Origin of the sequence: Amycolatopsis plumensis (assembly GCF_042652605.1) — a bacterium.
In the GTDB taxonomy this organism is placed as follows: domain Bacteria; phylum Actinomycetota; class Actinomycetes; order Mycobacteriales; family Pseudonocardiaceae; genus Amycolatopsis; species Amycolatopsis plumensis.
Window position 1 is genome coordinate 5,965,178 of record NZ_JBHSJY010000001.1, and the last position, 55,945, is coordinate 6,021,122.

58 protein-coding genes and 1 pseudogene (2 of these 59 cut by a window edge) are annotated in these 55,945 nt (G+C 71.8%); 47 read left to right on the top strand and 12 right to left on the bottom strand.

What is annotated here, in order from left to right:
* From ACFPLC_RS29140 to ACFPLC_RS29190, 11 genes and pseudogenes are all read left to right on the top strand, one after another.
* On the top strand, positions 1-72 hold the final stretch of the coding sequence (locus ACFPLC_RS29140) for a replication-associated recombination protein A (RefSeq protein ID WP_378208107.1). 1,305 nt of this gene lie to the left of the window's left edge; only the last 72 of its 1,377 coding nucleotides appear in the window; its start codon lies off the left edge, out of view; its stop codon occupies positions 70-72.
* Positions 73-205: 133 nt separating this feature from the next.
* Entirely contained in the window at positions 206-583 is a 378-nt protein-coding gene (locus tag ACFPLC_RS29145) for a VOC family protein (RefSeq protein ID WP_378208109.1), read from the top strand.
* 37 nt (positions 584-620) lie between these two features.
* Positions 621-1,466, top strand: a complete 846-nt coding sequence (locus ACFPLC_RS29150; protein WP_378208112.1) for an NAD(P)-dependent oxidoreductase — start codon at positions 621-623, stop codon at positions 1,464-1,466.
* Positions 1,467-1,701: 235 nt separating this feature from the next.
* Positions 1,702-2,088 carry a DUF948 domain-containing protein gene (locus tag ACFPLC_RS29155; protein ID WP_013224580.1) on the top strand — a complete coding sequence of 129 codons (387 nt, stop codon included), beginning with the start codon at positions 1,702-1,704 and terminating at the stop codon, positions 2,086-2,088.
* A complete protein-coding gene (locus ACFPLC_RS29160; RefSeq protein WP_378208115.1) occupies positions 2,085-2,387 on the top strand; it encodes a hypothetical protein in 303 nt (100 codons plus the stop codon). Before ACFPLC_RS29155 ends, ACFPLC_RS29160 begins: the two co-directional genes overlap by 4 nt.
* 72 nt (positions 2,388-2,459) lie before the next feature.
* Positions 2,460-5,120 (top strand): alanine--tRNA ligase, encoded by a 2,661-nt coding sequence (gene alaS / locus ACFPLC_RS29165; protein ID WP_378208118.1) that lies wholly within the window; start codon positions 2,460-2,462, stop codon positions 5,118-5,120.
* Positions 5,121-5,151: 31 nt separating this feature from the next.
* Entirely contained in the window at positions 5,152-5,613 is a 462-nt protein-coding gene (gene ruvX, locus ACFPLC_RS29170; RefSeq protein WP_191316309.1) for a Holliday junction resolvase RuvX, read from the top strand.
* Complete coding sequence (gene mltG, locus ACFPLC_RS29175; RefSeq protein ID WP_378235964.1) at positions 5,610-7,904, top strand: endolytic transglycosylase MltG; 2,295 nt, start codon at positions 5,610-5,612, stop codon at positions 7,902-7,904. The genes ruvX and mltG overlap by 4 nt, the downstream gene beginning before the upstream one ends.
* A gap of 16 nt (positions 7,905-7,920) precedes the next feature.
* Positions 7,921-8,748 (top strand): shikimate dehydrogenase, encoded by an 828-nt coding sequence (locus tag ACFPLC_RS29180; protein ID WP_378190928.1) that lies wholly within the window; start codon positions 7,921-7,923, stop codon positions 8,746-8,748.
* Positions 8,749-8,805: 57 nt separating this feature from the next.
* Positions 8,806-9,387: pseudogene (locus ACFPLC_RS29185) on the top strand (GrpB family protein); the annotation flags it as partial.
* A 73-nt stretch (positions 9,388-9,460) separates the two neighbouring features.
* Entirely contained in the window at positions 9,461-9,673 is a 213-nt protein-coding gene (locus ACFPLC_RS29190) for a hypothetical protein (RefSeq protein WP_378190899.1), read from the top strand.
* A 24-nt stretch (positions 9,674-9,697) separates the two neighbouring features.
* Here ACFPLC_RS29190 and ACFPLC_RS29195 read toward each other — a convergent pair whose 3' ends face one another.
* Genes ACFPLC_RS29195 through ACFPLC_RS29205 form a run of 3 tightly spaced genes read right to left on the bottom strand, consistent with a single transcriptional unit; the run spans position 9,698 to position 12,092 of the window.
* Entirely contained in the window at positions 9,698-10,357 is a 660-nt protein-coding gene (locus ACFPLC_RS29195) for a TetR family transcriptional regulator (RefSeq protein ID WP_378190897.1), read from the bottom strand.
* A 19-nt stretch (positions 10,358-10,376) separates the two neighbouring features.
* A complete protein-coding gene (locus tag ACFPLC_RS29200) occupies positions 10,377-10,790 on the bottom strand; it encodes a hypothetical protein (RefSeq protein ID WP_191316505.1) in 414 nt (137 codons plus the stop codon).
* Positions 10,791-10,847: 57 nt separating this feature from the next.
* Positions 10,848-12,092 (bottom strand): alpha/beta hydrolase family protein, encoded by a 1,245-nt coding sequence (locus tag ACFPLC_RS29205; RefSeq protein WP_378190895.1) that lies wholly within the window; start codon positions 12,090-12,092, stop codon positions 10,848-10,850.
* A gap of 60 nt (positions 12,093-12,152) precedes the next feature.
* Here ACFPLC_RS29205 and ACFPLC_RS29210 point away from each other — a divergent pair, with 60 nt between their 5' ends.
* A complete protein-coding gene (locus ACFPLC_RS29210) occupies positions 12,153-12,692 on the top strand; it encodes a helix-turn-helix domain-containing protein (protein WP_378190893.1) in 540 nt (179 codons plus the stop codon).
* A gap of 21 nt (positions 12,693-12,713) precedes the next feature.
* Positions 12,714-13,646 carry a D-2-hydroxyacid dehydrogenase family protein gene (locus ACFPLC_RS29215; RefSeq protein WP_378190891.1) on the top strand — a complete coding sequence of 311 codons (933 nt, stop codon included), beginning with the start codon at positions 12,714-12,716 and terminating at the stop codon, positions 13,644-13,646.
* A gap of 201 nt (positions 13,647-13,847) precedes the next feature.
* Here the strand turns inward: ACFPLC_RS29215 and ACFPLC_RS29220 are convergent, their stop codons facing one another.
* The 5 genes from ACFPLC_RS29220 to ACFPLC_RS29240 all read right to left on the bottom strand — a co-directional run bounded on the left by ACFPLC_RS29220 (position 13,848) and on the right by ACFPLC_RS29240 (position 18,538).
* Complete coding sequence (locus tag ACFPLC_RS29220; RefSeq protein WP_378190888.1) at positions 13,848-15,326, bottom strand: alpha/beta hydrolase; 1,479 nt, start codon at positions 15,324-15,326, stop codon at positions 13,848-13,850.
* Positions 15,323-16,138: a serine hydrolase domain-containing protein gene (locus tag ACFPLC_RS29225; protein ID WP_378190886.1), complete on the bottom strand. Its 816-nt coding sequence runs from the start codon at positions 16,136-16,138 to the stop codon at positions 15,323-15,325. Before ACFPLC_RS29225 ends, ACFPLC_RS29220 begins: the two co-directional genes overlap by 4 nt.
* Positions 16,139-16,211: 73 nt before the next feature.
* Positions 16,212-16,478, bottom strand: a complete 267-nt coding sequence (locus ACFPLC_RS29230; RefSeq protein ID WP_043789650.1) for an HPr family phosphocarrier protein — start codon at positions 16,476-16,478, stop codon at positions 16,212-16,214.
* 42 nt (positions 16,479-16,520) lie between these two features.
* Complete coding sequence (locus tag ACFPLC_RS29235) at positions 16,521-17,753, bottom strand: PTS transporter subunit EIIC (protein ID WP_191316499.1); 1,233 nt, start codon at positions 17,751-17,753, stop codon at positions 16,521-16,523.
* Entirely contained in the window at positions 17,750-18,538 is a 789-nt protein-coding gene (locus ACFPLC_RS29240) for a GntR family transcriptional regulator (protein WP_191316498.1), read from the bottom strand. The genes ACFPLC_RS29235 and ACFPLC_RS29240 overlap by 4 nt, the downstream gene beginning before the upstream one ends.
* A 164-nt stretch (positions 18,539-18,702) precedes the next feature.
* On the opposite strand from ACFPLC_RS29240, the gene ACFPLC_RS29245 reads away from it, so the two are divergent.
* Positions 18,703-19,020, top strand: a complete 318-nt coding sequence (locus ACFPLC_RS29245) for a PTS sugar transporter subunit IIB (protein WP_378236285.1) — start codon at positions 18,703-18,705, stop codon at positions 19,018-19,020.
* Positions 19,017-19,472 carry a PTS sugar transporter subunit IIA gene (locus ACFPLC_RS29250; RefSeq protein WP_378190880.1) on the top strand — a complete coding sequence of 152 codons (456 nt, stop codon included), beginning with the start codon at positions 19,017-19,019 and terminating at the stop codon, positions 19,470-19,472. Before ACFPLC_RS29245 ends, ACFPLC_RS29250 begins: the two co-directional genes overlap by 4 nt.
* Positions 19,473-19,607: 135 nt before the next feature.
* Here the strand turns inward: ACFPLC_RS29250 and ACFPLC_RS29255 are convergent, their stop codons facing one another.
* A complete protein-coding gene (locus tag ACFPLC_RS29255) occupies positions 19,608-20,045 on the bottom strand; it encodes a QcrA and Rieske domain-containing protein (RefSeq protein ID WP_191316496.1) in 438 nt (145 codons plus the stop codon).
* Between the two features lie 105 nt (positions 20,046-20,150).
* On the opposite strand from ACFPLC_RS29255, the gene ACFPLC_RS29260 reads away from it, so the two are divergent.
* The 9 genes from ACFPLC_RS29260 to ACFPLC_RS29300 all read left to right on the top strand — a co-directional run bounded on the left by ACFPLC_RS29260 (position 20,151) and on the right by ACFPLC_RS29300 (position 27,936).
* Positions 20,151-20,519: a hypothetical protein gene (locus tag ACFPLC_RS29260; RefSeq protein WP_191316495.1), complete on the top strand. Its 369-nt coding sequence runs from the start codon at positions 20,151-20,153 to the stop codon at positions 20,517-20,519.
* Positions 20,520-20,527: 8 nt separating this feature from the next.
* Positions 20,528-21,040, top strand: a complete 513-nt coding sequence (locus ACFPLC_RS29265; protein WP_191316494.1) for a sigma-70 family RNA polymerase sigma factor — start codon at positions 20,528-20,530, stop codon at positions 21,038-21,040.
* Positions 21,037-21,690 (top strand): anti-sigma factor family protein, encoded by a 654-nt coding sequence (locus tag ACFPLC_RS29270; protein ID WP_378190877.1) that lies wholly within the window; start codon positions 21,037-21,039, stop codon positions 21,688-21,690. Before ACFPLC_RS29265 ends, ACFPLC_RS29270 begins: the two co-directional genes overlap by 4 nt.
* A 334-nt stretch (positions 21,691-22,024) precedes the next feature.
* A complete protein-coding gene (gene aroC, locus ACFPLC_RS29275) occupies positions 22,025-23,212 on the top strand; it encodes a chorismate synthase (protein WP_378190875.1) in 1,188 nt (395 codons plus the stop codon).
* Positions 23,209-23,733, top strand: a complete 525-nt coding sequence (locus tag ACFPLC_RS29280; protein WP_378190873.1) for a shikimate kinase — start codon at positions 23,209-23,211, stop codon at positions 23,731-23,733. Before aroC ends, ACFPLC_RS29280 begins: the two co-directional genes overlap by 4 nt.
* 8 nt (positions 23,734-23,741) lie before the next feature.
* Entirely contained in the window at positions 23,742-24,851 is a 1,110-nt protein-coding gene (gene aroB / locus ACFPLC_RS29285; RefSeq protein WP_378190871.1) for a 3-dehydroquinate synthase, read from the top strand.
* Positions 24,848-25,279: a type II 3-dehydroquinate dehydratase gene (aroQ, locus tag ACFPLC_RS29290; RefSeq protein WP_191316489.1), complete on the top strand. Its 432-nt coding sequence runs from the start codon at positions 24,848-24,850 to the stop codon at positions 25,277-25,279. The genes aroB and aroQ overlap by 4 nt, the downstream gene beginning before the upstream one ends.
* The gene (locus tag ACFPLC_RS29295; protein ID WP_378190869.1) at positions 25,276-26,136 is read left to right on the top strand and encodes a GNAT family N-acetyltransferase; all 861 of its coding nucleotides are present in this window, start codon (positions 25,276-25,278) and stop codon (positions 26,134-26,136) included. Before aroQ ends, ACFPLC_RS29295 begins: the two co-directional genes overlap by 4 nt.
* Before the next feature lie 321 nt (positions 26,137-26,457).
* A complete protein-coding gene (locus ACFPLC_RS29300; RefSeq protein ID WP_378190865.1) occupies positions 26,458-27,936 on the top strand; it encodes a glycoside hydrolase family protein in 1,479 nt (492 codons plus the stop codon).
* 72 nt (positions 27,937-28,008) lie between these two features.
* On the opposite strand, the gene ACFPLC_RS29305 is transcribed toward ACFPLC_RS29300, so the two are convergent.
* Positions 28,009-28,386: a B-4DMT family transporter gene (locus ACFPLC_RS29305; RefSeq protein ID WP_229903160.1), complete on the bottom strand. Its 378-nt coding sequence runs from the start codon at positions 28,384-28,386 to the stop codon at positions 28,009-28,011.
* Between the two features lie 92 nt (positions 28,387-28,478).
* Here ACFPLC_RS29305 and ACFPLC_RS29310 point away from each other — a divergent pair, with 92 nt between their 5' ends.
* From ACFPLC_RS29310 to nusB, 3 genes are read left to right on the top strand one after another with little or no spacing between them, the layout of a single operon-like run.
* The gene (locus tag ACFPLC_RS29310; RefSeq protein WP_378190864.1) at positions 28,479-29,567 is read left to right on the top strand and encodes a M24 family metallopeptidase; all 1,089 of its coding nucleotides are present in this window, start codon (positions 28,479-28,481) and stop codon (positions 29,565-29,567) included.
* Between the two features lie 45 nt (positions 29,568-29,612).
* Positions 29,613-30,176: an elongation factor P gene (gene efp / locus ACFPLC_RS29315; protein WP_191316484.1), complete on the top strand. Its 564-nt coding sequence runs from the start codon at positions 29,613-29,615 to the stop codon at positions 30,174-30,176.
* The gene (gene nusB, locus ACFPLC_RS29320) at positions 30,176-30,631 is read left to right on the top strand and encodes a transcription antitermination factor NusB (protein WP_003096361.1); all 456 of its coding nucleotides are present in this window, start codon (positions 30,176-30,178) and stop codon (positions 30,629-30,631) included. The genes efp and nusB overlap by 1 nt, the downstream gene beginning before the upstream one ends.
* A gap of 103 nt (positions 30,632-30,734) precedes the next feature.
* Here nusB and bldD read toward each other — a convergent pair whose 3' ends face one another.
* Entirely contained in the window at positions 30,735-31,223 is a 489-nt protein-coding gene (gene bldD, locus ACFPLC_RS29325; RefSeq protein ID WP_003096372.1) for a transcriptional regulator BldD, read from the bottom strand.
* 248 nt (positions 31,224-31,471) lie between these two features.
* Between bldD and pyrR the strand changes: the two genes are divergently transcribed.
* The 16 genes from pyrR to ACFPLC_RS29405 all read left to right on the top strand — a co-directional run bounded on the left by pyrR (position 31,472) and on the right by ACFPLC_RS29405 (position 49,709).
* On the top strand, positions 31,472-32,074 hold the full coding sequence (gene pyrR / locus ACFPLC_RS29330; protein ID WP_378190861.1) for a bifunctional pyr operon transcriptional regulator/uracil phosphoribosyltransferase PyrR: 603 nt from the start codon (positions 31,472-31,474) through the stop codon (positions 32,072-32,074).
* On the top strand, positions 32,071-33,003 hold the full coding sequence (locus tag ACFPLC_RS29335) for an aspartate carbamoyltransferase catalytic subunit (protein ID WP_176176229.1): 933 nt from the start codon (positions 32,071-32,073) through the stop codon (positions 33,001-33,003). The genes pyrR and ACFPLC_RS29335 overlap by 4 nt, the downstream gene beginning before the upstream one ends.
* Entirely contained in the window at positions 33,000-34,295 is a 1,296-nt protein-coding gene (locus ACFPLC_RS29340; RefSeq protein WP_378190858.1) for a dihydroorotase, read from the top strand. The genes ACFPLC_RS29335 and ACFPLC_RS29340 overlap by 4 nt, the downstream gene beginning before the upstream one ends.
* Positions 34,295-34,789, top strand: coding sequence for a PH-like domain-containing protein (locus ACFPLC_RS29345; RefSeq protein WP_378190856.1), 495 nt, complete (start codon positions 34,295-34,297; stop codon positions 34,787-34,789). The genes ACFPLC_RS29340 and ACFPLC_RS29345 overlap by 1 nt, the downstream gene beginning before the upstream one ends.
* Entirely contained in the window at positions 34,786-35,907 is a 1,122-nt protein-coding gene (gene carA, locus ACFPLC_RS29350) for a glutamine-hydrolyzing carbamoyl-phosphate synthase small subunit (RefSeq protein WP_378190854.1), read from the top strand. The genes ACFPLC_RS29345 and carA overlap by 4 nt, the downstream gene beginning before the upstream one ends.
* Positions 35,904-37,061 carry an AAA family ATPase gene (locus tag ACFPLC_RS29355; protein ID WP_378190852.1) on the top strand — a complete coding sequence of 386 codons (1,158 nt, stop codon included), beginning with the start codon at positions 35,904-35,906 and terminating at the stop codon, positions 37,059-37,061. Before carA ends, ACFPLC_RS29355 begins: the two co-directional genes overlap by 4 nt.
* Entirely contained in the window at positions 37,058-37,669 is a 612-nt protein-coding gene (locus ACFPLC_RS29360; RefSeq protein WP_378190850.1) for a DUF4276 family protein, read from the top strand. The genes ACFPLC_RS29355 and ACFPLC_RS29360 overlap by 4 nt, the downstream gene beginning before the upstream one ends.
* On the top strand, positions 37,669-40,998 hold the full coding sequence (gene carB / locus ACFPLC_RS29365) for a carbamoyl-phosphate synthase large subunit (RefSeq protein WP_378190848.1): 3,330 nt from the start codon (positions 37,669-37,671) through the stop codon (positions 40,996-40,998). Before ACFPLC_RS29360 ends, carB begins: the two co-directional genes overlap by 1 nt.
* Entirely contained in the window at positions 40,995-41,843 is an 849-nt protein-coding gene (gene pyrF, locus ACFPLC_RS29370) for an orotidine-5'-phosphate decarboxylase (RefSeq protein ID WP_378190845.1), read from the top strand. Before carB ends, pyrF begins: the two co-directional genes overlap by 4 nt.
* A 107-nt stretch (positions 41,844-41,950) precedes the next feature.
* Positions 41,951-42,268 (top strand): integration host factor, actinobacterial type, encoded by a 318-nt coding sequence (mihF, locus tag ACFPLC_RS29375; protein WP_003096398.1) that lies wholly within the window; start codon positions 41,951-41,953, stop codon positions 42,266-42,268.
* A complete protein-coding gene (gene gmk / locus ACFPLC_RS29380; protein WP_378190842.1) occupies positions 42,265-42,918 on the top strand; it encodes a guanylate kinase in 654 nt (217 codons plus the stop codon). The genes mihF and gmk overlap by 4 nt, the downstream gene beginning before the upstream one ends.
* Complete coding sequence (gene rpoZ / locus ACFPLC_RS29385) at positions 42,915-43,184, top strand: DNA-directed RNA polymerase subunit omega (RefSeq protein ID WP_072480291.1); 270 nt, start codon at positions 42,915-42,917, stop codon at positions 43,182-43,184. Before gmk ends, rpoZ begins: the two co-directional genes overlap by 4 nt.
* Positions 43,177-44,397 carry a bifunctional phosphopantothenoylcysteine decarboxylase/phosphopantothenate--cysteine ligase CoaBC gene (gene coaBC / locus ACFPLC_RS29390; RefSeq protein ID WP_378190840.1) on the top strand — a complete coding sequence of 407 codons (1,221 nt, stop codon included), beginning with the start codon at positions 43,177-43,179 and terminating at the stop codon, positions 44,395-44,397. The genes rpoZ and coaBC overlap by 8 nt, the downstream gene beginning before the upstream one ends.
* A 93-nt stretch (positions 44,398-44,490) precedes the next feature.
* Positions 44,491-45,693 (top strand): methionine adenosyltransferase, encoded by a 1,203-nt coding sequence (gene metK, locus ACFPLC_RS29395; RefSeq protein WP_378190926.1) that lies wholly within the window; start codon positions 44,491-44,493, stop codon positions 45,691-45,693.
* 150 nt (positions 45,694-45,843) lie between these two features.
* Complete coding sequence (locus tag ACFPLC_RS29400) at positions 45,844-47,940, top strand: primosomal protein N' (protein WP_378190838.1); 2,097 nt, start codon at positions 45,844-45,846, stop codon at positions 47,938-47,940.
* Positions 47,941-48,029: 89 nt separating this feature from the next.
* On the top strand, positions 48,030-49,709 hold the full coding sequence (locus ACFPLC_RS29405) for a DUF262 domain-containing protein (protein ID WP_378190836.1): 1,680 nt from the start codon (positions 48,030-48,032) through the stop codon (positions 49,707-49,709).
* Between the two features lie 40 nt (positions 49,710-49,749).
* Here ACFPLC_RS29405 and ACFPLC_RS29410 read toward each other — a convergent pair whose 3' ends face one another.
* A complete protein-coding gene (locus ACFPLC_RS29410; RefSeq protein WP_378190833.1) occupies positions 49,750-51,111 on the bottom strand; it encodes a pyroglutamyl-peptidase I in 1,362 nt (453 codons plus the stop codon).
* Between the two features lie 126 nt (positions 51,112-51,237).
* Here ACFPLC_RS29410 and ggt point away from each other — a divergent pair, with 126 nt between their 5' ends.
* The 4 genes from ggt to ACFPLC_RS29430 all read left to right on the top strand — a co-directional run.
* Complete coding sequence (ggt, locus tag ACFPLC_RS29415; protein WP_378190831.1) at positions 51,238-53,034, top strand: gamma-glutamyltransferase; 1,797 nt, start codon at positions 51,238-51,240, stop codon at positions 53,032-53,034.
* 520 nt (positions 53,035-53,554) lie between these two features.
* Positions 53,555-54,481, top strand: coding sequence for a methionyl-tRNA formyltransferase (gene fmt / locus ACFPLC_RS29420; RefSeq protein ID WP_191316470.1), 927 nt, complete (start codon positions 53,555-53,557; stop codon positions 54,479-54,481).
* Positions 54,478-55,902, top strand: a complete 1,425-nt coding sequence (locus ACFPLC_RS29425) for an RsmB/NOP family class I SAM-dependent RNA methyltransferase (protein WP_378190829.1) — start codon at positions 54,478-54,480, stop codon at positions 55,900-55,902. Before fmt ends, ACFPLC_RS29425 begins: the two co-directional genes overlap by 4 nt.
* A protein-coding gene (locus ACFPLC_RS29430) for a flavoprotein (protein ID WP_378190827.1) crosses the window boundary here: on the top strand, positions 55,899-55,945 show its 5' end (the start). It continues 451 nt past the right edge of the window; the window shows 47 of its 498 coding nt (coding positions 1-47); the start codon lies at positions 55,899-55,901; its stop codon lies off the right edge, out of view. The genes ACFPLC_RS29425 and ACFPLC_RS29430 overlap by 4 nt, the downstream gene beginning before the upstream one ends.

Below are 55,945 nucleotides of genomic sequence, written 5' to 3' on the forward strand. Positions count from 1 at the left end.
ACGCAGCGCGGTGCCGAGCGCACGCTGGCCGAGCGCGTTCCCAAGCTGCGCCGGACGATCCGCGGGGAGTGAGGCGCCCGGGGGCCCTTTTGAACGCCGTTCACGCGGAACGCGGGCCGCGGCGGCCAAGATCATCGGAGTTCGTAAACTTCCCCCTTCAGGTGGCCCGAACACCGAAGGCCCCGCGACGGCAGGAGGCGTGCCCGTGCCCGCGACGCTGCAGTGCATCGTCCTGGACTGCCCGGAACCCCTGTACCTCGCCCGCTTCTACCAGGCCCTGCTCGGCGGCGAGGTGGACCGGCCCGACCCGCGGTGGCGCGTGGACGAAGACTGGTCGACCCTGCACGTCGACGGGATGGTCCTGGGGTTCCAGCGGGCCCCCGACCACCGGCCGCCGAGCTGGCCGGACCCCACCTTGCCGCAGCAGTTCCACCTCGACTTCGAGGTCGACGACTTCCGCGAGTCGCACCACGTCGTCCTGGCCAACGGCGGCCGACTGCTCGACCCCGACCTCGGCGGCCGGGGCTGGCGCGTCTACGCCGACCCGGCGGGCCACCCCTTCTGCCTGCTCGGCGACTACTGAGCGCGCGGCCGCGGCCCGGCTCCGCGACGATGGCGGCATGACTGTCGCGTTTCTCGGAACCGGGATCATGGGCGCCCCGATGGCGGCCAACATCGCCAAGGCGGGCCTCGACGTCCGCGTCTGGAACCGGACCCGGGCCAAAGCCGAACCCCTGTCCGACGTCGCCACGGTGGCCGGCTCGCCGTCCGCCGCGGCCGACGGCGCGGACATCCTCGTGACGATGCTCGCCGACGGTTCCGCCGTGGCCGAAGCGTTCGAAGCCGCTTCGCCTGCGTCGGGAACGTTGTGGCTGCAGATGAGCACGGTCGGCCTCGACTGGACCGACCGCCTCGCCGCGCTGGCGGAGCAGGCGGGGGTCGTGTTCGTCGACGCCCCGGTGCTCGGCACCCGCCAGCCCGCGGAACAGGCCCAGCTGCTGGTGCTGGGCTCGGGCCCGGAGGAGTCCCGGCCGGCGGCGACGCCGGTGTTCGACGCGGTCGGCATGCGCACGATCTGGCTCGGCCCGGCGGGCCGCGGCAGCCGCCTGAAGCTGGTGATGAACGCGTGGGTGCTCGCCCTGACCAACGCGACGGCGGAGAGCCTCGGCCTGGCCCGCGCGCTCGGCCTGGACCCGGCCCTGTTCCTCGAGACGATCAAGGGCGGCGGCCTCGACGTCGGCTACGCGCACGTGAAGGGCGGCGCGATGCTGGCGGGCGAGTACCCGGCGTCGTTCCCGGCCGGGCTGGCGGCGAAGGACGCCCGCCTGGTGGTGGAGGCCGCGGGCGAGGAGGTCGACGTGGCGGGGGCGAAGGCGGTGCTGGCCCACCTGGAGGCGGCGGTCGAGGCCGGGCACGGAGACGAGGACATGGCCGCGCTGTACCGCGCGGTGCTGAAAGAGCGGTAGGAGCGCCGAAGAAGAGCCCGGGCCGCCGGGGCGCCCCCCGTTTTCGACTCTACCGGTCGGCACCGACAGTTTCGGCAGGTGACCACCGCCGGCCGGAGAACCACCGGCCGGGGAACCGCCGAGCCGGACCGGCTCCGGGCGAGGACGTTTTCCGGCCCGGCGGGGTGACACGGTCGGGGACCGGCCCAGGCGGTAACCTCAACCGGCATCCCGACCCCTGAACCGAGGAGGGCCCGTGTCGGCAGGGCAGATCGCCGCGTTGATCGCCGCAGGAGCATTCGTGGTGCTGGTCGTCCTGCTGGCGATCCCGCTGATCAAGCTCGGCAAGACGCTGGACGCGGCCACCGAGGCGATCGAGCGCACCAACAGCAACACCGATCCGCTGCTGATCGGCGCGAACGAGACGATCACGCACGTCAACACCCAGCTCGAGCGGGTGGACGGGATCACCGCGAACGCGCAGGCGGTCACCGGCAACGTCTCCGCGCTGGCGTCGGTGTTCACCGCGACCCTGGGCGGCCCGCTGGTCAAGACCGCGGCGCTGTCCTACGGCCTGTCCAAGGCGATCAAGGCGCGCAAGAAGAAGAGCGCCTTGAAGGCCGCGCGGAAGGCCGGCAAATGAAGCGGCTGTTCTGGCTCGGCGTCGGCGTCGTCACCGGGGTCGTGCTCTCCCGCAAGGCCGCCGAAACCGCTCGTCAGGCCACTCCGGCCGGGTTAGCATCGAACCTGGGGGACGCCGTGCGCGAGCTGGCCGGCGCCGTGGGTTCGTTCGGCGCCGAGGTGCGCGCGGGCATGAACGAGCGGGAACAGGAGCTGCACGACATGGTCGAGGAGCGGGCGGGCGTGAGTGCGCCCCGCGCCGAGGGACGGCACGCGGCCGCCCGGCGCCCGGTCCGGCGAGCTCGCCGGGCGGAGGGCTGATCCGGGCCTGCCCGGAACCCTTCCGCCGTCGCCGCCACTCCGCTGCCGAACCACAGCCACAAGGACTGACCCGTGGACACTCACGAAATCACCGACCGTTTCCTGCGCCATTTCGAAGGCCGCGGCCACACGCGCGTGCCCAGCGCGCCGCTGATCCTCGACGACCCGAACCTGCTGTTCGTCAACGCCGGCATGGTGCAGTTCAAGCCGTACTTCCTCGGTGAGGCACCGCCGCCGTACCCGCGCGCGACCTCCGTGCAGAAGTGCGTGCGCACGCCGGACATCGACGAGGTCGGCAAGACCACCCGGCACAACACGTTCTTCCAGATGGCCGGCAACTTCTCCTTCGGCGACTACTTCAAGGAAGGCGCCATCGAGGCGGCCTGGGAGCTGATCACCAAGCCCCAGAGCGAAGGCGGCTTCGGCCTCGACCCGGACCGCATCTGGGCGACCGTCTACAACGACGACTCCGAAGCGGCCGGCCTGTGGCGCAAGCTCACCGGGCTGCCCGGCGAGCGCATCCAGGCCCGCGACGGCAAGGACAACTACTGGGACATGGGCGTGCCCGGTCCCGGCGGCCCCTGCTCGGAGATCTACTACGACCGCGGCCCGGCGTACGGCCGCGAGGGCGGCCCGGTCGCCGACGAGGACCGCTACATCGAGATCTGGAACCTCGTCTTCATGCAGGACGTCCGCGGCGACCTGAGCCCCAAGCTCGGCCACCCGCCGATCGGCGAGCTGCCGAAGAAGAACATCGACACCGGCATGGGCGTCGAGCGCGTCGCGACCATCCTGCAGGGCGTCGAGAACGTCTACGAGACCGACCTCGTGCGCCCGGTGATCGGCCGCGCGGAGGAGTTCTCGGGCCGCCGCTACGGCAGCAACCACGCCGACGACGTCCGCTTCCGCGTCATCGCCGACCACGCCCGCACCGGCGTCATGCTCATCGGCGACGGCGTCACCCCGGGCAACGACGGCCGCGGCTACGTGCTGCGCCGCCTGCTGCGCCGCATCATCCGCTCCTCGCGCCTGCTGGGCGTGCACGAGCCGGTGCTGCAGGAGTTCGCGAAGGTCGTGCGCGACACCATGGGCCCGACCTACCCCGAGCTGGTCTCCGGCTTCGACCGCATCAACGAGGTCGTCCGGATCGAGGAGGAGGCCTTCCTCTCGACTCTCACGAGCGGTTCGCGCATCTTCGACCTGGCGGCCGAGGAGACCAAGCGCGGCGGCGGCGACGTGCTGGCCGGCGACAAGGCGTTCCAGCTGCACGACACCTACGGCTTCCCGATCGACCTCACCCTCGAGATGGCGGCCGAGCAGGGCCTGACCGTCGACGAAGAGGGCTTCCGCACGCTCATGAACGAGCAGCGGACCCGCGCGAAGGCCGACGCGGCGGCCCGCAAGACCGGCCACGGCGACCTGTCCGAATACCGCAAGGTCCTGGAGCAGCACGGCGAGACCGAGTTCCTCGGCTACACCGACCTGCAGGCCGAGGCGAAGGTCGTCGCGCTGCTCGAAGACGGGCAGCCGGTCCGCAGCGTCTCCGCGGGCAAGAAGGCGGAGCTGGTCCTCGACCGGACGCCGTTCTACGCCGAAAGCGGCGGCCAGGTCGCCGACACCGGCGTCCTGCTCGGCGACGGCGTCGAGCTGAAGGTCCTGGACGTCCAGAAGATCGTGCCCGGCCTGTACGTGCACCGCGTCGAGGTCGTCGACGGCGAGGTCGGCCTGGACTCCAAGGTCACCGGCTCGGTCGACGCGCACCGCCGCCTGTCCATCGAGCGTTCGCACTCCGCGACGCACCTGGTGCACGCGGCCGTCCGCGGCGCGTACGGCAAGCGCGCGGCGCAGGCGGGTTCGCTGAACTCGCCGGGCCGCATGCGGTTCGACTTCACCACGCCCGGCTCGGTCTCGTCCGACGTGCTGACCGAGGTCGAGGAGGAGGTCAACGACTACCTCCAGACCAACGTCGAGGTGCAGAGCTACACCACGACCAAGGACAAGGCCCTCGAGCTCGGCGCGGTCGCGCTGTTCGGCGAGAAGTACGGCAACGACGTCCGCGTGGTCGACATGGGCGACTACTCCCGCGAGCTCTGCGGTGGCACGCACGTCGACCGGATCGGTCAGCTCGGCCTGGTCAAGCTCGTCTCCGACGCCTCCATCGGCTCGGGCGTGCACCGCGTCGAGGCGCTGGTCGGCACGGACGCGCTGAAGTACGTCCGCAAGGAGCAGCTGCTGGTGTCGCAGCTGGCGAACACCTTCAAGGTGCCCTCGGACCACCTGCCGGGCCGCATCGACGACGTCCTGACCCGGCTGAAGAACGCCGAGAAGGAGATCGCCCAGCTCAAGACCCAGCAGGTGCTGGGCTCGGCGGGCGCGCTGGCGGGCAAGGCCGAGGAGATCGGCGGCTTCTCCGTCGTGGCCGAGGTCGTGCCCGACGTCGACGGCAACGGCCTGCGCGCGCTGGCTTCGGACATCCGCGGCCGCCTCGGCACCCGGCCGGGTGTCGTGGCGCTGTTCTCGCCGTCCGGCGACAAGCTGAGCTTCGTCGTCGCGACGACCGAAGCGGCCCGCGACAAGGGTGTGGCCGCGGGCAAGCTGGTCCCGTCGTTCGCCGAGAAGATCGGCGGCCGGGGCGGCGGCAAGCCCGACATGGCCCAGGGCGGTGGCACGAACCCGGCCGGCGCGGCCGAGGCGGCCACGGCCTTGCGCGCGGCGATTGCCGGCATTGGTTAACCGCGGAAACCGCGGTCCGGACCGCCCCGGCGTGGGCGATCCGGGCCGCGGCCGTCGGCTCGGAGTGGATGTCGGATCCGTCCGGGTCGGAGTGGCGCTGAGCGATCCGGCCCCCCTGCTCGCCTCGCCATTGGTTACCCTCTCCCGCGATGCGACCGACGACACTGACCTGGACCAGCTGGCCGCCCTCGTCACTGAGCACGAGGTGGTCGAAGTGATCGTGGGCCTGCCGAGAACCCTCGCCAACCGGCAGGGTCCGGCGGCCGAGCTGGCGATCGCGTATTCTGAACGCCTGGCCGGGCGGATAGCGCCCGTGCCGGTCCGGCTGGGCGACGAGCGGCTGACCACGGTCACCGCATCCCGCATCCTCTCCCAGCGCGGGGTCAAAGGCCGCAAGCAGCGTGCGGTGGTCGACCAGGCCGCCGCCGTCGAGATCCTGCAGGCCTGGATCGACGCCGCCGCTGCGCACCGCGCCCGGGAGGGAGACCGATGAACGAGCAGCCACCCGAGCCCGCACGCGGGCGCCGGCGACTGCGCGAGCCGGAAGCGGCCACCCCGCCGCCGTCCCGGCCCGCACCGCGCCGCGCCGACCCGCGGACCGCGGACGCGCGCCGCAGCCCGAGCGGGCAGCACGAGCTCCCGCCCCGCCGCGGGCAGGCCCCCAGCGGTGAGTACGACCTGCCCCAGCCCTCCCGCCGGGCCCGGCCCGCGGACCAGGCCTACGACCCGCGTCGCGACGCACCGCAGCCCGGCCGTCGCCGCCTCGAACCTCCGGCCACCCTGCCCTCGGCCGACGCCGACCTCGACCCGCAGGAGCGGCGGGCCGCTCCGGCCCGCGCCGCCCGCGCCCGCCACGGGCTCGACGAGGGCTCCGAGATCGAGCCGCCGTCCGGCCGCCGTCGCCGGCCGGCACCGGGCCCTGACGAGGCCGAGGACCGGCCACCCCAGCGGCGCGCCGCGCCCGAGCGCATTGAGCCGGCGCCCGCACGGCGGCGCCGCACCGATCGGGAGGCCGCCGAGCCGGTCGAGCCGCCGCCGTCGAGACGGCGGCGCGCCGATGCGGACGCGGCCGAGCCGGTCGAGCCTCCCCCTTCGAGACGGCGGCGTGCCGATGTGGACGCGGTGGAGCCGGTCGAACCACCGCCTTCGAGACGGCGCCGCGCCGATCCGGATGCGGCCGAGCCGCCTTCACGACGGCGTCGCGCCGATGCGGAGCCGGTCGAGCCGGGCCGTCGTGGCCCCGCTCCCGAGCCGGGGGAGGCCGCCGGGGCACCCGGCCGCCGCCGCGTCGCTCCCGAGGCGGCCGAAGCCGCCGATCCGCGACGGCGCCGCGCGGCGCCGTCCCCCGACGCCGAACCGCCCGCCCGGCGGCCCGGCCAGCCGGGTGACCGCTCCGCGGGCGTGCCCGAACCCGGCGCCGAGCCGCGCCGCCGCCCGCCGGCCCCGCCCGTGCGCGACGAGCCGGTGACCGACGTCCTGCCCGCGCTGGCCCCGCCGCCCCCGGCCGAACCGCCGCGCGCGCCGCAGGAGGAGCCCGAGCTCTTCGCCGAAGACGACGAGTACGCGGACTACGACGAGTACGGCGACTACGAGGACTACGACGAGTCGGAGTACGACGAGTCGGGATACGACGACTACGACGAAGAGCCCGGACGGCCGCGGAAGAAGAAGGGCAAGCGCGCGCTCGGCTGGATCGCCGCGATCGCGGTGATCGCCCTGCTCGCGGGCGGTGCCTGGTACGGCTTCAACAAGTTCTTCGGCTACGAGGACTTCGACGGGGCCGGCACCGACGACGTGGTGTTCCAGGTCGACGACGGCGACACGACGTCGGCGATCGGCGCGAAGCTCACCACCGCGGGCGTGGTCGCCAGCACCAAGGCGTTCGTCAAGGCCGGCGAGGGCAACCCCAAGCTCGCCCGGGTCCAGCACGGCTTTTACGTCATGAAGTCGCACATGTCCGGGGCCAGCGCGGTCGACCGGATCACCGACGCGGCCGCCCGCGTCGGCCAGCTGGAGATCCGGCCGTACACGCAGTTCGACGACATCACCCAGCCCGACGGCAAGGTCACGCCCGGCGTGTACAGCCTGATGGCGAAGGCGTCCTGCGCGCAGCTCAACGGCAAGAGCACCTGCGTCTCGGCGGACGACCTGCGCAAGGCCGTCGACGCGGCGGACCTCAAGCAGCTCGGCGTGCCGGACTGGGCGATCGAGCCCGCGAACAAGGCCGACCGCAAGGATCGCAGGCTGGAGGGCCTGATCGCGCCCGGCGTCTACGACGTCAAGCCCGGGTCCACCGCGCAGGAGATCCTCACGCAGCTGGTGCGCAGCTCGGCCGAGGCGATCCAGAACGCCGGGCTGACCCCGCAGTCGGCCGGTCCCGGGATGACGCCGTACCAGACGCTGATCATCGCCTCGATCATCGAACGCGAGGCGGTGAAGGCCGACTTCGGCAAGCTCTCGCGGGTCATCTACAACCGGCTGAAGATCAATATGCGGCTGCAGATGGACTCGACCGTCAACTACGTGCTCGACCGGCCGACGCTGCTCACCGACGAAGGCGAGCGGGCGAAGTCCGGTGCCTACAACACCTACAAGAACACCGGGCTGCCGCCGACGCCCATCGCGGTGGCGAGCGTGGACGCGATCAAGGCCGCGGTGAAGCCGCCGGACGGCGACTGGGTGTACTTCGTCAAGTGCGAGAAGAACGGCTTGTCCTGCTTCGCGGTCACCAACGACGAGCACAACCGCAACCGCGATCTGGCCAGGGCACGCGGTGTCATCTGAGCCGCGCAAGGCCGCCGTGCTCGGGAAGCCGGTGGCGCACTCGCTGTCGCCGGTGCTGCACGGCGCCGCGTTCGCCGCGCTCGGCCTGACCGGCTGGACCTACGAGCGGATCGAGACGAGCGCCGAGGAGCTGCCGGCCCTGGTCGGCGGCCTCGGCCCGGAGTGGGCCGGGCTATCGGTCACCATGCCGGGCAAGCGCGCGGCACTGGACCACGCGGACGAGGTGACGCCGCGCGCGGCCGCCGTCGGCGCGGCCAACACGCTGGTCCGCACCGCGCGGGGCTGGCTCGCGGACTGCACCGACGTCGAGGGTGTCACCGGCGCGCTGCGCGCCGCGGGCGGCTACGAGCCGTCCCCGGCGGACACCGCGGTGGTGCTCGGCGCGGGCGGCACCGCGGCGGCGGCGGTCGTCGGCCTCGCCGCGCTCGGTGTCCGGCAGGTGCGGCTGGTCGTGCGCGAACCCGCCCGGGCCGGCGAAACCCTCGACGCGGCGAAGCGGGCGGCGCTCGACGTCGACGTCCTGCGCTGGGCCGACACGGACTTCGCGGCCCTGGGGTCCGCGGCGGTGCTGGTGAACACCGTCCCGCCGGACGCGGTCGCGGCGCACGCGGCCGAGCTGGCGGAGGTCGAGCACGTCCTCGACGTCATCTACCACCCGTGGCCGACACCGCTGGCCGAAGCGGTCGCGGCGCGCGGCGGCCGGCTGGCGACCGGGCTGGACATGCTGCTGCACCAGGCGTTCGGCCAGGCCGAGCACTTCACCGGCCGCCCGGCCCCGCGGGCGGCGATGCGCGACGCGCTGCGCGAAGCGACCGGGAACCTGCTGCCGCTGCCGATCGAATAAACCGGTTGCGCGCGTTGATAATCTGGTCGACTGCCTTGCTGAAGGGGGTCTACCGGAATGACCAGTCAAGACGCGTTGAGCGACGAAGAGGTCCAGAGTGCGTGGGTCGGCGAAGCACCGAAGCTGAACTCGACCGTCACGCTCGCGGACTACGACCCGGAGTGGCCGCGGCTCTTCGAGCGTGAAGCCGAGCGGATCCGGGGGGTGCTGGGGGAGCGGGTGCTCGTGCTGGAGCACGTCGGCTCGACGTCGGTACCCGGCCTGTGCGCCAAGCCGATCGTCGACATCCTGCTGGAGGTCCCCGATTCCGGCGACGAGGACGCCTACGTCCCGGACCTGGAGGCGGCGGGCTACCGGCTCGTCATCCGCGAGCCGGACTGGGAGAAGCACCGCTGCTTCAAGGGCCCGGACACGAACATCAACCTGCACGTCTACTCGCCGGGCAACGGCCAGACCCCGCGCTACCGCCTCTTCCGCGACCGCCTGCGCTCGCACCCGAAGGAGCGGGAACTGTACGCGGCGAAGAAGCGAGAGCTGGCCGCGAAGACGTGGAAGTACATCCAGCACTACGCCGACGCCAAGACGGAGGTGGTCGAGGAAATCCTCGAACGCGCCCGCGCGGCGCAGCGGGACGGGTTTGAAACCGGGTGATACCGGGCACTCATCCCGCGGTTCTCACTTTCGCGGAACTTTACTGAACTGGGGTGGGTGAATGTCGTCTTTCCGAGTGAAGCCGTCCAAACCCGTGGCCGTCTTCGGTGCCGTTTTCGGTGTGGCAATCCTGGTGTTCGGGTTCGTCAACGCGAACAAGTCCGGGGGTTTCATCTGGTTGTGGCTGATTGCCGGAGTGGCGATCATCGGGTTCAACCTGTGGGCCGCGTTCAGCAAGAACGGGGCCACCGAGGTGATTTCCCGCCGGGAATGACGGGCAGGCGTGCGAGAGTGGGTTTCATTCTCGCTTCGCCAGTTCCCGGATCAGGTCGACGATCTCCCGGCTGACGGGCCGGAACACCCGCAGCCGGGAGAGCGCGGCCAGCCGGGCCAGCAGCGGAACGCTGCGCTCCACCAGCAACCGGCTGCGTTTCGTGCCGGCCGAGCGGTCGTGGACCCAGAACAGCACCACGCCCATCTGGAACAGCCAGAGCAATTCCGGGAGCTGTTCCCGCAGCTCCGGATCGAGCTTGACGTCGGAGCCCTCGACGACCTCGCGCATGAGGCCGATCGAGGCCTCGCGGGCGGCCGCGGAGTCGGCGCTGAACGGGCTCAGCGGCGACTCCGGGTCGGCCGCGTTGACGAAGAACTGCGTGCCGAAGCGGTGGTAGGGCTCGGCGACGTCGAGCCAGCACAGCAGCACGGCCTTCAGCCGGGCCGCGAAGCCGGTTTCGCCGTCCAGCAGCCGCCGGGCCGTCGCCAGGTGCTGCCCGGCCATCTCGTCGTAGAAGCCCTGGATCAGCTGTTCCTTGGACGAGAAGTAGTAGTAGGCGTTCCCGACGGAGACGCCCGCCTCGGCGGCGATCGCGCGCATCGTCGTGCGGTCGTAGCCGTTCTCGGTGAACAGCCGCATCGCGGTCGTGACGATCAGGGACCGCGTTTCCTCGCTCTTGGCCACGCGCTGCACGTTAGCGCCGTCAGGGAGCCGGGAAGGGCGGAGCCTGCGGCACGCCCGGGTGGGCGAGCGGCACCGGGGCCGGCTTCGGAGCCAGGTGGCGGCGCCGGATGCCGTTGAAAACCAGCACGTTGAACAGGTGCATGACGCCGAGCACCAGCGCGACCGTGCCGATCTTGACCGACAGCATTTCGAAGACGTCGCGGGCGCTGACCACGAAGCTGCTGCTGGTCAGGAAGAGCGTCACGAAGCCGAGGCTGACCAGGTAGAAGCCGACGACCAGCAGCTGGTTGACGGCGTTGGCCAGGCCGGGGCTGTCGGCGAAGACCTCGGTGAGGAAGGTGCGGCCGTGCTTGCTCAGCGTCCGGGCCACGAGGACGGTCAGCGGAATGCTGATCAGCAGGTAGAGCGCGTACGCGAGGACTATCGGGTCCATGGTTCCTCCAGTTTTGAACGTGTTCAAGGCTGACGGTAGCGCAGTTTTTGAACGCGTTCAAGAAATCCAGTCCGCGATGTCGGCCACCACGGCCGGATCGACGTGCTGCGGTGCCTCGTAGGCGGCCGGGGTGGACGGCCCTTCGCCGCGGAAAAACAGGTGGTCGTCGGCCTCGTGGACGCGGATGGTGACGTCGGACCGCCGGGCCAGGCCCGCCCGCCAGTGCGCGAGGTCGCCGGCCACCGTCACCTGGTAGTCCCGGCCGCCCTGCAGGATGAGCATCGGCTTGTCCAGTGCGGCGGCGGTGACGACCGGGTCGTAGTCGCGCAGGTCCAGCCAGTACGAGGCCGGCCAGCCGAACAGCAGGTCCGCGGCCGGGGTCGCCGGTGACAGGCCGGGGCTTTCGACCAGCGCCGCCTGCCGCGCGACCGACTCGGCCACCGCCGTCGTCGCCGGACCAGGATCCAGTTCGGCCAGGTAGCGGGCGACCCGGACGGCCGCCTGCGGCAGCGGCAGGGTGTCACCGGCCAGGCTGATCACCCCGGCGATCGACGGCTCGGCGGCCGCGACCCGCGGTGCCGCCTTGCCGCCACCGCTGAGCCCCGAGACGAACACCCGCGCCGGGTCCACGTCCGGCTGCTCCTGCAGCAGGCGGACGGCGGCGGTCGCGTGCGGCACGTACTCGTCGGCCATCGTGAAGCCGGGTGCGGAGCCGGTTTCCGGGTGGACGTGGGTCACCTTGTCGAACCGGGCGACCGCGACGCCCCGGGAGGCCAGCCCCCACGCCAGGTCCTTGAACGGCTTGTTGGACCCGGTCGTCAGGTCGCGGTCGGCGGGCCCCGACGCCAGCAGCACCAGCCCCGGCCACGGGCCCCGCCCCCGGGGCACGGTGAGCGTGCCGGGCACCGAGAGCGGGCCGGCGCCGACGGTGACCTCGTGCTCGGCGAACCGGTCCGGCTCGGCGTAGGGCGGTGGCTCCCAAGCCGTGCCGGACGGCGGCGCGAGCCGCAGGCCGTGCAGCAGGCCGGCGTCGTCCACCGACATGATCACCGTGAGGCCCCCGCGCTCGCAGGTCACCGGCACGCTCACCCGGACCAGTCCCGCCGCGGGCGGCTCGCTCACCGGAGTACCGACCGCGCGGACCGGCCCGGTCTTCGCGATCTCCGTCTCCCAGCCGACCCGGAGCGTCCCGGCCGACGCCGCCGCCCGCAGCCGCGGCGCGAACCGCTCCTCGACTTCCGTGAAGCGCCCCGTCGCCGTCAGGGCGACGACCGCCCGGGCGACCACCGCTGCATCCGTCATGTCCGACCCCCACCGTTCTCGTGTTTTGCGAACGTTGTCACGACATGAGAACATTGGGGGGTGGACACCTTGGAACTCCTGGGCCACCCGGTGCGGCTGCGGATCGTGCACGCCCTGCGCGGCGAACGGACCCTCACCACCGCCCAGCTCGGCGGGCTCCTGCCGGACGTCTCGAAAGCCATGCTCTACCGGCACGTCGACCTGCTCGCCGCCGCTGAGGTCTTGGAGGTGGCCGAGGAACGCCGGGTCCGCGGCGCGGTCGAGCGCCACTACCGGTTGCGCCGGGACCGGGCGTCGGTCGACCCCGGCACGGTCGCGGCGATGTCGGCCGAGGACCACCGGCGCGGGTTCGCCGTGGCGGTCGCCACCCTGGTCGCCGAGTTCAACGCCTACCTCGACCGCGACGACGCCGACCCCTCGGCCGACCCGGTCGGCTACCAGCAGCACGCGGTCTGGCTGACCCGGGACGAGCTGCTCGCCCTGGTCGGCGAACTGCGGGCCGCGATCCTCCCGCGGCTGGCCAACCCGGCCACCCCCGACCGCACGCGGTACCTGCTCAGCCCCATCCTCTTCCCCGGGGAGCCGCCCGCCGCCGGGTGAGGCAGCCACTACGGTGAGGCCATGCGGATCGCGATTCTCGACGACTACCAGAACGTCGCCCTCACCTTCGGGGACTGGGACTCGCTGAAGGCCGACATCACGGTCTTCACCGAACCCCTCACCGACGTCGTCAAGCAGCTGCAGGGCTTCGAATGCGTCGTCGCGATGCGCGAGCGCACCCGGTTCCCGGCCGAGGTGCTCGGCGCTCTTCCCGACCTGAAGCTGCTGGTCAGCACGGGCAAGCGGAACGCGGCCATCGACGTGGCCGCCGCGCGGCGGGCCGGCATCGTCGTGTCCGCCACCGGCTACATCGGGGAGCCGACCGCCGAGCACACCTGGGCGCTGATCCTGGCCGCGTCGCGGAACCTGCCGCAGGAGTTCCGCTCCATGCGCGAGGGCGGCTGGCAGACCGGCGTCGGCACCATGCTGCACGGCAAGACGCTCGGCCTGCTCGGCCTCGGCAGGCTCGGCGCCGGCGCGGCGAAGATCGGCCAGGTCTTCGGGATGGAGACCATCGCCTGGAGCCAGAACCTGACGCAGGAGAAGGCGGACCCGCACGGCGTCACCGCGGTGACCAAGGACGAGCTCTTCGCGCGCTCGGACGTGCTGTCCGTCCACCTGGTCCTCAGTGAGCGCACCCGCGGCCTGGTCGGCGCGGCCGAGCTCGCCGCGATGAAGCCGACGGCGTTGCTGGTGAACACCTCGCGCGGTCCGATCGTCGACGAAGCCGCGTTGGTGGACGCGTTGCGGCGCAAGGAGATCCGCGCCGCCGCGCTGGACGTCTACGACACCGAGCCGTTCCCCGCCGACCATCCACTGAGGACACTCGACAACGCGGTCCTGACGCCGCACATCGGCTTCGTCACCCGGGAGGTCTACGAGATCTTCTACGGCGACGCGGTCGAGGACATCGCCGCCTACCAGGCGGGATCGCCGATCCGCGTGATGGAGTGAAGAAGGCGTGCGGCCCGCCGGGGCCCGAGGTCCCCGCACCGGCCCTGCGGCGGGCCTGCACCCTTAGATGACACCACCCGCGCCCGGCCGTGGGCAGGGTCTTTGGACCCTGCCGGTGGGGTCCGTTCGGCTGAACCCCCTGCCACCGCGGGTCGTGAGTGAGAAACAGTGTTCTAACCCGGTTTCCCACTCACGAGCGGGTCAGGGGAACGGCTGGGTGTCCGGTGGGCAGGTGGTCCCGGGCGCCGGGGCGGCCAGGTCCGTCAGGTACCGCACCACGGCCGCCGAAGCGCACGCGCTCGGGGCGTCGAGCGAGGTGTGGCCGTAGCCGTCGACGACGAGCACCCGGCCGTCGCCCAGTTCCGCCGCCGTCGCCTCGGCGTTGTGCAGGGGTGTCGCCGGGTCGAACCGGTTGTTCAGCACCAGGACCGGGTTCTTCCGCGGCCGGTTCCACGGCCCGGTGTACCGGTCTTCGTCGCGCGCCGGCCAGCCGACGCACTGCGCCATCGAATAGACCGCGCTCAACCCGAAATACGGCTGGCGCGCGCTCTCCCGGGCGGCGAGGGCGGCGTAGTCCCCAGGGGACTGCGGGTTGTCGCTGTCGACGCACTGGACGGCCAGGAACCCGGGGGAGTGCGCCGGCACGGCCGGGTCGAGCACCGGCACCGCGGGCCCGGGATCCGCCGGCATCGCGGCCAGTGTCTGCGCGAGCCGCTTCCACCGGCCGGACTGGTACAGCGCGCTGCCGACCGTCTTCATCAGGGAAGCCACCTCCGGCCCCCGGGACGCGCGGGCGAAGATCCCGGCGAACCTCTGCTTCGGGTCACCCGCGGAGAAGGCGCACTTCGGCCCGGCCGCGGCGCACACCGCGAAGAACTGGTCCAGCTCCTGCTGTTGGGCCCCGGCGACGTCGGCCCGCACGTCCACGGGCTGCTGCTCCTGGCCCGGCTTCCCGGTGGCGTTCGCGACCAGATCCAGCGTGCCGTCGAGAGTCATCGCGCGGACCCGGTCCGGGAACAGGTTCGCGTACGTGCCGCCCAGGTACGTGCCGTAGGAGTAGCCGTAGAAGTTCAGCGAGACGTCCCCGACGGCCTGGCGCAGCAGCTCCAGATCGCGGGCCACGTTCGCCGTCGAGAGGTGGCTCAACAGGGCACCCGAGGCCGCGCAGGCACGGCCCGTCGCGGCGCTCGCGGCGAAGAACGCGTCCGGGTCCCGCAGCGGCGACCCGGCCGGCGGCAGGTGGTCCGCGCCCGGGCACCTGATCGGCGAAGACCCGCCGATCCCGCGCGGGTCGAAGCTCACCAGGTCGAACCGGGCCCGCAGCTCCGGCGGGTACCGGGCGGCGAACCGGGTCAGCTCGCCGACGCCGTCGGTGCCCGGGCCGCCGAAGTTGAAGAACAGCGAGCCGAGCCGCCGTCCCGGGTCGGTCGACGGCAGCCGGATCACCGACAGCGTGATCGTGGCGCCCTTCGGGTCGCGGTAACTCAGCGGCACCGCCGCGCCCGCGCACTGGAACGACCCGTGGCAGGGCGCCCAGTGCAGCACCGGGACCGCGGCGCCGTTCGTGCCGAGCGCCCGGGGAGCCGCGGGTGCCGGCGGGGACGACGTCGGTGCGGGCGCCGCCTGGGGTGCGCTGCAGGCGGTGAGCAGCAGGAGAGCGGCGAGGAAGGCCCGCTTCACGCGCCGAGGTCCGCCAGGACGGCGTCGGTGTAGCGCGGCCAGACCTCGGCGGCCCACGGGCCGAACGCCCGGTCGGTCAGCGCGACGCAGGCCGCGCCCGCGTCCGGGTCGACCCAGAGGAACGTGCCCGACTGGCCGAAGTGGCCGAACGTCCGCGGCGAGCTCTGCGCACCGGTCCAGTGCGGGCTCTTGTGGTCGCGGATTTCGAAGCCGAGACCCCAGTCGTTGGGCTTCTGGTGCCCGAACCCGGGGAGCACGCCGGACAGGCCGGGGAACACGACGTCCGTCGCCGCGGCGACGGTGGCCGGGTCCAGCAGCTTCGGGGCCTGCAGTTCGGCGGCGAAGGCGCCCAGGTCGTCCACAGTGGACACGGCGCCGGACGCGGGCGAGCCGTCGAGGGCCGTCGAAGTCATGCCGAGCGGGGCGAACAGCGCTTCGGCCTGGTATTGCGCGAAGGGGATGCCGGAGTGCTCGGCCAGCGCGTCGGCCAGCTGCTCGAACCCGGCGTTGGAGTAGAGCCGCCGCGTGCCCGGCGCGGCCATCGCCTTGTGCGCGTCGAAGGCGAGCCCGGAGGTGTGGGCCAGCAGGTGCCGCACGGTCGAGCCCTCGGGGCCGGCCGGGGTGTCGAGCTCGACCACGCCTTCCTCGACCGCGATGAGCGCGGCGTAGGCGGTCAGCGGCTTGGAGACCGAGGCGAGCCGGAACTTCCGCGCGGTGTCGCCGTGGCGGCCCAGGACGCTCCCGTCCGCCGCCACCACGGCCGTCGCGGCGTTGTCCACCGGCCACTCGTCGATCAGGCGCACGCTCTCCATGCGCCCACCCTACGAAACGAAGGCCCCCGCACCGGTGTCGGGGACCGGTGCGGAGGCCTTCGCGGGGGGTTCGTCAGGCGTCGAGGTCGGTGGCGACGAGCTGGGCGACCGCTTCCACGGCCTCCTCGGCGCCCTCGCCCTCGGCGCTGATGATGACCTCGTCGCCGTAGCCGGCGGCCAGCGTCATCAGGTTGAGCACGCTGCCGGCGGCCACCGGGTCCCCGCCGGCCTTGGCGATCTGCACCGCGACGGGCTGCGCCGCGGCCGCCTTCGCCACCAGCGCGGCCGGCCGGGCGTGCAGCCCCACCTTGCTGGCCACGGCGACGCGTTTCTCCGGCATGTTCGTCCTCTCGCTCAAACAGGTACTACGTCGGTGGAGATGTTACTTCGCGGAAGTCCGCTCGAGGTCCGCCTCGATCGAGTCGTCCTCACGACCCGGCGTGCGCAGGTTCCACTTGGTGATGACGATCCGGAACACGAAGTAGTAGATCACCGCCAGGACCAGGCCGATCGGGATGAGCAGCCACGCCTTGTGCGCGGTGTCCAGGCTCGAGTTGAGCGCGAAGTCGATCGCGCCGCCGGAGAAGGAGAAGCCGAGCTTGATGCCCAGTGCGTTCACCACGGCGAGGGTGAGGCCGGTCATGATCGCGTGGAAGATGTACAGCGGCCACGCCACGAACATGAACGAGAACTCGATCGGCTCGGTGACACCGGTGATGAACGAGGTCAGCGCGGCCGCGATCATCACACCGCCGACGACCTTCTTCTGCGCCGGGCGGGCGGTCTGCCAGATCGCCAGCGCGGCGGCGGGCAGGGCGAACATGAACACCGGGAAGAAGCCGGTCATGAACGTGCCCGAGCCCTGCACGTGGTTGAAGAAGTTGGTCAGGTCGCCGCCGCCGAAGATGAACCACACCGGGACGTTGAGCAGCTGGTGCAGACCGACCGGGATGAGCAGGCGGTTCAGGAAACCGTAGATCCCGCCACCGACCACCGGGGAGCCGACGACGACCTCGCCGATGTTGTGGATGCCCGCGTCGACCCACTTGAAGACGATGCCGAAGACGACGCCGAGGATGATCATCGCGAACGCGGTGACGATCGGCACGAACCGGCGGCCGCCGAAGAAGGCCAGCCAGGCGGGCAGCTTGATCCGGTAAAAGCGCTGCCACAGCAGCGCCGCGACGATGCCGGAGACGATGCCGGTCAGGACGCTGTAGGGCCAGTGGATCGGGGCCAGGTCCCAGCCGGGCTTGTAGCCTTCCTGGCTCTTGATCGGCGCGATGGCCTGGATGACCTTGTTGAACACGACCCAGCCGACGGCCGCGGCGACCGCCGTGGAGCCGTCACCCTTGCGGGCGAAGCCGACCGCGATACCGATCGCGAACAGCAGCGGGAGCCAGTCGAAGAGGCCACTGCCCGCCGCACCGATGACATCGGCGACCTTGTCCCAGCCCAGGCCGTCCGCCCCGAGGACGTCCGGCTGGCCCAGCCGGCTGAGCAAGCCGGCCGCCGGGAGGGTGGCGATGGGAAGCATGAGGCTGCGGCCGAAGCGCTGAAGACCGGCGAGGCCTCCGCCGCTCTTCTTCGCCCCCTCCGCGGTGGTGGTGCTCATCTGGTTCCTCCATAGTGGGGTGGTTGACCGGGCTCCGGGGTGTTCCGGTCCAACTGCATGGTCACCTGGTAGTGGTCTCCCCGGTACCAGGACGTGATGTCTTCGATGGGGTCGCCGTTCGCGCTGGAGACCCGCCGGAACACGAGCAGCGGGCTGCCGGCACGCATGCCGAGCAGCCGGGCCGTCTCGCGGTCCGCGCCTTCGGCCCAGACCGTCTGCCACGCCCGGTCGGGACGCACACCGTACGTCTCGGCCAGTTGCGCGTAGATGGACTGGGTCAGGTCGAGCCCGAGCAGGCCGGGGGCCCGGCCCGCGTGGTACCAGCCGCGCTCGACGGCCAGTGGCACGCCGTCGGCGTGGCGCAGGCGCACCAGGTGGTGCGCGGACGCGCCCTCGGCCAGGCCGAGGGCGTGCGCCGAGGCGGTGGGCGGCACCTCGGTGGCCGCGGAGACCACCTCGGTCGTCGGGGTCAGCCCCCGCCTCCGCATGTCGTCGGTGAACGACATCAGGTAGAGCTGCAGCTCCATCCGCCGGGCCGCGGTGAAGGTACCCTTGCCGCGGACCCGGGCGAGCAGGCCTTCCTCGACCAGCTTGCCGATCGCCGACCGGACCGTGAGCCGCGACACGCCGTAGCGCTGGGCGAGCTCGCGTTCCGACGGGATCGGCGCACCCGGCGGGAGCTCGCGCTCCACCGTGCGGCGGAGGATTTCCCGCAGCTGGGCGTGCTTGGGCGTGGGCCCGTTGACAACCTTGTCGGGCGGCGGGACGTGCGCGGCCGCGCTCATCGGCGTCACCCTCCTCGTTCTCACGTCACCGGGGACCGGTGCTCGCGTCCGGCCCGGAACATTGGTACGTTCCGGTCTAGACCAATGATCTGATGGGGCAGGATGCTCCGCCGCGCGGACGGGTGTCAACCACCGTTATCCGTTCGTGGCCCGCGGCGGCGTGCATGCCGACGATCGGCGTAGTACAGGTGGACACGCGGTTCGCGTCAGGTTGGGAACAAACAGCGATCAAGGAGACCGCGATGGCGGATGACAGGCCCGAAAAGATCCTGGCGGCACTCGGTGGCGCGGGCAATCTCACCGAGGTCGAGGGCTGCATCACGCGGCTGCGCTGCGAGGTCGAGGACATGAGCCTCGTCGACGAGGGTGCGCTCAAGAAGGCCGGCGCGATGGGCGTGGTCAAGATGGGGTCGACGGCCCTGCAGGTGATCGTCGGGCCGGAGGCGGACACGATCGCCAGCGACATCGAGGACCTGCTGTGAGCTTCGACATCCTCAGCCCGGTCGCCGGGCGCGTGGTGCCGATCACCGAGGTCCCCGACCCGGTGTTCGCGCAGGCCATGGTGGGTCCGGGCATCGCGGTGCAGCCCGCGGGCGCCCGGTCGGACGCGGTCGCGCCGGTCGACGGCACGGTGGCGACGCTGCACCCGCACGCCTACGTCATCGCGACCGAGGACGGCAAGGCCGTGCTGGTCCACCTGGGCATCGACACGGTCAAGGAAAAGGGCGAGGGCTTCACGCTGCACGTCGTCAAGGGCGAGCAGGTGCGGGCCGGCCAGCCGGTCGTCAGCTGGGACCCGGAGGCGGTGACCGCGGCGGGCTACTCGGCGATCGTCCCGGTCGTCGCGCTGGACGCCTCGGCGGAGGTTTTGTCCGGTTTGGACACCGAGCGCGAGGTCGCCGCCGGCGACCGGCTGTTCTCCTGGGACGCCTGAGTTTCAGCCGTCACACTGTGACAACCGGGGCTTCGCCCCGGGCCGGGGGCTTCGCCACCCGGACCCCCGAAAAGCGCGCGAACGGGCCCTTGTGGATCATCGTCCACAAGGGCCCGTTCGCGTGCGCCCGGCTCGTCAGCCGGTCACGACCTTCCCGTTCTCGACCTTGACCGGCACGCTCGGCAGCGGCTTGTTCGCCGGGCCCTGCTTCACCTCGCCGGTGAGCGCGTTGAACACCGAACCGTGGCACGGGCAGACCAGGTCGGCGCCCTTCGGCGTGACGGTGCAGCCCTGGTGCGTGCACACGGCGCTGAACGCGGCGCAGGCCGATTCGGACGTCCGGGCCACGATCACGTCGGAACCGTCCGGGGCCTTCGCGGCCTTCGCCTGCCCGACCGGGACCTCGGCCAGCGCGACCAGCGGCGTCCCGGCGGCGATCGGGGCCTGCGCGGTGCCGGACTTGCCGTTCGAATCCGACGAGCAGGCGGTGAGGGCGACGGCGCCGACGGCGGCACCGGCGACGGCGGCACCGGTGGTCAGGACGGTGCGGCGGGAGTGCAGTTCGGCTGTCATGACCTAAAGAACGAGAGCGCCACCCGTTCGGTTCAATTTCCGGTGAACCGGATCGCCCCCTGTTCCGTGTATCTACCGGAGTGGGTGTGGAGTGGAGGAACGATCATGGTGAGTTGGGTTCTACGCATCGTCGTGGCGGCCGCGCTGCTCGGCTCGGCGGGCGTGCACTACTTCCTGTGGACGCAGGGGTACTCGGGCATCACCGGCACGCTGTTCCTGCTCGACGCGATCGCCGGGCTGGTGCTCGCGATCGCCGTCCTGGCCTGGCGGCACTGGCTCCCGGCGCTGGGCGCGGTCGGGTTCGGGGCGCTGACGCTCGGCGCGTACGTGCTGGCCGCGACCGTCGGGTTCATGGGCAACCACGACCAGTTCAACAGCCAGCCGGAGTACTGGGGCGTCATCACGGAGGCGGTCTGCATCGTGGGCGGCCTGGCGCTGATGTTCGTGAAGGACCGGCGCCGCGCGACGGTCTGAGGCCGCCGGTGAAGGACGTCGCCGAAGAGGCGCTCATGCGTGCGCTGCACGAGGAACACGCGGCCGCGCTGTGGTCATACGCCCTGCACCTGACCGCCGGCGACCGGATCCGCGCCGAGGACGTCGTCCAGGAGACGCTGCTGCGGGCCTGGCGGTCGCCGTCGGTGCTGGACCAGTCGCAGGGCTCGGCGCGGGGGTGGCTGTTCACGGTCGCCCGGCGGATCGCCATCGACGGCTGGCGGTCGGCGTCCGCCCGGTCGGAGGTGCCGACCGACCGGCCGCCGGACCGCGTGGTCGCCGACGGCACCGACCGCGCGGTGCAGGGCTGGCTGGTCGCCGAGGCGCTGGCCGAGCTGTCGGAACGGCACCGCGAGGTGCTGCTGCTGTGCTACTTCCAGGGCTATTCGGTCGCCGACGCGGCGCTGAAGCTGGGGGTGGCCGAAGGGACGGTCAAGTCGCGCACGCACTACGCGCTGCGCGCACTCCGCCTGGTGCTCGAGGAGAGGGGAGTGACCCAGTGAGCGAAGACCCCTTCGCGACGTTCGACGCCGCATACGTGCTCGGGGCGCTCGCCCCCGAAGACCGGCAGCGCTTCGAGGAGCACCTGCGCACGTGCGACCGGTGCGCGGCCTCGGTGCGCGAGCTGGCGGGGCTGCCCGGGCTACTGGCCAGGGTGGACACGCCGGTTTCGCTGCCGGACGGCGGTCCGCCCCCGCCGGACCTGCTGCCGTCGGTCCTCCGCCGCGTCCGGCGCGGCCGCCGGATCCGGGTCGCGGTGACGTCCGCGTCGGCCGCGCTGGCGGTGTCGGCCTGCGTGGCGCTGGCGGTGGTGGCCTCGTCCCGGCCGCCCGCGCCGTTGCCGGTGCCGCCGCCCGCGGTGGCGATGACGGCGCTGGGCCAGTTCCCGGTCCGCGCGGACGCCCGCCTGGCGGCGTTCGACTGGGGCACCCAGGTCGACATGTCGTGCAGCTACACCGGCGGCCGCAGCGGTGGGGAGTACCTCCTGGTGGCAATCTCGCGCTCAGGAACGGAGACCCAGCTGGCGACCTGGAAGGCGATCCCGGAAAACACGGCCCGCCTTTCGATCGGCACGGCGTTGCGCCAGTCGGACCTGGCGGCCCTGGAAGTCCGCCTGGCGAACGGCCTGCCCCTGCTCCGGCTGAACCTCTGAGCCGGTGGCTCATCCGGGCCGCAGGGGACCCCGGATGAGCCACCACCCACGTGACCGAACAGCCAACACACGTGATCAGGCAGTCGACATACGTGATTGGAGAGTCGACACGGGCGCGCCCGCCGTGTCGACCCCCTGATCACGCGTGTCGACCTCCCCATCACGCGAGTCGACCCTTCGATCACGCAGGCCGACCGTTTGGGTACGCAGGCCGACCCTCTGGGGACGTCGGCCGACCGTCTGGGGACGTGAAGGGGGCGGGTGGGTCTTCCGCGGTGCGGGATGAGCGGAGGCATGTCCCGGCCCCGACCGCGCCCGTGACAGGATTGAGCCCATGTTGCGCTGGATCACCGCAGGTGAATCGCACGGACCCGCGCTGGCCGCCGTGCTCGAAGGGATGCCCGCGGGCGTTGCCGTCACCACCGCCGACGTCACCGAGCAGCTGGCCCGGCGCCGCCTCGGGTTCGGCCGGAGCCCGCGGATGGGCTTCGAGACCGACCACATCGAGTTCCTCGGCGGCGTCCGCCACGGCCTGACCCAGGGCGGCCCGGTCGCGGTCCACATCGAGAACGCCGAGTGGCCCAAGTGGGAGCAGGTCATGGCGGCCGACCCGGTCGACCCGCAGGTCCTCGAAGGTCTCGCGCGCAACGAACCGCTCACCCGGCCCCGCCCCGGCCATGCGGACCTGCCCGGCATGCAGAAGTACGGCTTCGACGAGGCCCGGCCCGTCCTGGAGCGGGCGAGTGCCCGCGAAACCGCGTCACGGACGGCGCTCGGCACGGTGGCCCGCAACTTCCTCCAGCAGCTGCTCGGCGTGGAGATCCTCAGCCACGTCGTCTCGATCGGCGGCGCGGACGCGCCCGAGGGCCCGCTCCCGCAGCCGGGGGACCTGGCCGCCATCGACGAGAGCCCGGTGCGCTCCTTCAGCCAGGAAGGCACCGACGCGATGGTCGCCGAGGTCGACGCCGTGCGCAAAGCCGGCGACACCGTCGGCGGCGTGATCGAGGTCCTCGCCTACGGCCTCCCGCCGGGCCTCGGCTCGCACGTCCACTGGGACCGCCGGCTCGACGCCCGGCTCGCCGGCGCGCTGATGGGCGTCCAGGCGATGAAGGGCGTCGAGGTCGGTGACGGCTTCACGACCGCACGCCGCTGGGGCAGCCAGGCCCACGACGAGATCGACCGCGGCACCGGCCCCGTCGGCGTCACGCGCCGGTCCAACCGCGCGGGCGGCCTCGAAGGCGGCATCACCAACGGCGAACCGCTGCGCGTGCGCGTGGCCATGAAGCCGATCTCGACCGTCCCCAAAGCACTGTCCACAGTGGACGTCAAGACCGGCGAGCCCGCGGTTGCGATCCACCAGCGCTCCGACGTCTGCGCGGTGCCCCGCGCGGGGGTCGTGCTCGAGTCCGTCGTCGCGCTCGTCCTCGCCGACGCCGCGCTCGAGAAGTTCGGCGGCGACTCGCTCGCCGAGAGCAAGCGCAACGCCGAGGCGTACCTCAAGGCCCTCGAGGAGCGGTGGTGAGTCCTCGCGCGGTGATCGTCGGGCCGCCCGGCTCGGGCAAGAGCACCGTCGGCCCGCTGCTCGCCGAGGCGCTCGGCGTCGCGTTCCGGGACAGTGACGACGACATCGTCGCCCGCGCCGGCCGCAGCATCTCCGACATCTTCGCGGAAGACGGCGAACCCGCTTTCCGCGCCCTGGAAGAAGAAGCGGTCGCCACCGCGCTGGCGGAGCACGAGGGCGTGCTCTCCCTCGGCGGCGGTGCGCCGCTCACCCCGGGCACCCGCGCCCGGCTGGCCGAGCACACCGTCGTGTTCCTCAACGTCGGCCTCGCGGCGGGGGTGCAGCGCACCGGCCTGTCGAGTGCGCGGCCGCTGCTGGCCGGGGTGAACCCCCGCGCCACCTTCAAGAAACTGCTCGACGAGCGGGTGCCCGTCTACCGCGAGGTCGCCACCGTCGAGATCGTCACCGACGACCGGACGCCCTCCGAGATCGTCGCGGACCTCGTGGCGGAGCTCCCCGCTCCCGCCGAAGCCAAGGAGTGAGTTTCCCCGTGTCAGACCCGGTGCGGATCACCGTCGCCACCGCCCAGCCCTACGACGTCGTGATCGGCCGCGGCCTGCTCGGCGACCTCACCGAGCACCTGGCCGACGCCTCGAAGATCGCGCTGATCCACCCGCCGACGCTGACCGCCACGGCCGAGGCCATCCGCGACGAGCTCAACGCCGCGGGCCTCGACGCCCACCGCGTCGAGATCCCGGACGCCGAGGACGGCAAGGCGCTGACCGTCGCGGGCTTCTGCTGGGAGGTGCTCGGCCGGATCGGGCTGGACCGCCGCGGCGCCGTGGTCGGCCTCGGCGGCGGCGCCGTCACCGACCTCGCCGGGTTCGTCGCCGGCACCTGGATGCGCGGGGTCCGGCTGGTCAACGTGCCGACGACGCTGCTGGGCATGGTCGACGCCGCGGTCGGCGGCAAGACCGGCATCAACACCGAGGCCGGCAAGAACCTCGTCGGGGTGTTCCACGAGCCGAGCGCGGTCTTCGTCGACCTCGCGACGCTGGAGACGCTGCCGCCGAACGAGCTCGTCGCCGGGATGGCCGAGGTCGTCAAGGCCGGGTTCATCGCCGACCCGCGGATCCTCGAACTGATCGAGGCCGACCCGGCCGCGGCCCTCGACCCGGCCGGCGAGGTCCTCGCCGAGCTGGTGCGCCGGTCCATCCAGGTCAAGGCCGACGTCGTCGCCGCCGACCTGCGCGAGTCCGACCTGCGGGAGATCCTCAACTACGGCCACACCCTCGGCCACGCCATCGAGCGCCGCGAGCGCTACCGGTGGCGGCACGGCGCCGCGGTCAGCGTCGGGCTGGTGTTCGCGGCCGAGCTGGCACGGCTGGCCGGGCGCCTCGACGACGCCACGGCCGAGCGCCACGCGGCCGTGCTGAAGCTGCTCGGCCTGCCGACGTCGTACGACGCCGACGCGCTGCCGCAGCTGCTGGAATCCATGAAGGGCGACAAGAAGACCCGCTCCGGGGCGCTGCGGTTCGTCGTCCTCGACGCCCTCGGCAAGCCCGGCCGGCTGGAGGGCCCGGACCCGGCGCTGCTCGCGGCCGCCTACTCGGCGATCGCGGCGGAGCCGACCCCGAGCGGCGGGAGCGTGCTGCTGTGAAGGCGTTCGTGTTCAACGGCCCCAACCTCGGCCGGCTCGGCAAGCGCGAGCCGTCGGTCTACGGCTCGACCACCCACGACGACCTCGTGGCGCTGTGCGTGAAGACCGGCGCCGAGCTGGGGATCGAGGTGGAGGTCCGGCAGACCGACCACGAGGGCGAAATGGTCGGCTGGCTGCACGAAGCCGCCGACGGCGGGCACCCGGTGGTGCTCAACGCCGGCGCGTGGACGCACTACTCGATCGCGGTGCGCGACGCCGCGGCGCAGCTGACCGCGCCGCTGATCGAGCTGCACATTTCCAACGTGCACAAGCGGGAGGAGTTCCGGCACCACAGCGTGCTGTCGGACATCGCGACGGCGGTGATCGCGGGCCTCGGCGTGGACGGCTACCCGCTCGCGCTGCGCTGGCTCGCCACCCACGCGGGATGACCCTGCTCGCGACGGCCCGGCTGACGCTGCGGCCGCCGACCGAGGCCGATCGCGAAGCCGTGGTGAAGGTCTTCGCCGATTCGGAGATGAGCCGGTACTTCGCGGCGGATTTCTCCGACCCGGCCGTGGCGAGCCACTGGGTGATCGAGCGCGACGGCGAGGTGGTCGGCGTCGCGTACCTGCGTCCGTCGTGGGAGCTACCGGGCGAGGTACCTGAGCTGGGTTTCTACGTCGCGAGCGCGCACGCGGGACAGGACCTGGCCACCGAGGCGGCCCGCGCGCTGCTGGACCACGGGCTCGGCACGCTCGGGCTCCCGGCGGTGTGGGCGCTGGTCCCCGAGCGGAACGCGGCGAGCCGGAAGGTCGCGGAACGCCTGGGTTTCCTCGACGTCGGCAGCGGCGTGCACTACGGCGACCCGCACCGCGTGCTGGTGGCGCTGCCGCCGGTCCACGGGCGGCCGCACCACATCGAGCTGTGGGTGCCGGACCTCGCCGAGGCTTCGCGAAGCTGGGGTTGGCTCCTCGGCGAGCTGGGGTGGCGCGAGTTCCAGCGCTGGCCGGCGGGCGTCAGCTGGCGGCTGGGCGGGACGTATCTGGTGGTCGAGGAGTCCCCGGCGCTGAGCGCGGCGGGACACGAGCGCACGCGGCCGGGGTTGAACCACTTGGCACTGCACGTGGGGACGCGGGCGGACGTGGACGACCTCGTGGCCCGGGCGGGGGACCACGGCTGGCGGCCGCTGTTCGCGGAGAAGTACCCGCACGCGGGCGGCCCCGCCCACTACGCGGCGTACCTGGAGAACGAGGCCGGGTTCGAGATCGAGCTGGTCGCGGCGGAGGGTCCCGCGGCAGGGGAGTGACCCGGCCGGGTGAAGCGCCCCAAGGCGGCCTTGGTTGCGTCAGACGCACCCAAGGCGGCCTTCGGTGCGTCTGACGCACCGAAGGCCACATTGGGGCGCTTGAGCCGGGGCGGGTGCACGGGATGCAGTGAATGACTCATTCCTGGCGTCGGACGCCAGGAATGAGTCATTCACTGCGTTCGGAGACGCGGGCTGACTGCGGGGTGCCACGAGTGGGGGACCGCCGCGCCGGACCGCGGTCGCTCGGACGGGTGAAGTCGCTCGCTACACTCCGGTGCCGTGCACCCGTTTCGTCGTGGGGGTCGGCGACCCGCTCGTGCCTTGGTCGCCAGTGTGCTGGCGGGACTGCTGCTCGCCGGGTGCACCGAGGGTTACGCCCAGCCGCAGGCGGCCGGCGAACACCCGGCCATCGCGGGCGGGAAGACCGTGGTCCCGCGGCGGCCCGCCGACGTCGACCTCCCTTCGGGTGGCCCTCGGCAGAGTGACGGTGTCGTCGCCGCCGGTGGGGCCGATTCCGTCTACAACTACGGGCCGTCCGTCATGCTCGACCGGGGGCAGACCCGGATGTGGTGGTGCAGCCAGTACGGCGGTGCCGGGCCGCCCGGGGACGACGTCCTCTACGCGCAGGCGCCGTCGTCCGACGGGCCGTTCACCGGTCCGGACGGCGGGATCCCGGCCGCCGTGTTCTCCGGGGCGCCCGGGCAGTTCGACGGCATGCACACGTGCGATCCGTCCGTGCTGCGCGTCGGCTCGACGTACTACCTGTACTACACCGGCGCCGCCGGGGACCACGCGCTCGGCAACTCGATCGGGCTCGCGACCAGCCCCGACGGGATCCACTGGACCCGCGCGGCCGGCGGACGGCCGATCCTCGGGCCGTCGCACGACGTGCACCGCGAGAACGTCTACGGCGCGGGCCAGCCGTCGGTGGTCTACCTCGACGGCTGGTTCTACCTGATGTTCACCGACACGACCGGCCGCGCCGCGGGTGCCAACGGCGCGGGGCAGTTCCTGCTCCGCTCGCGCGACCCCGCGTTCGGGGCCGGCGTGCAGGCCCTCGACGTCGGCGGGTTCGTGCCGGTGGCCTCGACCGCGGCGCCGCGGGCCCGGTCGATCGTCGACGGGTTCAGCGCGGACCTGATGTGGGTGGGCGCGCTCGCCGCGTTCGTCGTCGCGCACGAGACCGACGGCGGGACGACGCTGACGTTCTGGACCGCGGACTTCACCGAGCACCCGTACCGGCCCGTGCTCGTCCCCGGGCCGTGGCGGGAGGGCCCGGGCCTGGTGCGCCGTCCGGACGGCCACGCGCCGCTGTCGCCGGCCGACCCGTGCGACCGGGTGCCCTTCGACCTCGTGCGCGCGACGACGAACGGCGGCGCGAACGCCCCGACCGACCTGCGGCACTTCGGGCTGGACCTGCTGGGCAGCCAGGCCTGCGCGAACCCGGACCGGACGGCGGCGACGTTCGACGGCGTGACGGCACCCTCCCCGGAACGCACGATGGACCTGGTCCGCGCCGGTGGCCGCGTCCGCGTGGACCGCCGCGCGGTGGCGGTGGCGCTGGCGGGCGAAGTCCTCGACAAGGCGCCGCCCGCACTGGCGACCCTGCCCTTGACGACGCGGCTGCGCTCGGGCGCGGAAGCGGTCCAGGCACCGGACCGCGGCTTCGCCTTCGTGCTGGACGGCCGCCGCTGGCCGGTCCCCGGCCCGGCCGCCGTGGGCGACAACGGCTCGACGGCCCACCCGGTGCCCCCAACCCAATGGGACGGCTACCCACCCGGCCCGTCCCTGGTGGGCTGACACCCGGCCCTCGTGAGTGAGAAACAGTGTTCTAACCCTGTTTCTCACTCACGACCAGATGCGGGAGGGCGGTCAGGCGTCGGTGTCCGGGGACTTTCCGATCCGGCCGCCCACGAACAACCCCAGGCCCGCCGGGATCAGGACCAGCAGGGCCGAGAACGCCGCCCCGCCGGTGAGTGCCCCGCCCAGCTCGGCCACCCCCGTCTGGTCCACGAACACCGCGCGGCCGATCACGTACAGGATTCCGGACACCACGCCCGCGACCAGCGCGGCGATGAACCACGCCCGGCCGCGGTCGGGCAGGCCGCGCCACGCGTCCAGCGCGGCCCACAGCGCCGCCGCGCCGACCAGGACCGCCAGGGCCAGCGAAGTCATCAGCGTCTGGTCCGTCGGGTGGTAGACGGCGTACTTGGCCAGCAGCGTCAGCGCCACGCCGTGCAGCAGCGCCATGCCGAGGCCACGGATCACCCAAGCGCTCATCCTGCGGAGTGTAGGCCAGGTTACCGACGAGTTGCCCCGGTGGCGCGCACTAGGGTGGACGGGTGCCTGAAACCCATGGACGACGTCGCGGCGCGCTGCGCGAGCTCCTGACCGGGGCCGGTGTCGACGCGCTGCTGATCACCGATCTGCTGAACATCCGCTACCTGACCGGGTTCACCGGCTCCAACGCCGCCGTCCTCCTGCACGCCGGCGGCGACGACAAGACGCTCTTCTGCACCGACGGCCGCTACACGACCCAGTCGGCCGCCGAGGTGCCCGACCTCGAGACCGTCGTCGACCGGGCCAGCGCCGCCGCGCTCGTCGCGAAAGCCGCGAAGGACACCAAGACCTACGGGCGGCTCGGGTTCGAGAGCCAGCACGTCAGCGTCGAGACCTACGAAGCCCTCAAGCAGCAGGTGCCCCTGAAGCGGACCCCCGGTCTGGTCGAGCGGCTGCGCGAGGTCAAGGACGAAGCCGAGATCGAGGCGCTGCGCCAGGCGTGCGCCGCCGCCGACCGGGCGCTGGACGACCTGGTCGCCGCCGGCGGGCTGCGGCCCGGGCGGACCGAGCTGGACGTTGCCCGTGACCTGGAGAACCGCATGCTGGAGCACGGCTCGTCCGCGCCCAGCTTCGCCTCCATCGTCGCCGCCGGCGCGCACTCGGCCATCCCGCACCACCAGCCGACGCACGCCGAGCTCAAGCGCGGCGACTTCGTCAAGCTGGACTTCGGCGCGACCGTCGACGGCTACCACTCCGACATGACCCGCACCTTCGTCCTCGGCGAGCCCGCGGACTGGCAGCGGGAGGTCTACGAGCTCGTGCACGCCGCCCAGGCGGCCGGGGTCGCCGCCGTCGTGCCGGGCGCCGAGGTGTCCGATGTGGACGCCGCCGCGCGGACGGTGATCGCGGACGCGGGCCACGGCGAGCACTTCGCGCACGGCCTCGGGCACGGCGTCGGCCTCCAGATCCACGAGGCGCCCAGCTTCGCCGCGACGGGCGTCGGTACACTGGCCGCCGGTATGGCGGTCACCGTCGAGCCCGGCGTGTACCTCGCGGGGCGCGGTGGCGTGCGCATCGAGGACACGCTCGTCGTGCGGGCTGGGGAGCCCGAACTCCTCACCCTGAGCACCAAGAACCTCGTGGTCGTCTGACAGCGGCCCCGAACCCGAAGATTCGACACAGGAGACTGCAAGCTCGTGGCCACGACCAACGACCTGAAGAACGGGCTCGTCCTCAACCTGGACGGCCAGCTCTGGACCGTCACCGCGTTCCAGCACGTCAAGCCGGGCAAGGGTGGCGCCTTCGTGCGCACCACGCTCAAGCACGTGCTCACCGGCAAGGTGGTCGACAAGACGTTCAACGCGGGCACGAAGGTCGAGACGGCCACGGTGGACCGCCGGAACATGACCTACCTCTACAAGGAGGGTCAGGACTTCGTGTTCATGGACGGTGACACCTACGACCAGATCACCGTCCCGGCCGAGGTCGTCGGCGACAACGCCAACTACATGCTCGAGAACACCGAGGTCCAGGTCGCGGTGCACGAGAACGAGCCGCTGTACGTCGAGCTGCCGACGTCGGTCGAGCTGGTCGTCCAGCACACCGACCCGGGCCTGCAGGGCGACCGCTCCACCGGTGGCACCAAGCCGGCCACGCTGGAGACCGGCGCGGAGATCCAGGTCCCGCTGTTCCTGTCGACCGGCGAGAAGATCAAGGTCGACACCCGCGACGGCCGTTACCTGGGCCGCGTCTCCAGCTGATGCCGACGTCGAAACCCCACCCGAACCGCGGCGGCGCGATCAGCCGCCGTCAGGCACGCCGCCGCGCGGTGGAGATGCTGTACGAGGCCGCGCAGCGCGACACCGACGCGGTGACGCTGCTGGCCGACCGGGTCGGCGCGACGGACGTCGACCCGATCGCGGACTACACGATCAGCCTGGTCGAGGGCGTGACCGGCCGGAAGGCCCGGATCGACGAGCTGCTGGCCGAGCACGCGCAGGGCTGGACCCTGGAGCGGATGCCGAAGGTCGACCTCGCGGTGCTGCGGGTCGGGGTCTACGAGCTGCTCTGGGCCGAGGACGTGCCGGACCCGGTCGCGATCGACGAGGCCGTCGGCCTGGCGAAGGAACTGTCCACGGACGACTCGCCGCGGTTCGTCAACGGCGTCCTGGGCCGGATCGGCACGATCGCCGACCGCCTGCGCGCGGTGCTCTGAACGAAGATCCACCCGGGTGCTGCGAGGCCCCCCGACGAGTCAGTGAGCGTCTCCGGTGCCCCACCGGGGAACGCTCACCTCGTCGGTGCAGCACATCGGGGGATCAGTCCTCCTTGGAAGGACGCGCCTCCGGCGGCAGGACGCCCCAGTCGATGAGCTGCTCGGTCAGCTCGCCCGGGGTCATGTCGTAGATGATGGCCAGGGACCGCAGGTCCTCGGTGCGGATCGAGAGCACCTTGCCGTTGTAGTCGCCGCGCTGGCTCTGGATCGTCGCCGCGTAGCGGGCGAGCGGGCCCACCTTCTCGGCCGGCAGCTGCTGCAGGCGCTCCAGGTTGATCACGATCTTGGTGGCGGGCTCGGCGCCGGAGGGGACCCGGCCCTCGGGCAGCAGCTCGACCACCGGCACACCGTAGAAGTCGGCCAGCTCGGCCAGCTTCTGCACGGTGACGGCGCGGTCGCCACGCTCGTACGAGCCGACGACGACGGCCTTCCAGCGCCCACCGGACTTCTGCTCGACCCCGTGCAGGGACAGGCCCTGCTGCTGGCGGATCCCGCGGAGCTTGGCCCCGAGCGCCTTGGCGTAATCGCCCATCTGGTCGTTCTCCGTTCTTCACCCCCTCCCGGTCGGGGTGACCGGGCCGGGGGACTCGCTGAGTCGAATACTCAGAGTAATGGTTACGCATTGTTGTCACCAGGTCAAGCGCGAGCTTGTCGCGAATCACCTCACACCACCCGGAAGACTGAGCAAAGTCCCTGCTACTGTCGGTGGGAAAGCCCCGACCAGCAGGGGAACAGACGTCCTTTAAGGACCCGTCCGGTGAGGCGGGGAAGGAGTCCGGTTTGTCGTCACGCCCGCGTGACGCGGCTGGTTCGGCCGGGGAGCGCGAGCTCCTGACGGCCGGCGATGTCGCGCGCACGATCGCCCGAATGGCCCATCAGGTCATCGAAAAGACCGCGAACGGTGCGGAGAGCACTACCCCGCCCGTGTTGCTCGGGATTCCCAGCCGCGGCACCCCCCTGGCCGTCCGCCTGGCCGACAAGATCGGCGAGTTCTCCGGCGTCCGCCCGCCCACCGGCGCCCTCGACGTCACCCTGTACCGGGACGACCTCCGCCGCCGCCCGCCGCGCGCGCTCGAGCAGACGCAGCTGCCCGCCGACGGCATCGACGACCGCGTCGTGATCCTCGTCGACGACGTGCTCTTCTCCGGCCGGACCATCCGGGCCGCGCTCGATGCCCTGCGTGATCACGGCCGTCCCCGCGCGGTGCAGCTGGCCGTCCTGGTCGACCGCGGTCACCGCGAGCTGCCGATCCGCGCCGACTACGTGGGCAAGAACGTGCCGACCGCCCGCACCGAGGGTGTGTCCGTCCTGCTGGCCGAGATCGACGGCCGCGACGCGGTCCTGCTGCGCTCGTCGGACACTGCCGCTGGAGAGGACTCGTGAAGCACCTGCTCGCCACCGACGGCCTGGACCCGGCGCTGGCCACGGCCGTGCTCGACACCGCCGACGAGCTGAAGCACACGCTGCTCGGCCGGGAGGTCAAGAAGCTGCCGACGCTGCGCGGCCGCACGGTGATCACCCTGTTCTACGAGAACTCGACCCGCACCCGGGTGTCGTTCGAGATCGCCGGGAAGTGGATGAGCGCCGACGTGATCAACGTCTCCGCCTCCAGCTCCTCGGTGAACAAGGGGGAGTCGCTGCGGGACACCGCGCTGACGCTGGCCGCCGCGGGCGCCGACTGCGTGATCGTCCGGCACCCCGCCAGCGGCGCCGCCCAGCGCCTGGCCGGCTGGCTGGCCGAGCCGGGCACCTCGGTCGTCAACGCCGGCGACGGCACCCACGAGCACCCGACGCAGGCGCTGCTCGACGCGGCCACCTTGCGGGAGCGGCTGGGGTCCCTGAAGGACCGTCGCATCGCGATCGTCGGGGACGTCCTGCACAGCCGGGTCGCCCGCTCGAACATCCACCTGCTCTCGGCCCTGGGCGCCGAAGTAGTGCTCGTCGCACCGCCGACGTTGCTGCCTTACGGCGTCGAAAGCCTTCCGGTGACCGTTTCGCACGATCTCGACGCCGAGCTGCCCGCGGTCGACGCGGTGATGATGCTGCGCGTCCAGGCCGAGCGCATGCACGGAGGTTTCTTCCCGAGCGCACGGGAGTACTCCATCGCGTACGGCCTCTCGGAACGGCGGCAGAAGCTGCTGCCGGACCACGCGGTCGTGCTGCACCCCGGCCCGATGCTGCGCGGGATGGAGATCGCTTCGGCGGTCGCCGACTCCCCGGCGTCGGCCATCACCGAACAGGTCCGCAACGGCGTCCACGTGCGCATGGCGGTCCTCTACCACCTGCTGGCCAGTGAAGGAGCCGCCGCGTGAGCACCGTGATCCTGGGCGCCCGGCCCTACGGCGAGGGTGACCCGGTCGACGTTCTCATCGAGGACGGCGTGATCACCGCGATCGGCGCCGTCGACGTCCCCGTAGACACTGATGCCGCGGAAGTCATCGAGGCGAACGGCCAGGTGCTGCTGCCGGGCTTCGTCGACCTGCACACCCACCTGCGCGAACCCGGCCGCGAAGACACCGAGACCATCGACACCGGCTCGGCCGCGGCGGCGCTCGGCGGCTACACCGCGGTGTTCGCCATGGCCAACACCGACCCGGTCGCCGACAACGCCGTGATCGTCGACCACGTCTGGCGGCGCGGGCAGGAGGTCGGCCTGGTCGACGTCCACCCGGTCGGCGCGGTCACCGTCGGGCTCAAGGGCGAGAAGCTCGCCGAGCTGGGCACGATGGCGAACTCGCAGGCGCGGGTGAAGGTGTTCTCCGACGACGGACTCTGCGTCGCCGACCCGCTGCTCATGCGCCGCGCGCTGGAGTACTCGACCGCGCTCGACGTCGTCATCGCGCAGCACGCGGAGGAGCCGCGGCTGACCGTCGGCGCGCAGGCCCACGAGGGCGAGCGCGCGGCCCGGCTCGGCTACACCGGCTGGCCGGCCGCCGCCGAAGAGTCCATCGTGGCCCGCGACTGCCTGCTCGCCCTGCACGCGAACGCCCGGCTGCACGTGTGCCACGTCTCGACGTCGGGCACGGCGGACGTGCTGCGCTGGGCGAAGGACCGCGGCACGAAGGTGTCGGCCGAGGTCACCCCGCACCACCTGCTGCTCACCGACGAGCGCCTGGCCACCTACGACCCGGTGAACAAGGTGAACCCGCCGCTGCGCACCGAGTCCGACGCGGAAAAGCTGCGGGCCGCGCTGGCCGAAGGCGTGATCGACTGCGTCGCCACCGACCACGCGCCGCACGCGGTGCAGGACAAGGACACCGAGTGGACCGCGGCCCGGCCGGGCATGCTCGGCCTGCAGACGGCCCTGTCGATCGTGACCGAGACGATGGTCCGCACCGGCCTGCTCGACTGGCGCGGCGTCGCCCGCGTCATGAGCGAGCGGCCCGCCGAAATCGGCAACCTCGCCGACCAGGGCCGTCCGATCGCGGTCGGCGAGCCGGCGAACCTGGCCCTGGTCGACCCGGACGCCGAGTGGACGGTCCGGGGCGCCGAGCTGGCCAGCATCGCGGCCAACACCCCGTACGAGGGAATGCGGTTGCCCGGCGTGGTGACCGCGACGCTGCTGCGCGGGCGGACCACCGCGCGGGACGGGAAGATCTGCTGATGGAGCGCTTCTGGCTCGTGCTGGCGATCGTCGCCTTCTTCCTGCTCTGCCTCTGGGGCATGTACGTGGGCTGGCGGCGCAAGGCGCGCTCGCAGAGCGTGCAGGTGCCGCCGTTCCCCGAAATCCCCGCGGACCGGGGTGCCGTGCTGCTGGAGTCCACCGGCGTCTACCTCGCCACGACGTTCGCGGGGGAGTGGCAGAACCGGGTCGTCACCCGCGGCGCGGGGCTGCGGACTTCGGCTTCCTGGCGGCTGCACGACGGCGGTGTCGCCGTCGAACGCGGGGGAGCGCCCGACTTCTGGATCCCGCGGGACGCCGTCACCGGTGTCCGGCGCGACACGAAGATCGCCGGGAAGGTGATGGGCACGGACGCCCTGCTGGTCGTCACGTGGCGGCTCGGCGACGCCGAGCTCGACACCGGCTTCCGCGGCGACGACCTCGACGACTATCCACAGTGGATCGAACAGCTCAAGATCAAGGGAGGTGCCCAGTGAACGCGCGCGCGCAGGCCGCACTGGTACTCGAAGACGGCCGGGTGTTCCGCGGCGCTGCCTACGGCGCGCAGGGGCGAACCCTCGGCGAGGCGGTGTTCTGCACCGGCATGACCGGGTACCAGGAGACGCTGACCGACCCGTCCTACCACGGCCAGATCGTGGTGCAGACGGCGCCGCAGATCGGCAACACCGGCTGGAACGACGAGGACGACGAGTCCTCGAAGATCTGGGTCAACGGCTACGTGGTGCGCGACCCCGCGCGCACGCCGTCCAACTGGCGCTCGAAGCGCTCGCTCGACGACGAGCTGGTGCGCCAGGGGATCGTCGGCATCGCCGAGGTCGACACGCGGTCACTGACTCGCCACCTGCGCGAGGTCGGCGCGATGCGCGCCGGGGTCTTCTCCGGCGACGCGCTCGGCACGGTCGACGACATGGTCGCTTCGGTGCTGGCCAGCCCGAAGATGGAGGGCGCGGACCTGGCCGGCCAGGTCACCACGCCGAAGCCGTACGTGGTCTCGCCTTCCGGGGACGTCCGCTTCCGGGTGGCCGCGCTGGACCTGGGCATCAAGTCCAACACCCCGCGCCAGATGATCAAGCGCGGCATCGAGGTGCACGTGCTGCCCTCGACGTCGACGCTGGACGAGCTCCTGGCGGTCGAGCCGGACGGCGTGTTCCTGTCGAACGGCCCGGGCGACCCGGCCACGACGACGCACGCGACCGAGCTGACCAAGCAGGTCCTCGGCCGCGAGATCCCGCTGTTCGGCATCTGCTTCGGCAACCAGGTCCTCGGCCGCGCGCTCGGCTTGGGCACGTACAAGATGCGCTACGGCCACCGCGGCATCAACATCCCGGTGATCGACGTGGCCACCAAGTCGGTGGCGATCACGGCCCAGAACCACGGCTTCGCCCTCGAAGGCGAGCCGGGGCAGCGCTTCGAGTCCCCCTTCGGGGCCGCGCAGATCAGCCACTACTGCCCCAACGACGACACGGTCGAGGGCGTCCGGGCGCTGGACGTCCCGGCGTTCTCGGTCCAGTACCACCCCGAAGCCGCGGCCGGCCCCCACGACGCGGCGCCCCTGTTCGACGCATTCGTTTCGCTCATGGAGAAGCGGTCGTGACCCTCACGACCGGCATCGAGCGGCTCCGGATCCGGAACTTCCGGGTGCTCCGGGACGTCGAGCTGGACGGCCTGACGCCGGTGACGGCGTTGCTGGGGCCGAACGGGAGCGGGAAGTCCACGGTGTTCGACGCCCTGGACTTCCTCTCCGAGTCGTTCCGGGTCGGGCTGCGCGCGGCGTGGGACCGGCGCGGTGGTGCTGCCGACATCGTCACGCACGGCGAGACTGGTCCGGTCGAGATCGAACTGGTCTGCCGCATCGAGGGCGCGGTGGGCGAATACCGGCTCGTCATCGAGCACGACGATGACGAGCCGGTGGTGGCCGAAGAGGACCTGACTTGGCAACCCGACGGTTCCGAGGCTCCCTCCGGCGCGCTGCGCCTCCAGCGAGCCAAAGGCAAAGTCGCCCGTTCTGGTGGGTGGGAGAACTTCGAGCTGTCCAGCCCTGACGGTCTCGGAGTGAGTGTGATGAGCCAGCTGGTCTCCAACCCCGGAATCAGCGAGTTCAACCGGTTCATCACCGAAATCCGCCTTTCGGACCTGAACCTTGACGCAATGCGCAAAGGTGCGAAGGGCGACAAGGCGACTCGGCTCGAGCCGGATGGCCGGAACGTAGGAGCCGTTGTCCGGCGTATCCGTGACGAGCTCCCGCGAGAATGGGAAGACATCCGCGCTTCGCTGCGGAAATACGTCCCGGGTCTTGATGACATCGAGCCCCTGCAGCAGGGCAACGGCGCCTGGATCGTCCGCCTGCGCGAGCAGGGCAAGGAGGAGCTCATCGCCCCGGAAAACATCTCCGATGGAACGCTGCTGCTGCTCGGTTATCTGGTCGCGTTGCGCACGGATACCTCGGTCCTGCTTCTTGAGGAGCCGGAGAACCAGGTCCACCCGCGGCTCCACTACTCGCTCGCCGAAGACGCTCGCGGCGCGCAGGCAGACCAGGTCATCATCGCGACCCATGCGCCTCGCTTCGTCGACGCGTTGCGGCCGGATGAGGTCTGGACGTTCGCCCGCGGGAACGACGGCTACGCCGAGACCAAACGTGCTTCCGCCGAAGCACCGGTCGTCCGCATGGTCGAGTCCGGCGGGGCGCTCGGTGATCTGTGGACCGAGGGATACTTCCGGTTCGGTGACCCGCTCGAGGAGCGCCCGTGACCGTGCTCGCTCCCTGCCGCCTCGAAGTGCTCGTCGAGGAGCCGTCCGCGGAAGAAGCCTTGAAAGCTCTTCTCCCGAAGATCGTCCCCGGCGTCGACTTCCGGATCGTCCCCTTCAACGGCAAGACCGATTTGCTGCGCAAGCTCCCCGTCCGGCTCCGTGACTACACCTACTACTGGGCCGAAACGGGCTTGCGCATCGTCGTGCTGCTCGACCGGGACAACGACGACTGCGCCGAGCTCAAGAGCCGCCTCGTCGAGATCGCTCGAGAAGCCGGACTGCCTGGCGAGGCGACGCTGTTTCGCATCGTGATCGAGGAGCTCGAAGCATGGTTCCTCGGGGACATCCCGGCGTTGAACGCGGCTTACCCCAGGCTGCCGCTCAGCTTGGACAGCCAAACCAAGTTCCGCGACCCGGAGAAAGTCCCCGGCGGCGCATGGGAGGGCTTGGAGCACGCGCTGCAGAAGCACGGCTACCACAAGAAGGGCCTCCAGAAGGTCCGGGCGGCGCGTGAGATCGCGCCCCACATGGACCTCGAGAACAACCGATCCAAAAGCTTTCAGGTCTTCCGCGACGGTCTGCGGCGCCTGGTGAAAGAAGGAAACTGATGCCGAAGAGGACGGACATCCAGCACGTGCTGGTGATCGGCTCCGGGCCGATCGTGATCGGGCAGGCCGCGGAGTTCGACTACTCCGGCACCCAGGCCTGCCGGGTGCTGCGCAGCGAAGGCCTGCGCGTCTCCCTGGTGAACTCGAACCCGGCCACCATCATGACCGACCCCGAGTTCGCCGACGCCACCTACATCGAGCCGGTCACGCCGGACTTCGTCGAGAAGGTCATCGCCAGTGAAAGTGAACGCGGGCGGCCCGTCGATGCTCTTCTTGCCACCCTCGGCGGGCAGACCGCGCTCAACTGCGCCGTCGCGCTGCACGAACGCGGCGTGCTCGACAAGTACGGCGTCGAGCTGATCGGCGCCGACATCGACGCCATCCAGCGGGGTGAGGACCGGCAGAAGTTCAAGGACATCGTGCGCACGGTCGGCGCCGACGTCCCGCGCTCCCGCGTCTGCCACGACATGGACGAGGTCCGCGACACCGTCAAGGAACTCGGCCTCCCGGTCGTCATCCGGCCGTCCTTCACCATGGGCGGGCTCGGCTCCGGCATGGCGCACACGCCCGAGGACCTCGAGCGGCTCGCCTCCACCGGCCTCGCCGAATCTCCGGTCACCGAGGTGCTCATCGAGGAGAGCGTGCTCGGCTGGAAGGAGTACGAGCTCGAGCTGATGCGCGACAAGCACGACAACGTCGTGGTCGTCTGCTCGATCGAGAACATCGACGCGATGGGCGTGCACACCGGCGACTCGGTCACCGTCGCGCCCACCATGACCCTCACCGACCGCGAGTACCAGGTGATGCGGGACGTCGGCATCGCCGTGCTGCGCGAGGTCGGCGTCGACACCGGTGGCTGCAACATCCAGTTCGCGATCAACCCGCGCGACGGGCGGATGGTCGTCATCGAGATGAACCCGCGCGTGTCCCGCTCCAGCGCCCTGGCGTCGAAGGCCACCGGCTTCCCGATCGCCAAGATCGCCGCCAAGCTCGCCATCGGCTACACCCTGGACGAGATCCGCAACGACATCACCGGCGAGACCCCGGCCGCGTTCGAGCCCACTTTGGACTACGTCGTCGTCAAGATGCCGCGGTTCGCCTTCGAAAAGTTCCCGGGCGCGGACCCCACGCTGACCACGACGATGAAGAGCGTCGGCGAGGCGATGTCGTTCGGCCGCAGCTTCCCCGAGGCGCTCGGCAAGGTGATGCGGTCGATCGAGACCAAGGCGACCGGCTTCTGGACGCTGCCCGACCCCGACGGCGTCACGCTGGAGTCCACTTTGGACTCGCTGCGCACGCCGAAGGAAGGCCGGCTGTACGAAGTGGAGCGTGCGCTGCGGCTCGGCGCCACCGTCGAGCAGGTGCACGAAGCCAGCGGCATCGACCCGTGGTTCATCGACCAGATCGCCCTCATCGGCGAGGTCGGCGCCGAGGTCCGGGACGCGCCGGTGCTGGACGGGGACCTCCTGCGCCGCGCCAAGCGCACCGGCCTGTCGGACCGCCAGATCGCCGCCCTGCGGCCGGAACTGGCCGGCGAGGACGGCGTCCGCGCGCTGCGCCACCGCCTCGGCGTGCGGCCGGTGTTCAAGACCGTCGACACCTGCGCGGCCGAGTTCGCGGCCAAGACCCCGTACCACTACTCGGCTTACGAGTCCGATCCCGACGCGCAGTCCGAAGTGGTCGTCCAGAGCGACAAGCCGAAGGTGCTCATCCTCGGCAGCGGCCCGAACCGGATCGGGCAGGGCATCGAGTTCGACTACTCCTGCGTGCACGCGGCGATCGCGTTGCGGGAGGCCGGGTTCGAGGCCGTCATGGTCAACTGCAACCCGGAAACCGTCTCCACCGACTACGACACTTCCGACCGGCTGTACTTCGAGCCGCTGTCCTTCGAGGACGTCCTCGAGGTCGTGCACGCCGAGCAGGCGTCCGGCACGGTCGCCGGCGTGATCGTCCAGCTGGGCGGCCAGACCCCGCTGGGCCTGGCGAAGCGGCTCGCCGACGCCGGGGTGCCGGTGGTCGGCACGCCGCCGGAGGCCATCCACCTGGCCGAGGACCGCGGCGCGTTCGGTGAAGTGCTCACCGACGCCGGCCTGCCCGCCCCGCGCTACGGCACGGCGACGTCGTTCGACGGCGCCAAGCGGATCGCCGACGAGATCGGGTACCCGGTGCTCGTCCGGCCGTCCTACGTGCTCGGCGGCCGCGGCATGGAGATCGTCTACGACGAGGAGACCCTGGCCGGCTACATCAGCCGCGCCACCGAGATCACCCCCGAGCACCCGGTGCTCGTCGACCGGTTCCTCGACGACGCCATCGAAATCGACGTCGACGCGCTGTTCGACGGCGAGGAGCTCTACCTCGGCGGCGTCATGGAGCACATCGAGGAAGCCGGCATCCACTCCGGCGACTCCTCGTGCGCGCTGCCGCCGATCACGCTCGGCCACACCGACCTGCAGGCCGTCCGGCGCTCCACCGAGGCGATCGCCCGCGGTGTCGGCGTGCGCGGGCTGCTGAACGTCCAGTACGCGCTCAAGGACGACGTCCTGTACGTCCTGGAGGCCAACCCGCGCGCGTCGCGGACGGTGCCGTTCGTGTCCAAGGCGACGGCGGTGCCGCTGGCCAAGGCCGCCGCCCTGATCATGACCGGCTCGACGATCAAGGACCTGCGCGGGAGCGGCGTGCTGCCGGCCGAGGGCGACGGCGGCCGGATGCCGGCCGACTCGCCGGTCGCGGTCAAGGAAGCCGTGCTGCCCTTCCACCGCTTCCGCACCCCGGAAGGCCACGGCGTCGACTCGCTGCTGGGCCCGGAGATGAAGTCCACCGGCGAGGTGATGGGCGTCGACGTCTCCTTCGGCAAGGCCTTCGCGAAGTCCCAAAGCGGCGCGTACGGCTCGCTGCCGACGTCCGGGCGCGTGTTCGTCTCGGTCGCCAACCGCGACAAGCGCTCGCTCGTGTTCCCGGTGAAGCGGCTGGCGGACCTCGGCTTCGAGATCCTCGCCACGTCCGGCACCGCGGAAGTGCTGCGGCGCAACGGCATCCCGTGCACCGTGGTGCGCAAGCACTACGAGGGTTCCACCGAGGCCGAGCCGAACATCGTGGACGTCATCCTCAACGGCGACGTCGACATGGTGATCAACACGCCCTACGGGAACAGCGGTCCGCGCGTCGACGGCTACGAAATCCGCACCGCGGCGGTGTCGCGGGACATCCCGTGCGTGACCACCGTGCAGGGCGCCGCGGCGGCCGTGCACGGCATCGAGGCCCTGATCCGGGGCGACATCGGGGTCAAGTCGCTGCAGGAGCTCCAGGCGGCGCTGAAGGCGAAGGCGTGAGCGGGCGGGAGCGGTTCGGGGCGCGGCTGGCCAAGGCCGTCGCGGCCCGCGGCCCGCTGTGCGCCGGGATCGACCCGCACCCGGGCCTGATCGAGGCCTGGGGACTGCCGCTGGACGCCTCGGGCCTGGAACGGTTCGCGCTGTCGGCCACGGAGGTCCTGGCGGCCCAGGCGGCCGTCGTGAAGCCGCAGTCGGCGTTCTTCGAAAGTTTCGGGGCGGCCGGTGTCCGGGTGCTGGAACGGGTGGTTTCGACCGCCCGCGACGCCGGCGCGCTGGTCCTCCTGGACGTCAAGCGCGGCGACATCGGCTCCACGATGGGCGCCTACACCGCCGCGTACGTCGCCGAGGGTGCGGCGATCGCCGCCGACGCGATCACCGTTTCGCCGTACCTCGGCTTCGGCTCTTTGGCCCAATGCGCCGAAACGGCCGTCTCGGCGGGGCGCGGCATCTTCGTGCTTGCCCGGACTTCGAACCCGGAAGCGGGCGAAGTGCAGAACGCGAAGCTGCCCGACGGGCGCACGGTCGCGCAGGCGATCGTCGATTCGGTGGCGGCGCTCAACGCAGGCGCGGAACCGCTCGGCGATGTGGGTGTCGTCGTCGGAGCCACCGTTCCGCCGGGAGAACTCGACCTTTCCCGGCTGAACGGTCCCGTGCTGGCGCCCGGTTTCGGGGCCCAGGGAGCCACTGTCGCCGATTTGCGGGCCCTGTTCGGTGCGTCCCTGCCGGGCGTGCTGCCCGCCTCGTCCCGGGACATCCTGAAGCACGGTCCGGAGCAAGCGGCTTTGCGCCAAGCGGTCGAACGGGTCGCCGAAGTGCTGGCCGACCCGCAGGAAAACGGCCAATAGCAGGGCCCGGAACGGGCCCCCACCAGGCACCCCCGCATTGTGGCCGGTGCTCACGGGTGGGTACCGTCGCGTCACCCACCCAGTTTTGAGAACTACCGGAGGAAAACGTGGCACTTCCCCAGCTGACAGAGGAACAGCGCGCTGCGGCGCTGGAGAAGGCCGCCGCCGCCCGCCGCATCCGTGCTGAGCTGAAGGAGCGGCTGAAGCGGGGCGGTACCACTCTGGTCGACGTGCTGAAGCAGGCCGAGGAGAACGAAGTCCTCGGCAAGATGAAGGTTTCGGCTCTGCTCGAGGCTCTGCCCGGTGTCGGCAAGGTCCGCGCCCAGCAGACCATGGAGCGACTGGAGATCGCCCCCAGCCGTCGCCTTCGCGGCCTCGGCGACCGGCAGCGCAAGGCGCTGCTGGCCGAGTTCAGCGGCGAGTGAACGGCGCCGGTCGTGACTACCCGGTGAACCGGGGCGCCGACCGCGGCAGTGAGCCGGTGACGGGGGACCTCCCCCGGCACCGGCTCACCGTCGTATCGGGGCCTTCGGGGGTCGGGAAGTCGAGCGTGGTGGGCGAGCTGCGGAAGCTGGAGCCCGACGTCTGGTTCAGCGTTTCGGTCACCACCCGCAAGCCGCGTCCCGGCGAAGTCGACGGGGCGCACTACCACTTCGTCGACCGCGCGGAGTTCGACGCGATGGTCGCCGACGGGCGGCTGCTGGAGTGGGCCGAGTTCGCCGGCAACTGCTACGGCACCCCGCGCGAGCCGGTCGAGAAGGCCCTCGCCGAGGGCCGCCCGGCCGTCCTGGAGATCGAACTGCAGGGCGCCCGCCAGGTCCGCGTTGCGATGCCGGAGGCCCGGCTGGTGATGCTGATGCCGCCGTCGTGGGAGGAACTGGTCGGCAGGCTCACCGGCCGTGGCACCGAAACGGAGGCCGCCGTGCAGGCCCGGCTGGCCGAAGCGGAGCGCGAGCTGGCGGCGGCGGGGGAGTTCGACCACCGCGTCGTCAACGCCGACGTGCGGGAGGCGGCTGAGCACTTGCTAAACTTGATTACTGAACCTTCTTCCGAAGATGTGGAGCACCACGAGTGACCAGCCAAGTGGCCTTGACCGAAGAGCTCGAGGGCATCACCAACCCCCCGATCGACGACCTGCTCGAGAAGGTCAGCTCGAAGTACGCGCTGGTGATCTACTCGGCCAAGCGGGCCCGCCAGATCAACGACTACTACGCCCAGCTGGGCGAGGGCCTGCTCGAGTACGTCGGCCCGCTCGTCGAGCCGGGCCCGCGGGAGAAGCCGCTCTCGATCGCGCTGCGCGAGATCCACGGCGGCCTGCTCGAGCACACCGAGGGTGAGTAAACCCCGCGTCGTCCTGGGCGTGGGCGGCGGGATCGCCGCCTACAAGGCCTGTGAGGTGCTGCGCGGGCTGACCGAATCCGGTCACGACGTCCGCGTGGTCCCCACCGAAGCCGCGCTGAACTTCGTCGGCGCGGCGACCTTCGAAGCCCTCTCCGGGCATCCGGTGCACACGGGCGTGTTCACCGAGGTGCCCGAGGTCCAGCACGTCCGCGTCGGCAAGGAAGCCGACCTCGTCCTGGTCGTCCCGGCCACGGCGAACCTGCTCGCCAAGGCCGCCCACGGCCTGGCGGACGACCTGCTGACCACCACGCTGCTCACCGCCCGGTGCCCGGTCGCCTTCTTCCCGGCGATGCACACGGAGATGTGGGAGCACCCCGCGACCCGCGACAACGTGGCCCTGCTGCGTTCGCGCGGCATGGTCGTCACCGAGCCGGACTCCGGACGGCTGACCGGAGTCGACACCGGCAAGGGCCGCCTGGCGAACCCGGCCGAGATCGTCGACCTGGCCCGGCTGCTGCTGGCCCGCCCCGACGCCCTCCCGCGCGACCTCGAAGGCGTCCGCGTGGTGGTCTCGGCGGGCGGCACCCGCGAACCCCTCGACCCGGTCCGCTACCTGGGCAACCGCTCGTCCGGCAAGCAGGGCTACGCGCTGGCCCGCGTCGCCGCCCAGCGTGGCGCCGACGTCACCCTGGTCACCGCGCACACGGTCGCCCTGCCGGACCCGGCGGGCGCGGCCGTCGAGCACGTCTCGACGGCGGAGGAACTGCGGCAGGCGGTGCACGCCGCGGCCGCTTCCGCGGACGTGGTCGTGATGGCCGCCGCGGTCGCCGACTTCCGGCCGGCCAACCGGGCCGAGCACAAGATCAAGAAGTCCGACGACCAGCCGGACCCGGTGATCGAGCTCGACCGCAACGCCGACATCCTGGCCGAATTGGTGCAGAACCGGCGTCCCGGGCAGGTCATCGTGGGATTCGCCGCGGAAACCGGCGACGAGCACGGCAGCGTCCTCGACCACGCCCGCGCGAAGCTCAAGCGCAAGGGCGCCGACCTGCTGGTCGTCAACGCCGTCGGCGACGGGAAAGCGTTCGGCACCGAGGACAATTCGGGCTGGCTCCTGGGGTCCGATGCCATGGAAAAACCCCTACCTCTCGCGCAGAAGGCTGAACTGGCGTCCACCTTGTGGGACGCTGTTGTGAGCTTCATGAAGCGTTGACCGTCCCTAGAGCGATAGTCAGTACGCTTGCACTGGTAAGGGGTGCCTAACTTTCGGGGCATCCGACGTCTAGGTGAGGAAGTGACGGCCACCGTGACCGCGTCTAGCAGCAGATTGTTCACCTCGGAGTCGGTGACCGAAGGGCACCCGGACAAGATTTGCGATGCCATCAGCGACTCGATCCTCGACGGCCTGCTGTCGAAGGACCCGCGCAGCCGCGTCGCCGTCGAGACCCTGATCACCACCGGCCAGGTGCACGTGGCCGGCGAGGTGACCACCGAGGCGTACGCCGACATCCCCACGATCGTCCGCGACGTCATCCTGAAGATCGGGTACGACTCCTCCGCCAAGGGCTTCGACGGCAACTCGTGCGGCGTCAACGTCGCCATCGGGTCGCAGTCGCCCGACATCGCCCAGGGCGTCGACACCGCGTACGAGTCGCGCGTCGAGTCGGACGAGGACGAGATCAACCGCCAGGGCGCCGGCGACCAGGGCCTGATGTTCGGCTACGCCTGCTCGGACACGCCCGAGCTGATGCCGCTGCCGATCGCGCTGGCCCACCGGCTGTCGAAGCGGCTGACCGCGGTCCGCAAGGACGGCGTGCTGCCGTACCTGCGCCCGGACGGCAAGACCCAGGTGACCATCGAGTACGCCGGCGACCAGCCGGTCCGCCTCGACACGGTCGTCGTGTCCTCGCAGCACGCCGACGGCATCGACCTGGACCGGATGCTCAGCGTCGACGTCAAAGAGCACGTCGTCGGCCCCGAACTCGAGGGCCTGGGCATCGACACCTCGAACGCGCGCCTGCTGGTCAACCCGACCGGCCGGTTCGTCATCGGCGGCCCGATGGGCGACGCCGGCCTGACCGGGCGCAAGATCATCGTCGACACCTACGGCGGCATGGCCCGCCACGGCGGTGGCGCGTTCTCGGGCAAGGACCCGTCCAAGGTCGACCGGTCCGCGGCGTACGCGATGCGCTGGGTGGCCAAGAACGTCGTCGCCGCGGGCCTGGCCCAGCGGACCGAGGTCCAGGTCGCCTACGCGATCGGCAAGGCGGCCCCGGTCGGCCTGTTCGTCGAGACGTTCGGCACCGAGACGGTCGACCCGTCGAAGATCCAGCAGGCCATCACCGAGGTCTTCGACCTCCGGCCCGCGGCGATCATCCGCGACCTCGACCTGCTGCGCCCGATCTACGCCCCGACGGCGGCCTACGGCCACTTCGGCCGTCCCGAGCTGGGCCTCCCCTGGGAGAGCACGGCCCGCGCCGAGGCCCTCAAGGCCGCAGCCGGCGCCTGAGTCCTCCTCGTCCCGGCCCGTCGTGAGTGGTAAGGAGGGTTCTAACCCTCCTTACCACTCACGACCAGCCGCGGCAGACCACCCGACTGTGGCCGGTCTCCCCGTGGCCTGGCCGGTGGAGCTGTCGGTGGGGTCTGGTAGAGATCAGGCGTGAGCAGTTCCGAGCCCGCCGCTCTCTGGGACCTCCCGGAGCAGCCGCCCGCACCTCGGGCGGCATCCTCGCGCGCCCGGAAGAAGCCGAAGCCGGGGGAGAAGGCGAAGGGTGCCCAGTCGCCCGCGCCCGAGCGGCCGGTCGCGCGGATCGTCGTCGACATCCCGCTGGCCCACCTGGACCGCACCTTCGACTACCTCGTCCCGGAGAAGCTGCACGAGACCGCCGTGCCGGGGTGCCGCGTCCGCGTCCGGTTCGCCGGGCAGCTGGTCGACGGCTACCTGATCGAACGCGGCGAGACCAGCGACTACGGCAGCAAGCTGGCGTTCCTGGACCGCGTGACGTCGCCGGAGCCGGTGCTGCCGCCCTCGCTGCACGCCGTCTGCCGGGCGGTCGCCGACCGCTACGGCGGCACGCTGTCCGACGTCCTGCGGCTCGCCATCCCGCCCCGGCACGCGAAGGCCGAGGGCGAGCCGCCGTCGGCGCCGTCGGCTTCGCCGGACGCGCCCGACACCACGGCCTGGGCGCGCTACCAGCGCGGTCCGGCGTTCCTGGAGGCGCTGGGCGAGGGCAAGCCCGCGAACGCCGTCTGGCAGGCCCTGCCCGGTGAGGACTGGCCACGCCGGCTGGCCGAGGCGGCCGGGACGGTGGCGGCGTCGGGCCGGGGTGCGGTGCTGGTGGTGCCGGACCACCGCGACCTGACCCGGGTGCACGCGGCCTGCGCGGCGGTCGTGGGCGAGGACGCCGTGGTGGCGCTGATCGCCGGGCTCGGCCCGGCCGAGCGGTACCGCCGCTGGCTCGCCGTGCTGCGCGGCGCGGTGCGGGTGGTCGTCGGCACGCGGGCGGCGATGTTCGCGCCGGTCCACGACCCGGGGTTGTTCGCCGTCTGGGACGACGGCGACGACCTGCACCTCGACCAGCACGCGCCGTACCCGCACGTCCGCGACGTGCTGATGGACCGAGCGCACGCGGCGAAGGCGTCGCTGCTGGTCGGCGGCTTCGCCCGGACGGCCGAAGCCCAGCTGCTCGTCGAGTCCGGCTGGGCCGCCCCGGTGCTGGCGGACCGCGCGACGCTGCGGTCTTCGGCCCCGCGCGTCACACCGGTCGGCGAGGACTTCGACGTCGCCCGCGACGAAGCCGCCCGGGTGGCGCGCCTGCCGGCGGTCGCGTTCGAGGCGGCGCGCCAGGCGTTCGCGGCCGACCTTCCGGCGCTGGTCCAGGTCCCGCGGCGCGGGTACGTCCCCGGCCTGGCCTGCGGAAACTGCCGGACACCCGCGCACTGCCGCCGGTGCGCGGGCCCGCTGGCCCTGCCGGGCGGCTCGCTCGACGGGCAGCCGAAACCCCCGGCGTGCCGCTGGTGCGGAGTCCCGGAAACGGCGTTCCGCTGCACGACGTGCGGCTCGGTCCGGCTGCGCGCGGTGATCGTCGGCGCCAAGCGGACGGCGGAGGAGCTCGGCCGCGCGTTCCCGGGCGTCCCGGTCCGCACGTCGGGCGCGGCGGAGGTCCTGGAGTCGGTGCCGGGCAAGCCGGCGCTGGTGGTGTGCACGCCGGGAGCGGAACCGGTGGCCGAAGGCGGCTACGGCGCGGCCCTGCTCCTGGACGGCTGGGCCCTACTGGGCCGCCAGGACCTGCGGGCGGGCGAAGAGACCCTCCGCCGCTGGATGGCGGCGGCGGCCCTGGTCCGCCCGGCATCCGCGGGCGGCCGCGTGATCGTCGGCGCCGAGGCGGGGCTGGCGGTGGTCCAGGCCCTGGTCCGCTGGGACCCGGCCTGGCACGCGGCCCAGGAGCTGGCGGAACGGCGGGAGCTGGGCTTCCCGCCGGCGATGCGGCTGGCGAGCGTCGAGGGCAGCCCGGACGCGGTGGCGGGCTTGCTGTCGGACCTGCCGTTGCCATCGTCGGGGGAGGTCCTGGGCCCGGTCCCGATCGGCGAGGTCGACGAGGAGGGCAACGCGGAGCGTGAGCGGGCCTTGGTCCGCGTGTCCCGCAGTGAGGGGAAGGCGTTGTCGTCGGCCATCCACGCGGCCGCGGCGCGGCGGGATGCCCGGAAGGCCACGGAACCGATCCGCATCCAGCTGGACCCGCTGGACCTCATTTAGTACCCAGCCCGGTCTTGCTTGTTGTAACGACCGGCCGTACAGGCGCGACACGGCAGTAGTCGTGGTGGTGAAGCTGAGCGGATCGGTGAATGAAGAAGCTCGAGGCACACGAAGTCCCTCTGTCGAAGGTGTTTTCCAGTGACTACGAGTTCGTGATACCGGATTACCAGCGTCCCTATACCTGGGGTCCGGAACAAGCCACTCAGCTCCTCGAAGACCTGTATGAAGCCATGGCCCGGGACCCGGGCGACCCGTATTTCCTCGGTTCGGTCGTGTTGGTCAAACAAGCGGACAGTCCCATGTCGGAGGTCATCGACGGCCAGCAGCGCCTGACGACCTTGACGATTCTGCTGTCCGTGCTGAGAGAGCTTTCCGAGAGCTCAGCGGACGCCGACAACCTGGACAAGCTGATCTGGGAACCGGGAGACACGATCCAGGAGCTGGCTTCCCGGCCACGGGTGCGGCTCCGGTCCCGGGACGAGGACTTCTTCCGCAAGCACGTTCAAGATCGAGGCGGACTCGAGGTGCTGGCGGCCGGAGCCGCACCGGAGAACGACGCACAGGGCCGGATCGTCGCGAATGTGGTGTCGCTGCGCAAAAGCCTCCTCGATCGGTCCGCCGACGAGCGGCTCGCCCTGGCGAAGATGATCGTGCAGCGAACCTTCCTCGTCGTGGTGAGCACGTCGGACCTGACCAGCGCCTACCGCATTTTCTCGGTCATGAACTCCCGCGGCGTCGAGCTTTCGCCCGCGGACATCTTCAAATCGAAGGTCATCGGTGCGCTGCCTGATGGGCTGAAGGAAAAGTACGCCGGCAAGTGGGAGGATCTCGAGGCCGATCTCGGACGGGACGGATTCTCCGACCTCTTCTCACACATCCGAATGGTGTACATGAAGATCCGGGCGCGGGAACAGCTGTTGCTGGAGTTCGAGAGCCACGTGCTCAGGAGCTTCTTGCCCGGCAGAGCGGCCGACTTCGTCGACGACGTCCTTGCGCCCTACGGGCACGCTTATCGGGACATCATCACGTGTGACTACCAGTCTTTGCCTGAAGCAGGTGAGATCAACCGGTGGTTGCGCCGCCTGCACCGCTTGGACAACTTCGACTGGCAGGCTCCGGCGCTCTGGGCGCTCACACACCACCAGTTCGACCGCGACTGGCTGGTGGAGTTCCTGGGCAAGCTCGACCGGCTCGGCGCGTGGATGCTGGTGCGCCGCTACAACACCCACGGTCGAGGTCAGCGCATCGGCCAGCTCTTGCGTGAACTCGACTCCGGCCTGGGGCTCGGCTCACCCGCGCTCGAGCTGACCGAAGACGAACAGGCGGAAATGTTCGACCGGCTGCACGGAGAGATCTACACCCAGACCGCGGTGCGCAAATACGTGCTCATCAGGCTCAACGAGATCCTGTCCGATCCGCCTGTCTTCGAGCATCCGCCCAAGATCATCACTGTGGAGCACGTGCTGCCCCAGAACCCCAAGCCCGACAGCGAATGGCGGCGGCTCTTCACGCCCGAGCAAAGAGCCTACTGGACGCATAGACTGGCGAACCTCGTCCTGCTCAGCCGGACGAAGAACTCCGAAGCGCAGAACTACGACTTCGGCATCAAAAAGTCTCGCTACTTCACTTCCAAATCGGGAGAATCCAACTTCGCGCTGACCACCCAAGTGCTGGCGACGGATACCTGGACTCCCGAACTGCTGGAGCAGCGTCAGGACGAGCTGGTCGGCCTGCTGGCCCGAGCGTGGTCGCTGCCCAGCCGGAACTGAGGCACCTCGGCGGTCGTCTCGGAAATCGAGCGACTCAGCGTCAGCGGGTGAGAACCGTGCCCGGTGCGGACTCGACCGCCGCCAGCGGGGATTCCGTTGCGTGGTGCGGAGTTTCCGCGCCCGGGCCGGCCGCCGCAGCCGTCGTCAAGGCGACCACCTCGGCCGCGATCGCCTGGCGGCGGGCTTCGAAGTCCGCGTCCGTCAGCGCCGCCGGGTCGGCGGGCTGGCCGAGCACCGGGGTATGCAGGTGCCCGCCCGCGACCGACGTCAGCCCGAGGCCGAGGCGGACGCGGTTGCTGCGGAACATGGATTCGTTCGACAGATAGTTGCCGCCGCCGCCCGAGGCCGCGATCTCGCCCGGGGCCGGGGCGTCCGAGCGGCACACCGTCGCTCCCGTGCCCGGGTGCGCCGGGTCCGGCCACACGCAGAACGCCTCGTTGAAGTTGACCGGGTAGGCGCCGGTCACCTCGAGCATCCGTGAGTACGGCAGCGTCGTCTCGATGAACTGGACGTCCGGCTGCGGCCAGCCCGCGGCCGGCGGCACCGCACCGGTCACCGAAACGTTGTTGTTGTCCGGGAAGCCGCCGCGCCAGTTGCCTGCCCAGCGTTCGATGTCGAACCGGCCCGGGCGCCCTTGGCTGATGGTCATGATCACGTCCGGCCGTCGTGCGCGGTCGCGCAGGGCCGTCCCGTAGGCCGCTTCGACGATGCCCGCGTCGAAGTAGCCCCACACGACCGGGAAGTTCACCGCCTGCACCACGGCCGGACCCGACGGCGTGGCGAGGATCCGCCCGTCGAGCTGCAGCGCCGACGCCCCCGCCGGGTTCGAGATCCGGACGCCGGCGCCGTCGAGCTGGAAGGGGTCGAAGCCGCTCACCATGACCCGCCGCGCCGGCCCGAGCGGGAAGCGGACGTCGTCGAGGCCGCGCGATCCGCGATCGAACGCCGCGAGCAGCGACGCCCGCTGCGAGGCCGCCAGCGGGAAGCGCGGCCGCCATTGCCGCACCGCGCTGCTGAGCTGCAGCCGCGCCCAGTACAGCGGCCGGTCGTCGAAGCGGTCGAGCGTGCCGAGACCGGGAGCGCGGCCCTGGGCGCGGTCGACCGCCGTCCGCCAGAGCCGGTCACCGGCCTGCGTGACGACCCGTTCGGCCCGGCGCGGGGTGCGCGCGGCGCAGAGGTCGTGCTGGACCTCGGCGACGAAGGGGGCGAGCCCGGCCTGCCGGACCAGCTCGGGGCCGACGGCAGGCCCGCCGGCCGGCATCGTCGCGGTCAGCCGCTGCTCCTCGACGGTCAGCGGGACGGCCGTGTCGAAGCAGTGCGGCGCCGGCGTGGCCGCGGCGACGCCGGGGAGCACGAACATCGGCACGGCGGAGAGCAAGGGGAGCAGGACGGACAGGCGCACGGGTTTCCTCCACGTCGCTGAGCGGTCTCCGCCGTCCAGTCTCGCGGCCGGGAAGAGTTCCGGGAACCGTGCATAAGTCGGATGACGGCTTGAAGCTGCCCGGGGCAAGGGGGCAGACTCGCCCGCATGCCCGCGCACTGGAGCCGCACCACGCTCGTCCTGGCCGTCGCCGCCGCGCTTGCCGCCGGTGTCGCCGTGCCCGCCACCGCCGCCACGCCCACGCCGAAGTCGCCGGTCGCCGTCGGCTTCGGGGGTGCTGCCGCCAGCATCGACGCCGACGCCACCGCGATCGGCACGCAGGTCCTGCGCGACGGCGGGAACGCCGTCGACGCGGCCGTCGCGGTCGCCGCCGCGCTCGGTGTCACCGATCCGTTCTCCGCCGGGGTCGGCGGCGGCGGGTTCTTCGTCTACTACGACGCCAAGACCCACCGCGTGCACACGCTCGACGGCCGTGAGACCGCCCCGCAGACCGCCGACGAGAACCTCTTCCTCGAGAACGGCCAGCCGCTCCCGTTCGCCGACGCCGTCACCAGCGGCCTCAGCGTCGGCGTGCCCGGTACGCCCGCGACCTGGGCCGAGGCGCTGCGCAAGTGGGGGACCCGCTCGCTGGCGAAGTCGCTGAAGCCCGCGGAGAAGCTCGCGCGCGACGGGTTCGTCGTCGACCAGACGTTCCAGACGCAGATCGCGAACAACGCGGCGCGGTTCTCCGCGTTCCCGTCGACGCGGTCGCTGTACCTGCCGGGCGGCGCGCCCCCGGCGCCGGGGACGGTGTTCAAGAACCCCGACCTCGCGGCCACGTACGCGCAGCTCGAGCGTTCCGGCGTCGACGCGCTGTACCGCGGCCCGATCGGCGCGGACATCGCGAAGACGGTGCAGAAACCGCCGGTGGACCCGGCGTCGACGCTGAAGGTCCGGCCCGGGAACCTCACCACCGGCGACCTCGCCGCCTACCGCGCCATCGAGCGCGACCCGACCCACGCCCGGTACGAGGGGCTCGACGTCTACGGCATGCCGGCGCCGTCGTCGGGCGGCCTGACGGTCGGTGAAGCGCTCAACATCCTGGAGAACTTCGACCTGAAGCACGCGAGCAAGGCCGACTACCTGCAGTACTTCCTGGAGTCGACCCGCTTCGCCTTCGCCGACCGCAACCGCTGGATCGGCGACCCGGCGTTCGTCGACGTCCCGGCGCGCGAGCTGCTGCGCCAGCGGTTCGCGGACACCCGGGCGTGCCTGATCTCGAAGGACAAGGCGGCGACGAGCCCGGTGGCCCCGGCCGACCCCCGGCATCCGACCCCGTGCGCCGCGGGGACGACGGCCGCGCCGACGCCGTACGAGGGCGAGAACACGACGCACCTGACGGTGGCGGACAAGTGGGGCAACGTCGTCGCGTACACGCTGACCATCGAGCAGGAGGGTGGTAGCGGCATCGTGGTGCCGGGCCGCGGGTTCCTGCTGAACAACGAGCTGACGGACTTCTCGTTCACGCCGGTGACCCCGGGCGTGCCGGACCCGAACCTCCCGGGCCCGGGCAAGCGGCCGCGCTCGTCGATGGCCCCGACGATCGTCCTGGACCACGGCCGCCCGTTTTTCGCGACGGGCTCGCCGGGCGGAGCGTCGATCATCACGACGGTGCTCCAGGTGATCCTGGGTCGCCTCGACCGCGGCTTGTCCCTCGAGCAGGCGATCGCGGCCCCGCGCGCATCCCAGCGCAACTCGGCGGCGGCGCAGGTCGAGCAGGCATTCCTGGACCAGCCGGAGACGGCGGACCTGAGGGCACGCGGCCAGGGCTTCTCGACAGCCCCGGCGGAGATCGGCGCGGCGACGGGAGTGGAGCGCCTGCGCGACGGCCGCTGGCTGGCGGCGGCGGAACCGGTGCGCCGCGGCCAGGGCGCGGCCCAGGTGGTGTGGCCCACGCACTGGTAGGTCCAACGGCGGTCCCGAGCGTCCCCCGGGAGTGAATGACCATTCGCGACGCCGGGGGCGTTCGGCTAGCCCCCGGCAGAGGACGCCCACCAACCACACCCCCTGCCGGACCGATACGCAGCCGCCTCAGCGGCCGTCAGGCCGTGTCAAGGCACGCTTTCCCGCCTTGACACGGCCTGACGGCCGTTGAACAATCCGGCGTTCGGGCCGGCGGGGAAACCCCGGCAGAGTTTTCAGCGAAGCAGCTTTCCGGCGGCCAAAGCAGGGCGATCTCGCCGAAAAACACCCCCAGGCCCGGGGGCGCCCCCCGGGTCCAGCGTATCGCCGGACTCCGACAGAAAGCCGGGAAAAGCCCCCGCAACCCACCCACTTGTCCCCATCCCAACCCCCCTGTGGACAACCCCCGCCGACCTCCTGATCGGCACATCGGGGCACTGGCGCGCCCGCCCGGACGGCGCCTTCTAGACTCGGCCCCGATGTTCCAGCCACCTGAAACCCTGCTTCCGCCGGGGGTGGGCCGATGAAGCTCGTCTTCGCCGGCACCCCCGACCCGGCGGTCCCCGCCCTGCGTGCCCTGCTCGAGTCCGGGCGGCACGAGGTCGTCGCCGTCGTCACCCGCCCGGATGCGCAGGCCGGGCGCGGCCGTCGCGTCGTGCGGTCGCCCGTCGGCGCCCTCGCCGACGAACACGGCATCGAAGTCCTCACGCCCGCGCGCGCCGGTGACCCGGCCTTCCTCGCGCGGCTGGCCGAGCTCGCGCCGGACGCCTGTCCCGTCGTCGCCTACGGGGCGCTGCTGCCGCAAGCCGCCCTGGACATCCCGCGGCTGGGCTGGGTGAACCTGCACTTCTCGCTGCTGCCCGCGTGGCGGGGCGCCGCGCCCGTGCAGGCCGCGATCCGCGCCGGCGACGAGATCACCGGCGCCTCGACCTTCCGGATCGTCAAGGAACTGGACGCCGGCCCGGTCTACGGCGTCGTCACCGAGGCGATCGGGGCCACCGACACCGCCGGCGAGCTGCTCGGGCGGCTCGCGGAGTCCGGGGCCAAGCTGCTGCTGTCCACCATGGACGGTCTGGCCGACGGCAGCCTCGTCGCGCGCGAACAGCCCGCCGAGGGCGTCAGCTACGCGCCGAAGGTGACGGTCGAGGACGCGCGGGTGTCCTTCGCCGACCCGGCGTCGGCGGTCGACCGGCAGATCCGGTCGGTCAGCCCGGACCCGGGCGCGTGGGCGGAGTTCCGCGGGGAACGCTTCAAGCTCGGCCCGGTCACGGTGCTCGACGAACCCGGCCCGCCGCCGGGCGAGATCGTGGTCGAACGCAAACGGGTGCTGGTCGGGACGGCGACGAAGCCGTTGCGGCTCGGCGAAGTCCAGGCACCCGGCAAGAAACGGATGGCGGCCACCGACTGGGCGCGCGGTACGAGGATCGACCAGGGAGAGCGCCTCCGGTGAACGACCACAGGGAACGACGTCCGTCACGGCCGCAGCGGGGCCGTCCGGCACCGCGCAAGGAAGGGCCGCGCCGCCCGCCGGAGGTCGATCCGGCCCGTCAGGCCGCGTTCGACGTGCTCGCGGCCGTCCGGACGAAGGACGCCTACGCCAACCTCGTCCTGCCGGACCTGCTGCGCGAGCGGCGGATCACCGGCCGGGACGCCGCGCTGGCCACCGAACTCGCCTACGGCACCTCGCGGGCGCAGGGCCTGCTCGACGCGATCATCGAGTCCTGCGCCGAGCGCCCGCTCAAGCAGACCGACCCGGCGGTGCTCGACGCGCTGCGCCTCGGCGTCTACCAGCTGCTGCGCACCCGCATCCCCGAGCACGCCGCGGTGACGTCCACTGTGGACCTCGTGCGGGCGGAAGGCGGTTCGTGGGCCACGGGTTTCGCGAACGCCATCCTGCGCAAGGTGTCCGAAAAGGACGAAGCGGCGTGGCTCGACGAACTGGCGCCGGACGAGGCCGCCGACCCGATCGGGGCCTACGCGCTGCGCACGGCGCACCCGCGCTGGATCGCCCGCTCGTTCGCCGAAGCGCTCGGTGACAAGGGAGCCGGCCTCAAGGCCGCGCTGGAAGCCGACGACGCGCGCCCCGAGGTGCACCTCGTCGCCCGGCCCGGCGAAATCAGCGCCGACGAGCTCGCCGCGATCACCGGCGGCGACCCGGCGCCGTACTCGCCGTACGGCGTGCGCCTGCCCGCCGGCGCCGGCGACCCGGCCGACGCCGAACCGGTCCGCGAGCGGCTGGCCGCGGTCCAGGACGAAGGCAGCCAGCTCTGCGCGATCGCCGCGACGAAGGTGCCGCTCGAAGGTTCCGACGAGCGCTGGCTCGACCTGTGCGCCGGCCCCGGCGGCAAGGCGGCGCTGCTCGGCGCGCTGGCCGCGCTGAGCGGGGCGACCGTCGACGCCGTCGAGAAGGCGCCGCACCGCGCGAAGCTCGTCGAGAAGGCCACCAGCGGCCTGCCGGTGAAGGTGCACGTGGCCGACGGACGGGAAAGCGGCCTGGAACCGGGCTACGACCGGATCCTCGTCGACGCGCCGTGCAGCGGCCTCGGCGCGCTGCGGCGGCGGCCGGAGGCGCGCTGGCGGCGTCAGCCGTCCGACGTCGCGGACCTGACGAAGCTGCAGGGCGAGCTGATCACCGCGGCCTACGAGCTGCTGCGGTCCGGCGGCGTGCTGACCTACGTCGTCTGCTCGCCGCACCTGGCCGAGACCGAAGGCGTCTTCGCGGAGACGGCGCGCCGGCTGAAGGCCGAGGTGCAGGACGCGCGCGAGTTCTTCCCGGGCGTCCCGGAGCTCGGCGACGGGCCGTACGTCCAGCTGTGGCCGCACCGCCACGGCACGGACGCGATGTTCTGCGCCGTGTTGCGCAAACCGTGAGGGACCTCGGGCTGGTCGCCGGCTCGTGCGGCGGGCTGGACAC

Excerpts from the sequence above, each read along its gene's own strand:
- ACFPLC_RS29150 (WP_378208112.1), top strand. The coding sequence starts at position 621 with ATGACTGTCGCGTTTCTCGGAACCGGGATCATGGGCGCCCCGATGGCG.
- ACFPLC_RS29160 (WP_378208115.1), top strand. The coding sequence starts at position 2,085 with ATGAAGCGGCTGTTCTGGCTCGGCGTCGGCGTCGTCACCGGGGTCGTG.
- mltG (WP_378235964.1), top strand. The coding sequence starts at position 5,610 with ATGAACGAGCAGCCACCCGAGCCCGCACGCGGGCGCCGGCGACTGCGC.
- ACFPLC_RS29190 (WP_378190899.1), top strand. The coding sequence starts at position 9,461 with ATGTCGTCTTTCCGAGTGAAGCCGTCCAAACCCGTGGCCGTCTTCGGT.
- ACFPLC_RS29200 (WP_191316505.1), bottom strand. The coding sequence starts at position 10,790 with ATGGACCCGATAGTCCTCGCGTACGCGCTCTACCTGCTGATCAGCATT.
- ACFPLC_RS29205 (WP_378190895.1), bottom strand. The coding sequence starts at position 12,092 with ATGACGGATGCAGCGGTGGTCGCCCGGGCGGTCGTCGCCCTGACGGCG.
- ACFPLC_RS29215 (WP_378190891.1), top strand. The coding sequence starts at position 12,714 with ATGCGGATCGCGATTCTCGACGACTACCAGAACGTCGCCCTCACCTTC.
- ACFPLC_RS29225 (WP_378190886.1), bottom strand. The coding sequence starts at position 16,138 with ATGGAGAGCGTGCGCCTGATCGACGAGTGGCCGGTGGACAACGCCGCG.
- ACFPLC_RS29230 (WP_043789650.1), bottom strand. The coding sequence starts at position 16,478 with ATGCCGGAGAAACGCGTCGCCGTGGCCAGCAAGGTGGGGCTGCACGCC.
- ACFPLC_RS29235 (WP_191316499.1), bottom strand. The coding sequence starts at position 17,753 with ATGAGCACCACCACCGCGGAGGGGGCGAAGAAGAGCGGCGGAGGCCTC.
- ACFPLC_RS29240 (WP_191316498.1), bottom strand. The coding sequence starts at position 18,538 with ATGAGCGCGGCCGCGCACGTCCCGCCGCCCGACAAGGTTGTCAACGGG.
- ACFPLC_RS29245 (WP_378236285.1), top strand. The coding sequence starts at position 18,703 with ATGCCGACGATCGGCGTAGTACAGGTGGACACGCGGTTCGCGTCAGGT.
- ACFPLC_RS29255 (WP_191316496.1), bottom strand. The coding sequence starts at position 20,045 with ATGACAGCCGAACTGCACTCCCGCCGCACCGTCCTGACCACCGGTGCC.
- ACFPLC_RS29260 (WP_191316495.1), top strand. The coding sequence starts at position 20,151 with ATGGTGAGTTGGGTTCTACGCATCGTCGTGGCGGCCGCGCTGCTCGGC.
- aroC (WP_378190875.1), top strand. The coding sequence starts at position 22,025 with ATGTTGCGCTGGATCACCGCAGGTGAATCGCACGGACCCGCGCTGGCC.
- ACFPLC_RS29295 (WP_378190869.1), top strand. The coding sequence starts at position 25,276 with ATGACCCTGCTCGCGACGGCCCGGCTGACGCTGCGGCCGCCGACCGAG.
- ACFPLC_RS29305 (WP_229903160.1), bottom strand. The coding sequence starts at position 28,386 with ATGGCGCTGCTGCACGGCGTGGCGCTGACGCTGCTGGCCAAGTACGCC.
- nusB (WP_003096361.1), top strand. The coding sequence starts at position 30,176 with ATGCCGACGTCGAAACCCCACCCGAACCGCGGCGGCGCGATCAGCCGC.
- bldD (WP_003096372.1), bottom strand. The coding sequence starts at position 31,223 with ATGGGCGATTACGCCAAGGCGCTCGGGGCCAAGCTCCGCGGGATCCGC.
- ACFPLC_RS29345 (WP_378190856.1), top strand. The coding sequence starts at position 34,295 with ATGGAGCGCTTCTGGCTCGTGCTGGCGATCGTCGCCTTCTTCCTGCTC.
- carB (WP_378190848.1), top strand. The coding sequence starts at position 37,669 with ATGCCGAAGAGGACGGACATCCAGCACGTGCTGGTGATCGGCTCCGGG.
- ACFPLC_RS29405 (WP_378190836.1), top strand. The coding sequence starts at position 48,030 with ATGAAGAAGCTCGAGGCACACGAAGTCCCTCTGTCGAAGGTGTTTTCC.
- ggt (WP_378190831.1), top strand. The coding sequence starts at position 51,238 with ATGCCCGCGCACTGGAGCCGCACCACGCTCGTCCTGGCCGTCGCCGCC.
- fmt (WP_191316470.1), top strand. The coding sequence starts at position 53,555 with ATGAAGCTCGTCTTCGCCGGCACCCCCGACCCGGCGGTCCCCGCCCTG.